The sequence below is a fragment of the Coriobacterium glomerans PW2 genome, assembly GCF_000195315.1.
In the GTDB taxonomy this organism is placed as follows: domain Bacteria; phylum Actinomycetota; class Coriobacteriia; order Coriobacteriales; family Coriobacteriaceae; genus Coriobacterium; species Coriobacterium glomerans.
In genome coordinates this window covers 634,386-692,056 of the sequence record NC_015389.1, presented here as the reverse complement: position 1 = coordinate 692,056, position 57,671 = coordinate 634,386, and the positions used below count along the sequence as shown (strand labels likewise).

General features: G+C 55.2%; 51 protein-coding genes (2 of these 51 cut by a window edge). 11 read left to right on the top strand and 40 right to left on the bottom strand.

The annotated features are described in order from the left end of the window. A protein-coding gene (locus CORGL_RS03010) for a GNAT family N-acetyltransferase (protein WP_041738553.1) crosses the window boundary here: on the top strand, positions 1-543 show its 3' portion. Its footprint begins 222 nt before the window's first position; the window shows 543 of its 765 coding nt (coding positions 223-765); its start codon lies beyond the left edge, outside the window; its stop codon occupies positions 541-543. A gap of 92 nt (positions 544-635) precedes the next feature. Here the strand turns inward: CORGL_RS03010 and CORGL_RS03005 are convergent, their stop codons facing one another. Beyond that, on the bottom strand, positions 636-1,907 hold the full coding sequence (locus CORGL_RS03005) for an oligosaccharide MFS transporter (RefSeq protein WP_013708446.1): 1,272 nt from the start codon (positions 1,905-1,907) through the stop codon (positions 636-638). A gap of 11 nt (positions 1,908-1,918) precedes the next feature. After that, entirely contained in the window at positions 1,919-3,343 is a 1,425-nt protein-coding gene (locus CORGL_RS03000) for a glycoside hydrolase family 32 protein (protein ID WP_013708445.1), read from the bottom strand. A gap of 236 nt (positions 3,344-3,579) precedes the next feature. Here CORGL_RS03000 and CORGL_RS02995 point away from each other — a divergent pair, with 236 nt between their 5' ends. Further along, positions 3,580-4,521 carry an SPFH domain-containing protein gene (locus tag CORGL_RS02995; protein ID WP_013708444.1) on the top strand — a complete coding sequence of 314 codons (942 nt, stop codon included), beginning with the start codon at positions 3,580-3,582 and terminating at the stop codon, positions 4,519-4,521. Between the two features lie 14 nt (positions 4,522-4,535). Here the strand turns inward: CORGL_RS02995 and CORGL_RS02990 are convergent, their stop codons facing one another. From CORGL_RS02990 to CORGL_RS02980, 3 genes are all read right to left on the bottom strand, one after another. Continuing rightward, on the bottom strand, positions 4,536-5,333 hold the full coding sequence (locus CORGL_RS02990) for a Cof-type HAD-IIB family hydrolase (RefSeq protein ID WP_041738551.1): 798 nt from the start codon (positions 5,331-5,333) through the stop codon (positions 4,536-4,538). Positions 5,334-5,561: 228 nt separating this feature from the next. Beyond that, positions 5,562-5,981, bottom strand: coding sequence for a peptide deformylase (locus CORGL_RS02985; RefSeq protein ID WP_013708442.1), 420 nt, complete (start codon positions 5,979-5,981; stop codon positions 5,562-5,564). 180 nt (positions 5,982-6,161) lie between these two features. Beyond that, entirely contained in the window at positions 6,162-7,325 is a 1,164-nt protein-coding gene (locus CORGL_RS02980) for a hypothetical protein (protein WP_013708441.1), read from the bottom strand. A gap of 312 nt (positions 7,326-7,637) precedes the next feature. Between CORGL_RS02980 and CORGL_RS02975 the strand changes: the two genes are divergently transcribed. Then, positions 7,638-8,468: a MurR/RpiR family transcriptional regulator gene (locus CORGL_RS02975; RefSeq protein ID WP_013708440.1), complete on the top strand. Its 831-nt coding sequence runs from the start codon at positions 7,638-7,640 to the stop codon at positions 8,466-8,468. On the opposite strand, the gene eda is transcribed toward CORGL_RS02975, so the two are convergent. Both eda and CORGL_RS02965 read right to left on the bottom strand, forming a co-directional pair. Further along, on the bottom strand, positions 8,448-9,089 hold the full coding sequence (gene eda / locus CORGL_RS02970) for a bifunctional 4-hydroxy-2-oxoglutarate aldolase/2-dehydro-3-deoxy-phosphogluconate aldolase (protein ID WP_013708439.1): 642 nt from the start codon (positions 9,087-9,089) through the stop codon (positions 8,448-8,450). The genes CORGL_RS02975 and eda overlap by 21 nt on opposite strands. Before the next feature lie 61 nt (positions 9,090-9,150). Then, complete coding sequence (locus CORGL_RS02965) at positions 9,151-10,227, bottom strand: sugar kinase (RefSeq protein WP_013708438.1); 1,077 nt, start codon at positions 10,225-10,227, stop codon at positions 9,151-9,153. A 194-nt stretch (positions 10,228-10,421) separates the two neighbouring features. On the opposite strand from CORGL_RS02965, the gene CORGL_RS09335 reads away from it, so the two are divergent. Further along, on the top strand, positions 10,422-11,468 hold the full coding sequence (locus CORGL_RS09335) for a LacI family DNA-binding transcriptional regulator (RefSeq protein WP_049777674.1): 1,047 nt from the start codon (positions 10,422-10,424) through the stop codon (positions 11,466-11,468). On the opposite strand, the gene CORGL_RS02955 is transcribed toward CORGL_RS09335, so the two are convergent. The 8 genes from CORGL_RS02955 to CORGL_RS02920 form a co-directional block, all read right to left on the bottom strand. Next, positions 11,459-12,331: a triphosphoribosyl-dephospho-CoA synthase gene (locus tag CORGL_RS02955; RefSeq protein WP_013708436.1), complete on the bottom strand. Its 873-nt coding sequence runs from the start codon at positions 12,329-12,331 to the stop codon at positions 11,459-11,461. The two genes, CORGL_RS09335 and CORGL_RS02955, sit on opposite strands and share 10 nt — an antisense overlap. Next, positions 12,318-12,884 carry a citrate lyase holo-[acyl-carrier protein] synthase gene (citX, locus tag CORGL_RS02950; protein WP_013708435.1) on the bottom strand — a complete coding sequence of 189 codons (567 nt, stop codon included), beginning with the start codon at positions 12,882-12,884 and terminating at the stop codon, positions 12,318-12,320. The genes CORGL_RS02955 and citX overlap by 14 nt, the downstream gene beginning before the upstream one ends. A 65-nt stretch (positions 12,885-12,949) precedes the next feature. Then, positions 12,950-14,488: a citrate lyase subunit alpha gene (gene citF, locus CORGL_RS02945; protein WP_013708434.1), complete on the bottom strand. Its 1,539-nt coding sequence runs from the start codon at positions 14,486-14,488 to the stop codon at positions 12,950-12,952. Beyond that, positions 14,478-15,392 carry a citrate (pro-3S)-lyase subunit beta gene (gene citE / locus CORGL_RS02940; protein ID WP_013708433.1) on the bottom strand — a complete coding sequence of 305 codons (915 nt, stop codon included), beginning with the start codon at positions 15,390-15,392 and terminating at the stop codon, positions 14,478-14,480. Before citE ends, citF begins: the two co-directional genes overlap by 11 nt. Before the next feature lies 1 nt (position 15,393). Next, a complete protein-coding gene (gene citD / locus CORGL_RS02935; protein ID WP_013708432.1) occupies positions 15,394-15,687 on the bottom strand; it encodes a citrate lyase acyl carrier protein in 294 nt (97 codons plus the stop codon). A 6-nt stretch (positions 15,688-15,693) separates the two neighbouring features. Further along, a complete protein-coding gene (citC, locus tag CORGL_RS02930; RefSeq protein WP_013708431.1) occupies positions 15,694-16,734 on the bottom strand; it encodes a [citrate (pro-3S)-lyase] ligase in 1,041 nt (346 codons plus the stop codon). Positions 16,735-16,796: 62 nt separating this feature from the next. Continuing rightward, positions 16,797-17,771 (bottom strand): AEC family transporter, encoded by a 975-nt coding sequence (locus CORGL_RS02925; protein WP_013708430.1) that lies wholly within the window; start codon positions 17,769-17,771, stop codon positions 16,797-16,799. Positions 17,772-17,784: 13 nt separating this feature from the next. After that, complete coding sequence (locus CORGL_RS02920) at positions 17,785-18,948, bottom strand: NAD(P)-dependent malic enzyme (RefSeq protein WP_013708429.1); 1,164 nt, start codon at positions 18,946-18,948, stop codon at positions 17,785-17,787. Between the two features lie 241 nt (positions 18,949-19,189). Here CORGL_RS02920 and CORGL_RS02915 point away from each other — a divergent pair, with 241 nt between their 5' ends. Continuing rightward, positions 19,190-20,146, top strand: coding sequence for a sugar-binding transcriptional regulator (locus CORGL_RS02915; RefSeq protein WP_013708428.1), 957 nt, complete (start codon positions 19,190-19,192; stop codon positions 20,144-20,146). Between the two features lie 60 nt (positions 20,147-20,206). Here CORGL_RS02915 and CORGL_RS02910 read toward each other — a convergent pair whose 3' ends face one another. Next, complete coding sequence (locus CORGL_RS02910; protein ID WP_013708427.1) at positions 20,207-20,956, bottom strand: DeoR/GlpR family DNA-binding transcription regulator; 750 nt, start codon at positions 20,954-20,956, stop codon at positions 20,207-20,209. 185 nt (positions 20,957-21,141) lie between these two features. Between CORGL_RS02910 and CORGL_RS02905 the strand changes: the two genes are divergently transcribed. From CORGL_RS02905 to CORGL_RS02885, 5 genes are all read left to right on the top strand, one after another. Further along, positions 21,142-21,831: a ribulose-phosphate 3-epimerase gene (locus CORGL_RS02905; protein ID WP_013708426.1), complete on the top strand. Its 690-nt coding sequence runs from the start codon at positions 21,142-21,144 to the stop codon at positions 21,829-21,831. A gap of 9 nt (positions 21,832-21,840) precedes the next feature. Beyond that, on the top strand, positions 21,841-22,398 hold the full coding sequence (hxlB, locus tag CORGL_RS02900; RefSeq protein WP_013708425.1) for a 6-phospho-3-hexuloisomerase: 558 nt from the start codon (positions 21,841-21,843) through the stop codon (positions 22,396-22,398). Then, positions 22,399-23,586 carry a mannitol dehydrogenase family protein gene (locus tag CORGL_RS02895; protein ID WP_013708424.1) on the top strand — a complete coding sequence of 396 codons (1,188 nt, stop codon included), beginning with the start codon at positions 22,399-22,401 and terminating at the stop codon, positions 23,584-23,586. Further along, entirely contained in the window at positions 23,583-24,020 is a 438-nt protein-coding gene (locus CORGL_RS02890) for a PTS sugar transporter subunit IIA (protein ID WP_013708423.1), read from the top strand. Before CORGL_RS02895 ends, CORGL_RS02890 begins: the two co-directional genes overlap by 4 nt. A gap of 152 nt (positions 24,021-24,172) precedes the next feature. Further along, positions 24,173-25,708 (top strand): PTS mannitol transporter subunit IIBC, encoded by a 1,536-nt coding sequence (locus tag CORGL_RS02885; protein ID WP_280985028.1) that lies wholly within the window; start codon positions 24,173-24,175, stop codon positions 25,706-25,708. Between the two features lie 127 nt (positions 25,709-25,835). Here the strand turns inward: CORGL_RS02885 and mtnA are convergent, their stop codons facing one another. The 7 genes from mtnA to CORGL_RS02850 all read right to left on the bottom strand — a co-directional run bounded on the left by mtnA (position 25,836) and on the right by CORGL_RS02850 (position 36,499). Beyond that, a complete protein-coding gene (gene mtnA / locus CORGL_RS02880) occupies positions 25,836-26,936 on the bottom strand; it encodes an S-methyl-5-thioribose-1-phosphate isomerase (RefSeq protein WP_013708421.1) in 1,101 nt (366 codons plus the stop codon). A gap of 39 nt (positions 26,937-26,975) precedes the next feature. After that, positions 26,976-28,199, bottom strand: a complete 1,224-nt coding sequence (mtnK, locus tag CORGL_RS02875; protein WP_013708420.1) for an S-methyl-5-thioribose kinase — start codon at positions 28,197-28,199, stop codon at positions 26,976-26,978. A 202-nt stretch (positions 28,200-28,401) separates the two neighbouring features. Beyond that, positions 28,402-30,336, bottom strand: coding sequence for a sialate O-acetylesterase (locus tag CORGL_RS02870; protein WP_013708419.1), 1,935 nt, complete (start codon positions 30,334-30,336; stop codon positions 28,402-28,404). Positions 30,337-30,408: 72 nt separating this feature from the next. After that, complete coding sequence (locus CORGL_RS02865; RefSeq protein WP_013708418.1) at positions 30,409-32,046, bottom strand: glycoside hydrolase family 43 protein; 1,638 nt, start codon at positions 32,044-32,046, stop codon at positions 30,409-30,411. 22 nt (positions 32,047-32,068) lie between these two features. Continuing rightward, positions 32,069-33,832: an MFS transporter gene (locus CORGL_RS02860; protein WP_013708417.1), complete on the bottom strand. Its 1,764-nt coding sequence runs from the start codon at positions 33,830-33,832 to the stop codon at positions 32,069-32,071. 16 nt (positions 33,833-33,848) lie between these two features. Further along, a complete protein-coding gene (locus tag CORGL_RS02855) occupies positions 33,849-35,876 on the bottom strand; it encodes an alpha-glucuronidase (protein ID WP_013708416.1) in 2,028 nt (675 codons plus the stop codon). An 80-nt stretch (positions 35,877-35,956) separates the two neighbouring features. After that, entirely contained in the window at positions 35,957-36,499 is a 543-nt protein-coding gene (locus tag CORGL_RS02850) for a hydantoinase/oxoprolinase N-terminal domain-containing protein (protein WP_013708415.1), read from the bottom strand. A 424-nt stretch (positions 36,500-36,923) separates the two neighbouring features. On the opposite strand from CORGL_RS02850, the gene CORGL_RS02845 reads away from it, so the two are divergent. Continuing rightward, the gene (locus CORGL_RS02845; protein WP_013708414.1) at positions 36,924-37,682 is read left to right on the top strand and encodes a GntR family transcriptional regulator; all 759 of its coding nucleotides are present in this window, start codon (positions 36,924-36,926) and stop codon (positions 37,680-37,682) included. A 140-nt stretch (positions 37,683-37,822) separates the two neighbouring features. On the opposite strand, the gene CORGL_RS09930 is transcribed toward CORGL_RS02845, so the two are convergent. The 17 genes from CORGL_RS09930 to CORGL_RS02760 all read right to left on the bottom strand — a co-directional run. Further along, positions 37,823-38,020 (bottom strand): hypothetical protein, encoded by a 198-nt coding sequence (locus CORGL_RS09930; RefSeq protein ID WP_041738547.1) that lies wholly within the window; start codon positions 38,018-38,020, stop codon positions 37,823-37,825. After that, entirely contained in the window at positions 38,010-38,879 is an 870-nt protein-coding gene (locus CORGL_RS02835) for a TIM-barrel domain-containing protein (protein ID WP_342610096.1), read from the bottom strand. The genes CORGL_RS09930 and CORGL_RS02835 overlap by 11 nt, the downstream gene beginning before the upstream one ends. 113 nt (positions 38,880-38,992) lie before the next feature. After that, positions 38,993-40,402, bottom strand: coding sequence for a glucuronate isomerase (uxaC, locus tag CORGL_RS02830; protein WP_013708413.1), 1,410 nt, complete (start codon positions 40,400-40,402; stop codon positions 38,993-38,995). A gap of 2 nt (positions 40,403-40,404) precedes the next feature. After that, positions 40,405-41,493, bottom strand: coding sequence for a mannonate dehydratase (gene uxuA, locus CORGL_RS02825; protein ID WP_013708412.1), 1,089 nt, complete (start codon positions 41,491-41,493; stop codon positions 40,405-40,407). A 76-nt stretch (positions 41,494-41,569) separates the two neighbouring features. Then, a complete protein-coding gene (locus CORGL_RS02820; RefSeq protein WP_013708411.1) occupies positions 41,570-43,159 on the bottom strand; it encodes a mannitol dehydrogenase family protein in 1,590 nt (529 codons plus the stop codon). 469 nt (positions 43,160-43,628) lie between these two features. Further along, positions 43,629-44,474 carry a rhamnulose-1-phosphate aldolase gene (gene rhaD, locus CORGL_RS02815; RefSeq protein WP_013708410.1) on the bottom strand — a complete coding sequence of 282 codons (846 nt, stop codon included), beginning with the start codon at positions 44,472-44,474 and terminating at the stop codon, positions 43,629-43,631. Positions 44,475-44,538: 64 nt separating this feature from the next. After that, the gene (locus CORGL_RS02810; protein WP_013708409.1) at positions 44,539-45,798 is read right to left on the bottom strand and encodes an L-rhamnose isomerase; all 1,260 of its coding nucleotides are present in this window, start codon (positions 45,796-45,798) and stop codon (positions 44,539-44,541) included. Positions 45,799-45,917: 119 nt separating this feature from the next. Then, positions 45,918-47,393, bottom strand: a complete 1,476-nt coding sequence (locus tag CORGL_RS02805) for a rhamnulokinase (RefSeq protein WP_013708408.1) — start codon at positions 47,391-47,393, stop codon at positions 45,918-45,920. A gap of 261 nt (positions 47,394-47,654) precedes the next feature. Continuing rightward, the gene (locus CORGL_RS02800; protein ID WP_013708407.1) at positions 47,655-48,524 is read right to left on the bottom strand and encodes a MurR/RpiR family transcriptional regulator; all 870 of its coding nucleotides are present in this window, start codon (positions 48,522-48,524) and stop codon (positions 47,655-47,657) included. Between the two features lie 168 nt (positions 48,525-48,692). After that, positions 48,693-50,975 (bottom strand): family 78 glycoside hydrolase catalytic domain, encoded by a 2,283-nt coding sequence (locus tag CORGL_RS02795; protein WP_013708406.1) that lies wholly within the window; start codon positions 50,973-50,975, stop codon positions 48,693-48,695. 18 nt (positions 50,976-50,993) lie between these two features. Then, positions 50,994-51,296 carry an MFS transporter gene (locus CORGL_RS02790; protein ID WP_013708405.1) on the bottom strand — a complete coding sequence of 101 codons (303 nt, stop codon included), beginning with the start codon at positions 51,294-51,296 and terminating at the stop codon, positions 50,994-50,996. A 564-nt stretch (positions 51,297-51,860) separates the two neighbouring features. Beyond that, positions 51,861-52,730, bottom strand: a complete 870-nt coding sequence (locus CORGL_RS02785) for a MurR/RpiR family transcriptional regulator (RefSeq protein WP_013708404.1) — start codon at positions 52,728-52,730, stop codon at positions 51,861-51,863. Between the two features lie 135 nt (positions 52,731-52,865). Continuing rightward, positions 52,866-54,053 carry a pyridoxal phosphate-dependent aminotransferase gene (locus CORGL_RS02780; protein WP_013708403.1) on the bottom strand — a complete coding sequence of 396 codons (1,188 nt, stop codon included), beginning with the start codon at positions 54,051-54,053 and terminating at the stop codon, positions 52,866-52,868. 58 nt (positions 54,054-54,111) lie between these two features. Then, the gene (locus tag CORGL_RS02775; protein WP_013708402.1) at positions 54,112-55,371 is read right to left on the bottom strand and encodes a dicarboxylate/amino acid:cation symporter; all 1,260 of its coding nucleotides are present in this window, start codon (positions 55,369-55,371) and stop codon (positions 54,112-54,114) included. Between the two features lie 2 nt (positions 55,372-55,373). Beyond that, the gene (locus CORGL_RS02770; protein WP_013708401.1) at positions 55,374-56,081 is read right to left on the bottom strand and encodes an RraA family protein; all 708 of its coding nucleotides are present in this window, start codon (positions 56,079-56,081) and stop codon (positions 55,374-55,376) included. A gap of 727 nt (positions 56,082-56,808) precedes the next feature. Next, positions 56,809-57,537 (bottom strand): YczE/YyaS/YitT family protein, encoded by a 729-nt coding sequence (locus CORGL_RS02765; protein ID WP_013708400.1) that lies wholly within the window; start codon positions 57,535-57,537, stop codon positions 56,809-56,811. Continuing rightward, a protein-coding gene (locus tag CORGL_RS02760) for an FAD-dependent oxidoreductase (protein ID WP_013708399.1) crosses the window boundary here: on the bottom strand, positions 57,534-57,671 show its end. The gene runs 1,860 nt beyond the window's last position; 138 of the gene's 1,998 nt are visible here — the last part of the coding sequence; its start codon lies beyond the right edge, outside the window; its stop codon occupies positions 57,534-57,536. The genes CORGL_RS02765 and CORGL_RS02760 overlap by 4 nt, the downstream gene beginning before the upstream one ends.

Below are 57,671 nucleotides of genomic sequence, written 5' to 3'. Positions count from 1 at the left end.
ATCGTGGTGCCGCACGACGCGGCATGGGAGCGCCTGATCGCGGAGAACTTCGGTGCGGCTGCGCGGCCCCACGTGCGCTACGCGACGCGCAAAGAACCGGATGTCTTCGACGAACAGCTGCTGAGTCGGCTCACCGAAGCGCTACCCTCAACCGTCGAGCTGCGCGACCTTGACGACGAAGCGCTCTTCGAGGCGTGCCGCACAGCCGCATGGAGCCGCGATCTCGTGGCCAACTTCGGCAGCTTCGAGCGTTATCGCCAACTCGGCATCGGCGTCGTCGCCCTCAGCAACGGGATCCCCGTTTCCGGCGCATCATCCTACAGCCGCTATCGCTTCGGCATCGAGATCGAGGTGGACACGATGCCCGCCGAGCGCCGCCGCGGTCTCGCGCGCGCCTGCAGCGCCCGACTCATCTTGCGCTGTCGAGAGCGCGGCCTGTACCCGAGCTGGGACGCGCACAGCCGCGCATCGCTCGCGCTGGCCGAGCAGCTCGGCTACCATCTCAGCCACCCCTATCCCGTTTTCGAGGTCACGCGGAGCTGACGCGGCGCTTAGCGCCCGTCCGGGCCCTCGGGCGTGCAGGGCCCCACAGGTCGCGCCTTTCGAGCTCTGTGAACACATGGATTGCGGCAAGCTCACTTCGTGCTCAGCGGCTGTCCCTCCACATCCTGGTCGTCGCGCTTGAGTATGAACAGGGCATATATCCCGGCGACCGCGACGATTCCGGCGATCAGCAGGAAGGTGCTGCTGTAGCCGATCCCGTCTCGAACAGCGCCGAGCGGCGTCGAGAAGATGATCTGACCGATCTGGGCGGCGATCTGGAAGCCGACCATGTACAGCGTCGCTGAGACCTTTGTATCGAAATGCAGCGTGAAGTAGCGGAACAGTCCAACGACGAACAGCGCGGTCTCCGGGGCGTGGAGCAGCTTGATGAGCGAGACTCCCACCGGATTGGTCACCAGACCGCAACCCCCGATGCGCACGATCATGATGACGACGCCCAAAAGCAACGTCCTGCGCACGCCGGCGCGCCTCATGAGCCAAGGCACACAGGCCATCATGAGAGCCTCGAGCAGAACCTCGAGCGAGTTCAGGGCACCGTACATAGCCTGACCCGTCGACCCGTTGAAGAACTTCGTATAGAAGTCCGGGAACATCTGCTGGTCGAAAACCGTGTAAAACGTCCAGCTCAAGATGATATAGGCGATGATCTGCCACAGAGCGCGCAGCTTGAAGACAGACAGGATCTCCCTGAGCGAGGGGGTCGTGCGATTCTGCTCGCTCTCCCGACCGTCGGAGATGCGCGCGCAAGAGGCGCGGCTGGATGCGCCGTCGCAGATCATGACCACCAGCAGCACCGTCGCGATCGCCGAGGACGCCCAGAAGACGAGATAGGGGCTCACGACGAACAACAAGCCTGCAGCCAGCGCAGACAGCGCGTAACCGAACGAACCCCAGGCGCGCGCCTGCCCGTACTCGAACCCGAAGCGGCGACTGAAGCGCTCGGTGACCGCCTCGAACGTGGGTGAAGCGGCCAGAAAGGCGAATGACAGATACACGGCTCCGATCACGGTGCCCGCATAGAAGCTGCCATGGAGCAGCGGCGCGTAGATCCACGTGAAGAACGGACCGAGCAGCATCTGCAGCGCGGCGCAGACGATGAGCAGGGTCCGTCTGATGCCCAGATGATCCTGAATCGCCCCATAGAGGAACATCACGACAAGCGTCGCCGCGGAGTTGAACGAGTAGATCGTGCCCACCTCGGCACCGGAGAAGTGCAGGGTACCCGTGAGCCAGATCTGGAAGAACGACCACCAGATCCCCCATCCGGTGAAGAATAGCAGAATGATCAGGGAGCTTGAGCGATAACAGGGGTTTTTGAAGGCATTGGTTCTTTCGGTAGCCATGGTGGATCCTCTCACGCGCTCAGTGTATGAGCGCTCACGGAGATGCGCGCCGGATGAGTGGATCGCACCTGATGGCTGGGCGCGGCATCTGCATAGTAGCGTTCCGTGAACGTCGCCGCTCCGGAGTTGACGAAGATCTCCACCGAACTCGTATCGACGATGATCTGAAGACGCAGGTGCTCGACAGAGCCGATCTCAGCGTATCTATCGCTAGCTGCGCCCCGTTGATGGACGCTCAGCTCTCCGGTGCGCTCGCTGAAGGTCAGCGAGACGAGCGCGTCGCCCTCGCATTCGAGCACCCAGCTGATCTGGTCGCATGAACGATCGAGCGAGACGTCGAGATCGAGCTCGAGGTGCTGGGGGTCGGGTACCTGAAGCGTCACGGATCCGACGACGTCCATCGTCTCGTTGATCACTTCGGCCTTCCGAAGGTGCGCGAGTTCGCGAACCGGCACGGCACCCAGTGTGTCATCGTCCATTATGATGAGTTCGCGGGGGACCGTGAGCATACCGGCCCATCCATCGCTCTGCTCTGGCATGGGCGCGCCGAACGAACTCATCCACCCGAACTGGATCCGACGACCGTCCGGAGCCAAAAAACTCTGAGGCGCGTAGAAGTTATGACCCGAGTCCAGCTCATGCAGCTCGCCGCGATCCAAGCGCGCCGCTTCGTAATCGAGCTGACCGATGAAGTACGCGTTCTGATCGACGTTGAGGAAGCGATGATGCGCTGCCGGCATCTTCTGGGGGGAGCAGACCAAGACATCGCGTCCGTTGAGACGGAACAGGTCCGGACACTCCCAGATCGCCCCCTCGCTGGCCGCATCGGCGGCGCGCGAGATGACCCCGATCGACTCCCAGCGCATGAGATCATCCGAGCGATACATCAGCGCCCGACCACGCAGATCGGCTGCATCCTGACTGCCGATGACCGCGTAGTAAGCATCGCCGAGCTGCCACACCTTCGGATCGCGGAAATGCTGCGAGTTATCCTCGGGTGCGCAGATCACGGGATTGCCCTCGAATTTGGTGAAGTTCACGCCGTCATCGCTCCAAGCGATGTTCTGGTTCTCCCAGAAATGCTCCGGATCGCCGTCGCCGTAGTAGTGCTGACCGGTGTAGATCACATAGAGTCGTCCATCTCGCACGATCGCAGAGCCGGAGAAGCAGCCCCCCTCGTCCTCGGGATCACCCGGAACCAAGGCGGCCGGCAGCTGCTCCCAGTGAATGAGATCACGGCTGCGCACGTGGCCCCAGTGCATGGGCCCCCACTCAGCAGAATAAGGATGAAACTGGTAAAATACATGGTAGAAGCCCTTGAAGAAGCATAGACCGTTCGGGTCGTTCAGCCAGCCGCCTGGGGTCGCGATATGGAATCGCGGGCGGAAGCGCTCGTTGGTGACCGCGATCGATCGGGATTCGTCTATGATCTGCATAGTTGACACGACCTCCGATATAGCTATTTGAACACCCTTATCTCATAAAATTGTAGCAACGTCGCCGCATCGATCAAGGATCCCGCTCGATGGTATCTGGTGAGCGGTGGCGGCACCGGCTCCGATGAAGCCGATATCGTTGCCATCAAATTAAATGCGACTTCGGCGCAATCTTCGCGACGAGAATAACGTATGATGAATGAAATGCCATACATCTGGGGAAAGGACGCATATTCATGGGAGTCGCAATCTCGGTAGTGGTTTTGATCTTCCTGATCTTCGGTGTGGGCGGATCGTTTTTCTCGGTCAAGCAGCAGAGTGCCGTCATCATCGAGCGTCTCGGGAAATTCGACCGCATCGTCGGTGCCGGGTTTCATGCTCTTGCTCCATTCATGGATCACAAGGCTGCAACGGTCTCGCTTCGAACCATGAAGAACGGCTTTGACATCGATGTGAAGACGAAAGACAACGTCACCATCGGCCTCGAGGTCTCCGCGCAGTACCATGTGAGCTACGAGATCGGTGCCACCCAGCAGGATTCCGGCGTCTACAAGAGCTACTACATGCTGCAGCAGCCCGTCGCGCAGATGCGCGATTTCATAACCGACGCGCTGCGCTCATCCATTCCGGTCTACACACTCGACGAGGTCTTTGCCAAAAAGGACGACATCGCCAAGGACGTGAACGCAACGGTCTCCGAGCAGATGGCCGCCTACGGTTTCACGCTCGTCTCAACGCTGCTCACCAAGATAGCGCTGCCTGCCGAGGTCGAGGAATCGATGAACAAGATCAACGCCGCGCAACGCACGAAAGCGGCAACTCAGGATCTCGCGGAAGCGGACCGCATCCGTCGTGTCACCGAAGCCAGAGCTGAAGCCGAAGCCATGGAGAAAGCCGGCGAGGGCATCGCCAACCAGCGCAAGGCGATCGCAGTGGGCATCAAGGACTCGCTTGAGACCATTCAGGAGACCGGCGTCGGAAACAACGAGGCAAATCAGCTGTTCATGTTCACGCAGTGGACCGAGATGATGATCGAGTTCGCGAAGACCGGCAAGAGCTCAACTGTGGTCCTGCCGAACAGCTTCGAGCAGAGCGCCTCGATGTTTCAGCAGATGCTCGCAGCCGGACGGGCAGCCGACTCCGCGCACGACTCTTCTTTATCGAAGGAGAAGGCTTAGGTCCGCCGGGCCCTCTATACGAGGTCCAAGTCTTTGAGCGTCCAGTAGATGCCATCGTGGTCATTGTCCCGATCCGTCAGCAGCGGCAGGCGGCACTTCAGATCAACGGGTGCGTTCGCCATGAGATAGCCTTTGCCCGCCGCTTCGAGCATGGGCACATCGTTGTAGCTATCTCCGAATGCGATCGAGAGCTCAATCGGGAGGTTCCACAGGGCGCACAGCCTTCTTATGGCGGCGGCTTTCGTGGTTCCCATAGGCATGACCTCGATGAGGATATCAGATGACTTCACGATCATGAGATCTGAGAAATGCTCCCCAAGCCGCCGCTCGATCTCATTGGTCTCGGCCGGGTTGCAGATGCATAAAATCTTTTGCACCTCATCGCGCTCAACCGACGCGATGGCACCCTCGCGCGAGCGCGCCATGACGATGCTTTCCTCATTGAGAATCCGAGGATCGGATCTGTCTTGGCTGATCCAATCCTCAAATGAGAACGCGCACCACACCATGTCGAGGTTGTTCGACTCGATGAAGTCGACTACGTCGGCCGCTCGATCCCTGGTGAGGCCATCGTGGTAAATGACGTTACGGTGCTCATCCAAGATGACCCCGCCGCTGTAGGTTATGACGGGACAGCGAATGCCGTTTTGATCCAGCAGCGGGTAGGTTCCGGTGATGCCTCGCGCGGTGACGATCACGAACGGGATGCCGTTGTTTTGAACGGTATCGATGGCTTGCCGGGTCAGCGTCGTGATCTGATGCTCGGAGTTGAGAAGCGTGCCATCGATGTCGGCGAAAATCACAGTTTCCATGCCAATCCCCTCCTGCTTATACGTTGTACATAAGCAGCGCACATCGTTCATACATGATTCCTGCGAATCGACCTCGAGAATACCATAGCCCCGCTCGGCGTCAAGGATCCCGGCTGGATTCGATGCGGAGGATGGGACGCGACATGTGCTCTTCGTCGATCATCGCTTCAGGACCACTCGGGAGTTCTCGGCGCAGCCGAGATCATCTGCGGCTCGGCGAGGTTCCGATTATACAAGCCTGCCGCGACAATGGTCGATCATATGCTGAATCATCTGCGCGGTGTACCCTGTGAAATCTCGTTTCCGTGTTTTGAGTGCCCCGTCTGCCAGCTCGTCGAACTGGATCTTGACCTTCGCGTATCGTGTCACGGTGACCGGCTCGGATTTCGTGAGACACTCCTCCCGCATCTTGGAGGCACCGAGACCGAAGAGCAACCGTGGATTGAACATCACGTGGGGCTCGTTCCGCTCATCGCTGTAAACGCAGATCGCCTTGAGCGCTCCGATCTGATTTGCTGCGAGACAACCTGCATGTTCCAGCGATGCCAGCGTATCGAGCAGATCCTTGGCGAGCGCGGCGTCCTCAGCGGTAGCCGGCTTCGCGGGCTGGGAGAGGAGAGCCTGGTCTCGTACGAGCTCTTTGATCATAGAGTTCCCTTCAGTTGGCATTCAAGATGCAGCAACGAATACAGAGGGCATTTTACCGCGAAAGCCTCAGACCGAAAACTTCAAAATACGTTCGCGCGCCAATCAGATCCATTTACTCGCTGCCAGACGCGAATTCAGCGGAACACCGATCGTAGTCGGTAGCTGCAGAGATGTTGGCGGTTACGGGATAGAGCGTTCGATGAAGGTCATGAGCTCGCGAACAACACCCTGTGCGCCTCCCCCTTGGCCCCCGGTTGCGCCTCCGGTGCTTTCAAGTCGCCCCGCATTGCAGTCGCATTGACACCAGCAAATCGGAAGCGGCGCATCGAGCGCCTCCCTGAGATGGGCGCCGATGCGCGCAGACAGTTCGGCGGGAACGGCGAAGACGCGTAGATCGCCATAGTCCGCAAGCGTGCAGACCAGATCGCAGGGGGCCGATGTTGCACCGAATACGTCCGTCTCAAGGCGACCATCCCGTCGGCAGGCGGCCTTGAGAGAAAGCGTTGAGATCCTCGGTTCGCGCAACGACAGCGGGATCTCTTCGACGACCTTCGGCTGAGCGACCAGATCTGCTCTCATCTGAGCAAGATCTCCGCTATCCTGAGGAGTTGTCGAAAAGCAACCCGGCGCATCAACCGAAGCTCCGATCATGCACACCGGCCGCACACCCCAGCGCAATGACAGATAATTTGCAAGGTAGATCGCGAAGTCGCCGCTCACATCATCGTTTCGAGAACCCAATGCGGCCGGATAACAGGGAAGCCCGCATAGCCCCGCAACTCCGCACCCCCTCCCATCGCGAAATTCAAGGGTGAAGACCTCCCGATCGGCCACCTCATCCAACGCGCGGCGGCTCGCAAAGAAACCCTCGGGCATGTATCGAATCGCGTGGGCGCTGACCTCTACCGACGGATGCGCGAGACAGTCCTTGACGCTACCGATGATCTGCTCAGCGATCATATCCGAATGTCGCTGATCAACCTCGATGTTGTAATCGGCATCTGCCGCGCGCAGCGCAGCTGATGAAGTGCGGACAGAGGCGATATGCACGGCATCAAACGCCGCGCTCGCATCATCGGCGATACGCCGGCGCAACCGCATCGCACGCGCGCGATCGAGACCCGCGCACTCGATCGAGATGAACACGCTGCGTGCACCCGCAACCTCCATGATGAGCGCCGTGACATGGGAGCTGTCTCGACTCCTCGCCGCCTGCGCGTCATCTGCGCTCGCTGAGTCGACATGCGGGTAGAAATCATCCGCCGGCTTCAGGCGACGGGTCGCCGTCGCCACACGTAGCAGCCCTGTTGTATCCGGACGTTGCTTGACCTCTTCCAGTTGCATTCTGATGCCCCTTCACCCCATGCAGCCGTCGACGCGCGACAACATGCCATCAAATAATGACCCCTCTATTTGAACGAGAATTCCCCCCGACAGTGAAATCCTACGATACTTGATGGATGATCTATTCACTAATTGTATAATCGGATGGATTATCCAGATAAGTGGCTTTTTTAAAACAATATCCCCGCTCAATTGCTTATACTGTTTCAACACGTGTTTAAACAAACCCAAGCTAATATGGATCGTCCATGCAACTGATTGAGATTCAAGTACAATTAGCTGTTGATTCATCCAACAGTAAAGGACCCACTCATGGACGCGTTCACGCAAATGGAGCTTCACAAAGAAGATCTGTCCCCCCGAGAGCAGGAAATCTACCGACTTTTTCGCGACAACCCCGAGGAGATCGCCGCGAGCAGCTCCACGGCCATCGCGAAGCGGTTCCATGTGTCTCAAAGCGCGGTGAGCCGATTCTGCAAAAAGGTCGGGTTCAGGGGATATGGGGACTTTCGGATAAACATGGTGCTCTCATTCGAGATGCGAAACAAACCGAGGAGCAGGCAGAGCAGGGCACGAGAGGATATCGCCGACGATATCGCCGCCTATATCCGCGAGATTCGAATCGTGGCGACCGATCAGGCGCTGGGCCAGTTATGCAGTCGGATCTCACGTGCTCGTCTCGTCTACACCATCGGGCAGGCGGCGAGCAGCTTGGGAGCGCGCTATCTTGCATTTCTGCTGGTTGAGCTCTCAGTTAGGGCTCAGTTCGTGTCATCCGGATGGGAAGAGCAGATGCTTTCCTGCATGACCGACGAGGATCTCATCATCATCTTCTCGGCGCGAAATCCGTCGCAGCAGCGCTTTCTGAAGGCGCTGCGGGCACGCGGAGAAAAGCTGCAGCCTTCTGTGATGCTCATCACTCAGACGGCGCGCCATCCGCTTCGCTCGCTCGCCGATGACATCTTCGTTCTGCCGACCAGGCAGGCGGGCCGCGCATGCCGGGTCGGAGGCTGCTCTGCCTCGATGCTGTACTTCGACCAGCTGCTTGCAGACGCCATGACCAGAGCCATGAAGACGGCCGGGGCCTTGGACCTGAAGACGGAAATGGATCGCGCCGAAGACTCAGCCGCGAACACTGCGTAGCGCAGCCATCGCCTCGGCCGCTCTTTCGGTCACCTGTGCGAAATCTCCCGCACCGATGAGCTCGGGAGCGACCATCCAGGTTCCCCCGCACGCTATGACCTCGGGAGCCGCGAGGTACTCCTTGATATTTCCCATGCTCACCCCGCCGGTGGGAATGAAGCGGTGACCGGTGAAGGGCGCGCTGAGCGCCCGGATGGTCGCCAGACCGCCATATTGCGCGGCGGGGAAGAACTTCGTCACCGTGAGACCGAGCTTGCGCGCGGCACCGACCTCAGTGGGCGTCACCGCGCCCGGCAGCACGGGCACGTTCCGCTCGATGCATGCCTTCACGACTTCGACGTCGAGATTTGGTGCGACGATGAAAGCGGCTCCGGAAGCGACGGCGGCGTCAACCTGCTCGACGCTGATCACCGTTCCGGCGCCCACGATCATCTCGGGCTGCGCCTCACGCATGGCGCGAATGGAGGCCGCCGCCGCATCCGTGCGAAATGTCACCTCAGCCGCAGCCATGCCCGCTGCCATGAGCGCATCGGCCATCGGTGCGGCGCTTCGCTCGTTCTCGAGCACGATCACCGGAACGATACCCAGTGCCTCGAGGTCTTTGTAGAACGTCTCAAACATAGCTGTTCCCTTCTCAGCGTGGTCTGTCCGGATGCACCAGCCGCCCTCCCCTCGGAGCCGCTCAACGCGATACGCGCATCCCCGATCGATGCGTCGCCACCGCGGAGATCTCCTCCTCGCTGACAAGGTTGGAGTCCCCCGGAACGGTGAGCTTCAGGATCGAGGCGGCGATGGCGTAGTCGAGCGCGCGCTGCGGGTCCCAGCCCGCAAGCATCGCGTGAATGAGACCCGCATTGAATGCATCGCCGGCAGCGACCCCCTCGACGACATGGACATCATGCACAGGGCTCAACCAGTGCCGATCTCCGGCGGCGCTGTAGAGCATGGCCATCCACTGCGATCTCTCGACGCACTGGATGTCGCGCACGACCGAGGCGACCGCGGCGCAGCCGTGCGCCCGGCAGATCTCGCGCGCCATCTCAATATAGCCGTCGCGCTCCTCGATGCCGTGTTCGAGCGACCCCGTGACGCAGGTCATGCCGAGCCCGGCGGGAGCGTCCTCATCGTTGGCGATGAGGACGTCGACGAGATCGAGCAGCTCGGCCATGGTGCGCTGCGAGCGCGCAGGCGACCACATCTTGCCGCGGTAGTTGACATCGCACACCGTGGTGATGCCGCGAACGCGCGCCGCGCTCAAGCCCTCCTTGCAGGCGAGCGCCATCTCCTCGGACACGGCTGGCGTAACCCCGGAGAAGTAGAACACGCCGACGCCCTGCAGGATCTCGTCCCAATCGAAGACCGTATGGGAAGCCAGGCTCATCGCGGAGTATCGCCGGTCGTACACGCAGCCGTTGCCCCGCTGCGAGGCACCGATCTCGAAGAAATAGGCACCCAGCCGATCTCCGGCGCGCACGACGCGGTTCGTATCGACCCCGTATGCACGAAGCGATCGCAGCGCGCACGCCCCGATCCGATTGTCGGGCACGACCGAGACAAAGGCGGCCTCGTCGCCCTGGTAGGCGAGTGACAACGCGGTGTTGGCCTCAGCCCCGCCATAGCGAACGTCGAATTCCGCCGCCTGCTCGAGACGCAGATGGTCTTTGGGGGACAGACGCATCATGATCTCTCCGAACGTCAGGACCGTGCGACCCCCGTCACCGCCTGTCGCCGTGATTCCAAGCAAGCCGTCATCGCCCATGTTGTTCCCTCCGAGTCGAGATTCGCATCCACGCTTCTGGTTGTTATGCTGTTTATCTTTACGAAATCGATTTCTTGATCAAACACTGTACAGTATAGTCGTCTGCGCTGCCCGTGCAAGGGCGCGCGAAGCGGCTCCGAGCGGAGCCGCCCCACGGCAAGAGCGTCAAAGGATCGGGGTCACGCGTGGCACGTATGCGCATACAGGATATCGCGGCGGAAGCCGCCGTGAGCCCTTCAACCGTATCTAAGTTCATAAACGGGCACTATGATGCCATGTCCGCGTCCACCCGGTCGCGCATCGCCGAGATCATCGAGCGCACCGGCTACCGCCCCAGCAGCGTGGCGCGAAATCTCAGGCTCGATCGATCACGTATGATCGGCGTCATACTGGCCGACATCAGAAACCCTTACTCGAGCGCCATGCTCGGCGAGCTCGCGGATCGATCTGCCGCAGCTGGATACACGCTCACCTGTGCCATCAGCGGCAACAACCCCTCAAAGGAAGCCGAAGCCGTCATGCGGCTCGCAGAAGCGGGCGCGGACGGTCTCATCGTGAACACCTGCGGCGGCAACGACGAGCTCCTCGCCGATACCTGCGACCGCGCGCCTGTCGTCCTGCTTGACCGCGACGTTCCCGGCGCCTCGATCGATCTGGTCACATCGGACAACGGCTGCCTCGTCGCGGCGCTGCTCCAAGAGGTCATGCGCGACGGGGTCGACGCATGCTGGCTGCTCGACGAGCACAACGATGCGAGCTCGGTTCGGCGCGAGCGCACCGCGACATTCGAGCGAGGTCTCAGAAGCGCATGCGCACGGGGAGGTTGCATCGCGCTCGCGCGGAACGCATGCGCTGCCGCAGCCCAGCTCACCAAGATGAGCTGCTCCTCCGGCGGATCTCCGATCGGCCTCATAGCCATCAACGGCCTGGTATTCGAGAGGCTCGTCGAGGCGCTCGCGGTTGCCGGCATCGATGTCCCGGGAGCCGCGCGCATAGCCACCATCGACGAATACCCTTGGAATCGCGTCCTTTTCGGCGGCGTCACGACGGCGGCGCAGGACATCGCCGGGCTTGCCGCGGCAGCCCTCGAGCTTCTCATCGAACGGATCGAGAGAGGTCGAGGCCCATGCGGCAGCAGAAGGCGCATCGAGATCCCCGGGAACATCATCGCACGGCGATCAACGCGCACAGACAGCGGCCCCACGACGACGACCCCCCAGCCGCTCCGAGCTCACAGGTGAGCGAGCAGCCCCTCGCGCAGACCGAGGAAGATCGTCAGGATCAGCATGTCCGCCGCCCCGCCGAGGCTGAGATTTCGCTTCAGAAACTCATGATTCATGTCCTGCAGCGCCGCCAGGCCGGCTGGCGCGGCGGCGCCGCCTGCATCCAGCACCGCCTGCGCCTGTCGCTGCGCCCAGAGCACGATCGCCTGATCCATCCCGGATCGGGACAACAGGTTGGAGTCCGTCTCATGCGCGGCTATAGCCATGAGCGTATCGAGCAGCCGCTGATTTCTCGTGCCGCGCGCGCCTCTCAGCGCCGGCAGACCGAAGTCGAACACGCATGGGAAGCCCGCCTCCGCTTCGCCGCGCACACCGGTCGCACCCAGCAGCAGATACTGCTTCTCGCCAGCCGTCAGCTCGCGGGCGGGCTTGGACGATGTCCCCGCGAAATCAGCCGCGCACACCCCGGCCATCATGATCCGTACCGTGCTTCGGATATCGGCCGAGGTGAGCGAGGCGCGAGCGGTCGAGGCGACCAGGATCCCGAGTGAGAAGATCGCGCCCTTGTGCGTGTTCGCGCCCGCGGTCGCTTCGAGCATCGCCCGCTCGGCGCTCACACCGAGCGGGCGCAGCGCTTGAAACATATCCGGATGCGTCGAGATACCGGTGTCCGCACCGATCGCCGCGCATCGCTCGAAATACGCGCGCAGAGTCTCAGCGCTGTCGATGAACATGAAGACGTCCATATCCGGATGCGGACCCGAGCTCGAAGGATCGACCAGACCCGGCTTCGGGTTGACGCACACCTCGTAGAGCATCGCGCGGATCGCCTGCTCGGCGAGAAGCGGGATCTCGGCAACGCCCATGTCAAGCTCGCGCATCGGCTGCTCCTCCGAGCGCGGTCTCGTAGATCCGTCGGATCGCGCCGTACAGCTCCTCGAGCGAATGGCGTCGTGAGCGCGCGCACTCCTTGGCGGGGCAATCGCAGACCAGACAGGTGCGCGGCAACATCCCCAGCCCGACGCGCGATAGCGCCGATGCGCATCCAGCGCGCAGGACATCGACATCGAACAGCCTGCCCAGCGCGTCCTCGTCCTCGAATGCCACGGCGCGGCGCTTCGCGCTGAGAGGATCTTCGTTCGTGAGCGCGAACAGGGTGCATCCCGTGGCCCGGCGTCGGTCTTCGTAAATCGAGGCGTCGAGAAAATGCGCCATGAGGCGATCCGCACCGCTTCCGAACAGATCATCCAGACCCGGTGTGTACTTGATCGGCCCGGGGATGTTGAGGGTTGCGACAATGAGCGCCTTGTCAGGATGGCGCTCGAGCACCCTGCGCTCCAACGTCGCGCGCTCGTCGCGATCGGCCAGCACCTCTTCGATGCCGACCGGGACGCCGCCGCGGAAAAGCGGGTCGATCGAAGATCGATGTGCCATCGCTCGCTCCCCTCCCAGCCGCGAAGCGGCGGGTCGCACCGATATGGTCGCGCGACCCGCTGCGTTCAGTCTCTGATTTGCCTGATGGTATCTATAAGCGAGCCGTCGCGATACTCGACCAGGGCGACGGCGCGGTCGGTGAACTCAAGTGGTCGCGGCGTGCCGACGATGTGCTCGGCGAGCCGCTGGAGTTCCTCGATCGGCTTGACGTCCATACCGATGGCACCTTTGAGTTCGCGCGCGAGATCGGCGCGGCGCGGATTGACCGCGATGCCGTACTCGGTTACGAGCACATCGATGGACTCGCCCGGCGTGATCACCGTGGTGACGTCGGGGACCACCGTGGCGATCCTGCCACGGACCAGAGGAGCGGAGATGATCGTGAGCTTTGCGGTCGCGGCATCCTGATGTCCGCCGATGGCACCGCGTATGATGCCGTCAGAGCCGCTCATGACGTTGACATTGAAGTTCGTGTCGATCTCGAGCGCCGACAGGATGGCGATGTCGAGCTGATCGACCATCGCCGCCTTGTTGTGGGGATCGGCGTACCAGGACGCATCGATCTCCTGCTGACAGGCGTGGGTGCGCATGGAATCCGCAGCGCAGCTGTCGAAGTCCTGGACGTCCATGATCTTGTGGACCAAACCCTCATCCAGCAGATCGATCATCGGCTTTGTGATGCCGCCGAGAGCGAACGACGCCTTGACGCCATGATCGATCATGGACCGCCGCAGATAGCGCGTGACAGCCAGGGCCGCTCCTCCGGAGCCGGTCTGAAAGGAGAAGCCATCGCGGAAGAGGGAGGATGCGACGATGACCTCGTTGACGGCCTGCGCGATCTTGAGATCCTTCGGATTCTTGGTGAAGCGGGTCGCACCGGAGCCGATCTTATCGGGATCGCCCACCCGATCGACTTTGACAACGTAGTCAACCTGGGTCTGCTTGATCGAAGCAGGTGTGTTCGGATACTCGACGATGGTATCGGTGAGCAGAACGACCGTGTCGGCATATGCGGCGTCTACCAGAGCATAGCCGAGGCTGCCGAAGACAGCGTCGCCGAACATGCCGTTGGCGTTGCCGAGCCTGTCCGCGTTGGGCACGCCGAGAAACGCCACATCGATCTTGATGTCGCCCTCCTCGATCGCGCGGGCGCGGTTGCCGTGAGAGCGAAATATCACGGGGGATTCCATACCTCCATGGGAGACGAAGTCGCCCAGGCTGCCGCGCATCCCCGAGCTGGTGATGCCGGTGACGGTACCGCACCTGATCGCCTCGATCGCGATGTCGTTCATGACGCCGATGAGCGAGGAGGGAGCAAGCGTCAGATCACGCACCCCCTGATCGATGAGTATGCGCATCACCTGGTTGAATATGAAATCCCCGTTGCGAAAATGATGGTGAAACGAGATCGTCATGCCGTCGCGAACGGTTCTTTTGACGATATCGGCGAGCGAGCTGCAGATCTTGCTCTCCCTTTTGCCGACGTGGACGGTCGGAGCGACGCGTCTTATCTCGGTTTTGCCGATATCAACCGATTTGAACGGCCTGTAGCCCCGCTCGCGCAGGATCTCATCGGATATCTCGCGACCAACGTTATTTCTCAATGTAGTTCCCCTCCTCATCGATCAGATGGGATGCGCGGGCCAAGCTGATCACGCGCTCCGCCCGCATGGCGACCGGACGATCGACCATCTGTCCGCCCATCGAGATGACACCGGATCCATTGATCTTGGCTCGTTCGATGGCGGCGATCACCTCGCGAGCTGTGTCGATCTCCGCTCTTGTCGGCGCGTACACCTCGTTCACCAGAGGAATCTGCCGAGGATTGACCACCGATTTGCCATCGAAGCCGAGCTGGCGGATATGCCGTGTCTCGCGCAGGAATCCCTCGGTGTCCTCGGTGTCGGTGAACACGGTATCGAACGCGGCGATGCCGGCGGCGCGCGCCGCGTGCAAAACCATGTTGCGCGCGAACTCGAGCTCGGCGCCGTCCGGGTAGCGATGCGTCCTCATGTCGGTCGTATAGTCCTCCCCGGACAAAGCGATGCCGATCATGCGCTTGGATGCCGAAGCGATCGCCGGAGCGCTCAGCACGCCGCGAGCGCTCTCGATGGCCGCCATGAGATGCGTCTCGCCGAGCGGCCGCCCGAATTCGCGCTCGGCGTCCTCGACGTCGCGCTCGAGGACGCAGATCATCTCGGCGGATTCCACCTTCGGCAGGCGGATCACATCAACACCAGCCTTGACCATGGCCAAGATGTCATTGTGATAGAAGCTCGTGTCCTGTCCGTTGACACGGACGACGAGCTCGGCTTGTCCGTAATCCTGGGTTCTCAGAGCCTCGAACACGAGGATGCGCGCGGCGTCCTTCTCGGCGAGCGAGACCGCGTCCTCCAGATCGAACATGATCGAGTCGGCTCCGAATATGCCGGCGTCCTTGACCATGGCCGGGTTGTTGCCCGGTACGAACATCATCGTGCGACGAAGCCGCATCTCATCTGTCGCCATCTCAGAGCGCCTCCCAAACCGGTTCTTCTGCCATCCCGGCGCCGCGCTGCGCAGCGGTGAGCGTGCGCGCCCTGATCACGCAATCCAGCGCACCCTTGTCGACGGCTTTGACCCGTGCGCGGGAAATGCCCAGCGCCTGAAGAGCATCGGTGATCACCTTTCTGATCTGGGCGCCGAACTGCTTCTCGACGTCCGATGTCAGCTCGATCTGAATGCCGCTATCGCCTCGCGAGACGGTAATCTGGATGTCTGAGGACTCCAGTGTCCCGGCGATCGCACTCGATTGAATCTCCACGTCTTGTCATCTCCTCTGTGATCTCGCTTGAAGATCTCGAATATGTTCTTTGATGTATGCGAACGTCGCATCCGGCACGAGGTCGGCGATCCTCTCAGGCGCGCCCGCCTCGATGGCCGCGCGCACGGCCGTCGCCGATATCACCTGTGCGCCTGATCGCGCTCTTTCCATGATACGCACTTCGACCTCGGGTGGAAGCTCACGCTTCAATGCCTCGTTGTATCGAGCCGTCGTCGGCGAGAACGGTTCGGTGCCGAGATAGCGCGCGGTGATGTTGAGCGGAGGGGCGATGCGGCATTTGAACAACAGCGCATCCAACGTGGTCTGATAGGTGAGCGCCTGCGCATCCGAGGGCAAAAAGTACGCAGGGAACGTGACCCGCGACACCATGTACTCGCCACCGGCGACGACGCGGACGCGAGGAAGGTCGCGAACACCCTGACGCACGAGAGCGATGCGATCGGCTGTGGGGACCAAGGATACATCGTCGCTCACCACGAATACGTAGACGAGATCGCTCTCGCTGACCGCTCGCTCGACCAGCGCTCGATGTCCGCATGTGAAGGGATTCGCGTTCATGACGATCGCTGCCACGCGCATCTCATTCTGATCGGGGATGCGCGGCAGGTTGGCGACGTAATCGTCGATGCCGCGGTCCCCGGTCTCTAAAAGGGCTCCGAGATCGCTTCGCACCAGCACGTGAAATCCGATATGCTCGAAGCTGGGGCAAGCATGCGGCCCGCAGGAGACGAACAGGTGAAAGATCCCCTTCCGCGCGCGATCATCCATCAAAGCCGTCATGAGCGCATTGAACCGGCTCCCCTGCTCGGAGCTCTCATTGTCGACCGCCACGTACTTCAAAACGTCACCGGCAGCCGATCCGGTGGCCACGAGCCTCCCTGTGACATCGAAGATGCCCAGCGAGCGATCTATACGGGTGAGCTCGGCGGAAGTGAAGTTCGTGATGGCAAAGCGTTCCAGGAACGCCCGCCACATGGCGAAGGTCTTCGCCTCGTCCAGGTTCAGCACGCGAAGGGTGTCATCCATTGTCTCTAATCCCCCTTTGCCGTATCCGCTCGCTTTGGAGAAGCCCGCTTGCGATCACGCGCCTACAGGTTCTGAAGAACCATGATGACAGGCACGACGATGACGAACAGCACCGAGGTCGAAACCACGATATTCGTCGCGAACTTGACGTCGCAATGATACATGGTCGCTATGATCGGCAGAACCGCGAGCGCCGGCGTGGCCGCCTGCACGATCAGAGTCTGCTGAAAGACGCTGTCTATCCTTATGCCCGCATTGAGCCCAACCAAGATGACCAGCGCCATGACGACCGGGGAGATCACGAAGCGCCCGAGAAGCGTCCAGATGACATTGAAATCGAACTCCATCTTGAGGATACCGAAATCCTTGAGCATGATTCCTATGTACATGAGCGACAGCGGAGTGACGAGCTCGCCGATATCGCCGAGTGCCGTCGTGGCGAACGTCAGCTTCATGAAGGCAGCCTGCAGGCCCGGGATGTAGATGAACGGAAGGGCGACGATGAAACCCCACAGCGGCGTCGGGATCAGGTGGTGCCAGTCGAACTTGGCCTTGCTGCCGTGCTCGAGGGTCGGATCATCGGCGGCCGTGACCCACACGCCGACCGTCCAGATGACGATGGTGTTGACGATGTAGTAGGTGAGCAGATACGGAAGCGATTCTTCACCGAACAGCGCGATGTTGAGCGGCATGCCGATGAAGACGGTATTCGCCCCGTTGATAGCGGTCATCATGAGACCGCGTCGACCCGGTCGAACCCTGAACGCGTGCACGGCGATGAAAGCCAAGACGTAGCCGATGAAGATGGAGGCGGCCGTGAAGATGACGCCGGCCGACAGCGTCGCGAGCTGCTCGGGATGGAAGTACTTCTGCATGGCCATGAAGATCGATGCGGGCAGCGCTATCTGCATGATAAGCTTGCACAGCGCCTCGGAGAACTGTTTGTTGAACCACCCCTTGCTCTTGCCGAAATACCCAACCGAGATCATCAGGACGATTGCCAGTACGCTTTGAACCGAAGTCAGGAACACGGACATTTCGCTACCCCCTTCATATGTGGTTGCTGTTCTGGTCTATGACATAGGCTCTTATCGCCTGGGTCACCGTCTCGACGACGCCTTCATCGAATACGCCGGGGATGATGTGCTCGGGAGCGGGATCGCAAACCATGTGGGCGAGTGCTCGGGCAACCGTCTGCTCCAGTTTGAGATCGACACGCTTGAGACCGCACTCGAGCAGCCCCTTGAACAGCCCGGGGAATGCAAGGATGTTGTTGACCTGATTGGGGTGCTGACTTGAACCGGTCGCGATCACAGCCGCCCCGGCTTCTCGAGCGACAGAGGGCTCGATCTCGGGAACCGGATTCGCGAGAGCGAAGATGATGGGATCTGCCGCCATGCGACGAACCTGCCGGCCGCTCAGAACGTTTGCAGCTGACAAGCCGATGAAAACGTCCTGTCCGGAAATCACCTCATCGAGCGAGCCGGAGCCGCTATCATAGCCGATCTGCTCCGCGAGCTCGATCTGATAGCTGTTGCAGGCAGGAGAGTCAGGGCGTACGACGCCGTCGATATCCACGAGCGTCAGCTTGCGGACCCCCGCTGCGTACAGGAGCCTGCCGGTCGCGATGCCGCCGGCACCGACTCCATTGATCACGACTCTGAGGTCCGAGAGTCGTTTGCCCACGACCTTGGCGGCGTTGATCAGCGCGGCCAGCACGACGATCGCGGTGCCCTCCTGATCATCGTGGTACACGGGAATGTCCAGAAGCTGCTCCAGGCTTGTTTCGATCTCGAAGCACTGCGGGGCGGCGATGTCCTCGAGGTGGATCCCGGCGAAGGACAAGGAGATATTTCTGATCGTGCGAATGAACTCCTCGGTCGATACCTGCTCCACGGCGAGAGGCAGCGCATCGACGCCAGCGAGGCTCTTGTATAGAAGCGCCTTGCCCTCGACGATCGGCAAGCCCGCGGCAGGACCGATGTTGCCCAGGCCCAGCACGGCAGAACCATCGGTGACAACGGCGATGAGCTTGCCGCTCAAGGTCATCTTCGCTTTGAGCGACGGGTCGCGCTCAATCGCCTTGCTCATGGTCGCAACGCCCGGCGTATACGCGAGGCTCAGATCGCTCGGGTTCTCCACGCGCATTTCAGGCGCCATCTGAAGAACACCGGTTTCCGCCTCATGGATAGCAATGACCTCATCTTGTTCCATGGGCGTGGCCTTTCATCGAGAGGGACGGGTATAGCGATCGTCATGTGCGGGCAACATATGAGTTGATCATACCCCGTTTGTTTCAATTTATCAATTATTCTCTGATATTTTTGTAATAAATAAATTTATAGACGATATAAATGAAAACCTGTCGCTTCATATTTACAAAGTGATAATCTTCATGGTCGCAAAGGCGATGCTATACTCATCATGTTGGTACCAAGTGAAGGACCGGAACACCATGATGCAACCCTTTTCGCGCCGTGAGCTGCTGGCACATGTGGCCCAAGATTTCTACCACGGCAAGCACTCGATCGCAGATCTGTCTTCAAAATATGAGATGAGCCGGTATCTGATAACCAAGGCGTTGGATGAGGCGCTGACCACAGGGGTCGTGACGATCCAGATCAACGCGCCGGTCAGTCGCAACTACCAGCTGGAGTCGGCCCTGAAGCGTCGGTTCGACATAGCGCACATCGCCGTCGTGAGAGAGATCGGCGACGTGGACAGAGACGTCAACAGCATTCTCGAATACAGCGCCGAGCGCATTCAGATGTTGATCCGCAAGGCGCATGTCATCGGGTTGAGCTGGGGCAGCACGGTGTTCTCGGTGATCGAGCACTTCGCAGATGAGCTGCGGGAAGACCTGACGTTCACACAGTTCATGGGCGAGAACATGAAATACCATTCCAAGACGGGTTCGAAACGCATGGTCGAACTCGCAGCGGCTCATTACGAGGCGAACTACGCGACGCTGCCGGCTCCGCTATACGTGGTGAGCGACCTTGTCCGCGCCGCGCTTCCCGAGGAACCGGCCCTGAGACCGACCCTTGCGCTGGCTCGGAGAATGGATATGCTGTTCTGCAGCTTGGGTACGTTGGATTCGCTTTTGGCGATACCGGCGTGGAAATCGGCGCGCGCCGAGCTGTTCCCCGCAGTCGAGTCGGGAGAGGTGGCCGGCATGCTATTCGGGCGTCCCTATGATATCAACGGTGTCTTCCTGACTGCTCAGAAAGACACGACGGTGGGACTGACTCTCGACGAAATCATGGCGACCCCCCGCCGCATCGGAATGGTCAAAAGCAAGTTCAAGACCGATGCAACGTTGGGTGCCCTGCGCGGTGGCTTGCTCACCGAGCTGATTCTCACCGAGGGAATCGCTCGGCGCGTGCTCGTGGCCGACGACGAGCAGAGCTGAGGCGGGATAAGCTGACGCGCGGATTGCCGCTCTGGAGTCAATCCCCATTGTTTTCAACATCTAATCGATGAGCAGCAGATTTTTCTTGGCGTAGTCCTTGTGGACCGATTGAGAAACGGCATCTGAGATAAGGTAGTTCAGATCTTCGACTGGACCGACGATCGCGCTACTAACAGTCCCAAATTTATCAGTGGTCACCATTCCCAGAACCTCGGTAGAGACTCTTGTCATCTCCCGTTTAATATCCGCCTCTTGAGCTGTCGGAACGCTGGTCCCCACTTCGGTATTGATATTGTAGATACCCATGACATAGAGATCTGCCCGTATGACTTGAAGCGACTTATACGTCTCAACACCAACGTTGATCATTGAGTTTTTATAGAAGCATCCACCGAGATTTATTACCGTCATATGTGGACGACTTGCAAGCTCGATGGCAAGGGGTGGGCTGTTCGTAATCACTGTTGCAGAAAAATCCAACGGCAAAGCTTGAACCAACGCGAGATTTGTGGTGCCACCGTCTATTATTATGACGCTTCCCTCTTTGATAAAGGGCAGTGCCTTAAGAGCCAGCCGATGTTTTATCTCGCTATCGACAGTCGTGCGAAAAATAAAATCCGTAACAGGCGGTCCGACACGAAGGGCACCGCTGTGAACGCGCTTCAATTTTCCCTTGCCATCGAGTTCTTTGAGATCCCTGCGGATAGTGTCTTCAGACACCGCTAGGCGCATGCTCAGATCACTCGCTATGACTTTTTGCTCCTCATTGAGGATGTCAAGGATTCTTTGCTGCCGTTCCTCTTTTAACATGCAATCCTCCTGCACGAATTTGCTTGTTTATCTTCTCATAGGTGGGATTTTCATACAACAGGTACTGCTTACAATTATAAACATGCAATTTCTTGCCCATTCTTATTACTAATTTGCTTGTTTATATTGATTTATGCGTGTATCAAGGATAAGCTGTTCTTACATAGCGGAAAAGGAGAGTCCTCATGAACGATACCGTAATCCTGTCACCCTCTATCATGTGCGCGAATCTCGTAAATTTGGAACAGGATATCCACGAACTGAAACGAATCGGCTTCAACACGATACATATCGATCTCATCGATGGTATTTTTTCGCCGAGCATGCCTCTTGGAATTGAAACGATAAAAAGCATGCGCAAGATAACGGATGCTGTATTCGATGTCCACATCATGGCTCATGACAACGAGTTCTTCATTCGTCAAATGCTAGAGATCGGTGCGCAAAAGATTACCTTCCACCTTGAAACGAGTCTGCATGCAGATCGATATATTCATTTGATCAAAAACGCAGGGGCGCAGGTTGGCATAGCCCTCAACCCTTCAACTCCTCTATCTATGCTGGAATATATTCTTAAGGAGGTTGATAGAGTCTGCTTAATGTTGATCAATCCCGGGTTCGCGCAAGACAAAAATGAGCATCAGGTTCCATATGCATTTGAAAAGATTCGTGATCTAGCCCGCATGATTCATGAAAAGCACCTGAAAACTTCGATTCAAGTGGATGGACGCGTTTCGCTTGAAAAAATTCCGGGGCTTATCGAAGCTGGCGCTGACGATCTCGTCCTAGGAAGCACCAGCTTGTTCTTTCACGGAATTTCGCTGGCTGATAGTAGCGAAAAGCTTCTCGAATTAATCCGCCGTATCGATAGATAGGAATAGAAGATGTCATATACCAGCTCAGAAAAAAGCATCATCAGAGAGATTTCTGTCGCTTTGAATTCGATATCGATCGACCAAGTTAACAAACTGATAAATGAAATCAAGCAAGCTGACCGCGTGTTTTTCGTAGGCGTCGGACGAGTGCTCCTTTCCTTGGAGGCCATAGCGAAACGTTTTAGCCACTTGGGAATCATGACAGCGGTAGTGGGAGATACTACCGAACCGGCAATAACATCGCGAGATCTGCTGATAGTGGGGTCAGGAAGTGGTGAGAGTATTTTCCCGCTAGGCGTTGCAAAAAAGGCAAAGGAGTTCCATGCCCGCATCGCACACATCGGGTCAAACCCATCGAGTTCGATGAAAGAATTGACCGATTGCTTTGTAAGGATTCCCGTACAAAGCAAACTCTCTCTAGCAGACGAGATAACATCAATTCAGCCCATGACAAGTCTCTTTGAGCAAAGCTTGCTGTTACTAGGCGACTCAATCGCCCTGATGATGATCGATAGCGAACATCTTGACATGCATAAACTTTGGCAACATCATGCAAATTTAGAATAGATGGTAAAAATGAATGCAGTTCACTTTGGTGCAGGGAATATCGGCAGGGGTCTCATCGGTGAGGTGCTGCACGATAGCCACTTTTATATTCAGTTTCTGGATACCGATCCACAAATCATTAAACAGCTCAGAGATGACCGCTCATATGAAATTCGGTACCTCGATCGTCAACTATCGACAAAAACCATCGATAATGTTTCTGCGATTAACAGTGCGACCGACCGAGAACACGCACTTCGCGCCTTGGCTGACGCAGATATTATCACTACTTCAGTAGGGGCTAACAATTTAGAAAAGATCGCCGCTTTGCTTCATGATGGAATGCTCTCTCTCTGCCACAATTCCCGTCGTGTAAACGTGCTAGCGAATGAGAATATGATCAACGCAAGTTCCTCATTGCGGGAGCACATATATGATCTTTCAGAACCTGAAGAACGACGGCTATTCGACCAGCATTTTTCTTTTGTTGATACAGCTATCGACAGACAATCCCTTTCTTGCGTGGTCGAAGGCAAAAAAGTAGCGGTTGTTGAGCCGTATTTTGAATGGGTCATTTCAAATAATCAAATACCCACTGATACACCCTACAGGATACAGGGTGCATCATATGTTGACGACATGACTCCATTTATAGAAAGAAAGCTCTTCATCGTCAACGCCTCTCACGCCGCATTCGCTTATACCGGCGCTCTTTTTCATTATGAAACCGTTCAGCAAGCTATCTCCGACACGGATATTAATACGGCAGTTCGTTCCTTCCTAATGGAAAATTTCCAGTATTTCGTCAATCAGTACAGTTGGGCAGAAGAAGAGATGCTGGAGTTTATCAAGCAGACGCTTAACCGGCATGGCAATCCCCAGATTGCCGACGAGATCAAACGCGTCGGTCGCTCACCGTTAAGAAAACTCGATCAGCACGACCGGCTCGTCTGTCCAGTGCTGAAGCTCGAGCAACTCGGCCTGAAAAATGAGATGGGAAAGCGCATGATCGCTGCAGCGTATCTGTATGAGAATTCGCAAGATCCGGAGGCGGTTGTGCTGCAGAAGGAAATCCAACGTTATGGCTATGCATCGACAATATGCAAAAGGTCGAATATCGCTGAGCCACTTGCACGGGAAATTGCAGGATTGTGTTTCGCTCTCAAGAAAAACGCGCAATTGCTATTTAAGAACGGGGAAATTCGATGATCTCCGATTTGTTGAAAGGTCGCATGCGGCTCATTCCCCATGCTGATTCGTGGGTCGCTGCTATTTCAATAGCAGCGACCCCTCTCCTCGAAGATGGAATCATCACTGCTCGATATATCCAAGCTATCTTGCAAAACGTTGTTGAAAACGGCTCCTACTTTGTTCTTCTGCCAGGTATTGCGATGCCCCATGCGCGCCCCGAGTACGGCAGCCTCGGGCAAGGTATGAGCTTTCTCAAGCTGGAAGAACCAGTGTCATTTCCAGATAATAGAGCTGTCCACGTATTTTTTGTTATAGCCTCTGACTCTGATGACGGCCACCTTGACATGATCTGTTCATTAGCGGAGATTTTGAGCGATCCGGTGGCGGCTGAAGAGCTAAGGCACGTCTCCGACCCCTCCACGCTGATCGCACTGCTCGATAGCCACAGATGAGGCTATTGTCCGCCGTCGAAATTGACATATTGTTTAAGCATTTTACGTAACAGCCAGATCAGGTTGAAAGTCAATGCGCAAAGGAGCTGATGATCATGGAACACTTGTAACCTTCAACAGCTTGAAAAGCAATTCAGCACCAAGCGCACGCTATGAATCTGAATCATTCTGATCAGCTTGAAACGTTGACTGCTGCCAAGGAGATGAGAGTAATGAACACGAACCATTCCGCAAAGCACGTTTCCAAGAGAGCAAGAGTTCAAGCGTTTGGAGGCTATCTGACCAACATGGTAATCCCGAATATCGGGGCATTTATCGCTTGGGGCATCGCGACTGCACTGTTCATCCCAACAGGGTGGCTTCCGAATCAAGCTTTAAATGAGCTGATCAACCCTACTATCAAATATCTGCTGCCCCTACTGCTTGCATACACCGGCGGGCGAATGATTGGCGGGCACCGTGGTGGAGTCTTAGCCACGATCGGAACAATCGGTTTAATTATCGGATCCGACGTGACCATGTTTCTAGGAGCTATGATCGTTGGTCCCTTGAGCGGTTGGATCATGAAAAAGATGGATGCGTATCTGGAAAAAAGAATTCCGGCAGGCTTCGAGATGATTGTTAACAACTTCTCAATCGGGATCGCCGGCTTTGTTTTAATGGTACTTTCTTATTTAATCGTTGGTCCTACAATCCAAGCCGCGAATAACTTTGTAAAAGACTCAATCGAAGCATTGGTGAAAACTGGCTTTTTACCAATTTTGTCACTTATCAATGAGCCTGCGAAGGTGCTTTTCTTAAATAATGTTATCGATCAAGGCGTATATTATCCCTTGGGGATGGAACAGACCTTAGAAGCAGGGAAATCAATTTATTTCATGCTCGCCTCCAATCCGGGACCTGGACTGGGGTTGCTGTTGGCGTATTCAGTTTTTGGCAAAAGCGCTGCAAGACGAACAGCTCCTGGTGCCATTATTATTCATTTCCTCGGCGGCATTCATGAAATGTATTTTCCCTATGTGCTCATGAAACCACTGACTATCATATCGATGATTCTGGGCGCTATGTCAGGGATCATGACATTCCAACTGTTCGGAGCAGGTTTAGTAGCTGGACCGAGTCCCGGATCGATTTTCGCCTATATGGCGCTTACTCCAAGAGGCAACTTTGTCGGAGTGTTCGCAGGAGTTATCGTGGCGACTATCGTATCTTTTCTAACGACCTCGGTGATTTTGAAAGCCGACAGCTCACCAAACGACGATGCCCAATTTGAGGGTTCAGTTACAAGATCGAAGGATATGAAGCTGGAGGGAATTAATTCAAATGAGGCGGCGCGATCGGAGCTCTCTTCTGCAGCGGCCACGGTACTCAGAAAGATCTCTTTTGCCTGCGACGCCGGCATGGGAAGTAGTGCGATGGGTGCCACGATATTTCGGAAGAGGCTTAAAAGAGCCGGGATTTCCTGCGTCACAGTAAAACACTACCGCATAGAGGATATCCCCGAGGATAGCGATGTTGTAGTGGTCCACAAAGATCTGGAGGAGCGAACGGTCGCGACTCGGCCCAGCGCGAACATCGTAGCACTCGACAGCTATTTGGAGGATCCCAAGATCGATGAGCTGTTGCGAGAAGTGGTCCGCGCTAATCGAGATGGCGACGATGCCGATGAGCTTCGCGTGAGGCAGTGAAAACGCTTTGCAACCGCTTGAGCTCTAGATCTTCAACGACTCGCTGCGACCTGGATTGGAATCAGTGATCACACGTGCGACGTGTCCGGGATAGGGAATCTACCCCGGACACGCGTGTTCCAAGATTTCAGTTTTTCACATTGTTCTGCTCGAATGCCTTGTCGTAGGGGGCGTGCACAAGGCCTTTCTCGGTGATGATTCCTGTGATCAGGTCATGATCGGTCACGTCAAACGCCGGATTGAACACATCAACGCCTTCAGGGGCCATGCGCTCTCTATACCACATCTCCGTCACCTCATCAGGCTCCCTCATCTCGATCGGGATCTGATCGCCGGTCGGAGTTGCAAGATCGACTGTCGAGGTCGGCGCGCATACATAGAATGGAATTCCATAATACCTTGCAAGGATAGCGACCCCGGAGGTACCGATCTTATTCGCGGCATCCCCGTTTCTCGCCACTCGATCGCATCCGACGAAGATGACGTCGATCTTTCCAGATTTCATGAGGATGGACGCCATGTTGTCACATTGCAGCGTCGTCGTGATCCCTGAATTGAAAAGCTCGAATGATGTCAAGCGGGCACCCTGCAGCAACGGACGCGTTTCATCGCAGTAGACGTGCATATCATCACCACGCCAGCCTTTCTCAAGCGCGACATACATAGGGGCCGTCGCGGTTCCGTACTTGGCTGTGGCAAGTGTGCCGGCGTTGCAATGCGTCATAATGCCGATTTCGGTGCCCTCTTTTTTCAGGTTCTCGAGTATGCTAAAACCAATCTCACCGATGCGACGGCTTATCTCCACATCCTCTGCCCTGATCCTATCGGCCTCATGGAACAGGGCTTTCTTTATCTGAGAAATCGTCTCGCCCTTTTTGTTCACCAAGACCCTCTGCATCCGATCCAACGCCCAAAAAAGGTTGACGGCAGTCGGCCGCGAGGAGGCGAGATAATCTTTGATCGATGTGAATTCCGCCGAAAAAGAGTCGTAATCCTTCGCCTCGATCTTGGAGGCCAGCAGTGCGATGCCGTAAGCTGCGGCGACACCGATCGCCGGCGCGCCCCTCACCCGCAACTTCTTGATTGCATCCCATATCTCTTCTTTAGTGCCGAGATCGATTCGCTTGATCGTTGTCGGAAGAAGCGTCTGATCGATTATGTCAAGCGCGGTGAGGTCATCATTCATGCGGACGGTGATCACATGTTCGAAGAATTGTTCAACATCCATGTTCCTCTCCTTTTTGTATCGAAGATCAGCTGATGTCAATCAAAGTGTCGCTTCTGCCTCTTTTTGCGCTTCCCTTAGTCCCATCACGAAGTCATCTCCTGAGCGAAATGAACTTTGGTGCATAATGTAGTTTTTTCCGACGAGTATATTGATTCGTTCAGCGAGTAAACGTTTCTTCTCGTCTTTGATCGATGTGACATCGACAACATTTGCCAGGCCTACGGTTCGGCGATGCAATTCCGTCCCGGCATAGCCTGCGGTATCATCGAGCACACCATCGATATACCATTTCTTGAAGCCTTTTGTTCTCGCCATGGGTTCCGTGCAGCGCTCATCGAACTCTCGATCGAACTTCTCGATGAACAGATCGACTGTTTTGGCAATCGTCTCAAGCACCCAGCTGCAAAAAGCGGTGTCGTCCGAAGCGAGTCCGTTGACGTATGAAAAGATGAGATTTGCGACGATGTTGCCTGTATCATAGCCCATAGGCGCGTAAGTTCCGAACTCTGAATCGAACACCTTCGTAGCATCTTTTTTAACAAAGATAGATCCAGTGTGAAGATCGCCGTGGACAAGCGCTTGAGCATCGGTCATAAATCGGAATTTAAGCTTTGCGACTTCAAGGTGCAAGGCCTCATCATTGTAAAGATGCTCGCGAACGAAATCCGCGTTGGGAGGAAAAACGTTATTGCGATGATTCAAGTCGGCGTATGGCTCCATCAGCACGAGCTTTTCGGTGATATCGCAAAGATCCGGAGAGATGAATTGCTTCACGTACTCCTTTTTCTGACAGTGATCAAGCACCACATCACTGCTGAGAAGCAGTGTGTTCACCATGAACGTCGAGATGTCCTCAGCAAAGCGCGGGAAGATCTCATGCTTGAGCATCGCTGCGCGCATCACCTCGAAATCAGAGCAATCCTCCATACCGCATGCGCACATGACGGTGTCATAGAAAAAGACATGCGGGACCATCCCGGGTGCGAACGTATCTTCCAGCTCGAGTATTTCAGATTCAAGACGATTGCGATCTCTGGAGGGCTTCATGTCCTTTGAAATTCGCGATTCAAGGCCAGCCTGCTTGACATAGATGGAATTGCCTTTTGCATCACTGACATGAAAGACGTAATTGAGGTTACCGTGTTCCGCGGGAACGATGGCTTTCAAAGAATCTCGATCCCAATCGATTGATGGTGTCTTTTCCAATACGTAATCAACGATATCATCCGGACTCATCTCAAAGTAGGTTTCGAATCTAGACATCAGTCTTCTCCCCTTCCTCATGTTGACGACAGCTTCATCGCCTTATGGCTGCAGCACAAAAGCCGATTTCATATGCTGATCTTTAAGTGATGCATGCGATTCAAGTGTTCGATTGCGGTAGGAGACAAGAACGATTGCGCGTCACAGCAAGAGGAGATCCAGGCGCTTGAATAGGCGAGTGAGACTCTCGGCAGACCTCGTATCAATCATGTTTCGCCTCGGGCAACTCACATATGAAAGGTGATGCCGGCAGACCTAAGTCGTTACAGAGATTCGCCTGCTCTGGCACATTCGAGCAGGCGTACTCCAACGCCTCCAGCCTATCAAGCGGAAGATGAGAGATATCCACTTTTACGACATCGCCCTCAAGACGCGCCTTCGCAGCATTTCTCGTACCGTCGGCGAAACGGAGATACAGCTCTTTCAAGGTGTCGGCATCTGATGTTTTCAGCCCATCGCCAGTGTGTTCAAAGGAGAGGATCAGATCGTCTCCCTTCTTGGCCGCAGAAGTGAACACGGGACTGAGCCAATTGCCTGATTCGCCGTAAGCCAGCTGAGATGCCGCCATGGCCAGACGGTCCCCCACCGTCTTTTTGTCTGTGGGATGAAGATCGTTTGCCTCACCGCAGTCGATCGTTACCACCATCGCTGTATCTGGCACGCAAAGCAGGCCCCGCTGCAACTCACGGAATGCGACCCACCTCGTCGCGTCGGCCAGGTCATAATCCGGGAGTTGAACAAATAGAACGGGAAGTCGCTCGCTGTCCCATCTGACTCTCCAAAGCTCCACCATCTTCTTGAAACAATCCGAGTAGCCCTCAGCCGCATCGGTGTTTATCTCCCCTTGATACCAGCAAGCCCCTCTGATAGGAAAATCATGCAGGGGAGCTATCATAGCCTGATACATACCGATTGGAACTCGTTCGAAAAAGGTCTGCTCCTCGAGGGGCTCCATGTCAGCTCCTCTGCGATATTCCCACATCGCGCCCAAGTCTATTGAGAAGCCGTCATCCCAAAGCATCGCTCGGTGTTTCCCTGCGGTAAAACCTCCCGTACCGTGAACTGCGACCAGCCGCATCACGATAACGTTTCGTCCCGCGGTAAGACCGTCGAGCCGGTATTCCCGCGGAGGATACTGATATGCGGTCTTTCCCACGAGGTTTCCGTTCACGAACGTGAAATCCGCATCCGTCACGGTCCCCAGAGAGAGGCGCGCCGGCTTCCCCGCATGAGATTTTGGAACCGTGAGGTACGTTCGAAGCCACACGGTTCCGCAACCGGACAAATCTGGTTCTTCCTGCCAAGGATCTTCTGGAGAAAAACGCTTCCAACCACGCTCCGGCAGCCCGCATTCCCAGTGGCCCGCCAAACCAGGGTCTCTGCTATCCAAGCGAGTCCACCAATCCGCAATCCTCCTCTCGTCTGCATTCTGCACGCGCTGCACCTCGCCGGTTCTCCTATACGTCTCCGTCTCAGCAAGCATCTCTGGGTGGTTCTGGCAGACGCCCCGGCTAATCCACGACTGGATCGGAGTTCCTCCCACAGCCGTCAGCACAAGTCCGATAGGAACTTCATAGCGCTTGAACAGCGCTTCAGCAAAAAAGAAACCCACTGCTGAAAACGAGGCGACATCCTCCGGGTGTGCTGTGATCCACTGCCCACCCGAAAGCTCCCGTTCCTCTTCGTCGAAATTCCAATGAATCGGAACGGCGAACTGGCGGATAAGCGAGCTTGCACCTGTGCTGTACTCCTGAGGAAATCGATATTTCACGCGCTCCATGGGAAGCTGCATGTTGGATTGTCCCGCGAGAAGCCAGACATCTCCCACATAGACGTCTGTGACCGTCACCTTGATGTCTTGACATTCGAAGTCGAACTCATATGGGCCTCCTGCGGGAAGCGGCGGAAACATCAGCTGCCACATCCCCGCTTCGCCTACCTTCGCCGAAAGAACCGTGCCGCTATCGGGTGACGCTCCCCTTTCCTTTCCGAGTCGGTGCAGCCGAGCGACGACGCCATGCCCCGGCTCGCCACGTCCACGTACGGTTATCGGCTCATCTCGTTGCACGATGGCGTGGTCAGAAATCATGGGAGTCACCGAAAAATCAGCCTGTTTCATCTTATTTGCCCCGTTCATGCTGATTGCCTCTTTCTTTCAGACTGACCATTCCTCTGCAACCGCCGTGTGTCCGACTATACGCGAGTCTGTCTACTCCTCTGTGTCCAATTCGGTGTATCTGAAGTAGTCAAAGTCTGCGGGGATGCGATACCCACCGTAGTCAACGGCTGCCATACCGGTAAATGCACCGGTGAAAAAACCACCCATTGTCTGCAGGACGTAATCATCTGACAGGATTGCCGCATCCAGCGTCACGGGGATGTCAATCCAGGTGCTCCCGTCAAACGAATAGGCGTATGAATAGGTTTGCCTCCTCACCTTTACCTTTAGATAGACGAACTCGATATCGTCGGGAATCTCAATCGCTGCGTCTTTCAGATAGCTCCTCAGATGGTTTCGATTGTTCTCGATGATCTCAATGACTCGAGTCTCTCGCTTCTCGTCCCACGTCACCTCGATCATTGAATAGTGACGCGTGTTGTAATAGCTGGTCAGCCCTGCTGCTTGCTGATAGCTCCAAGGATTGAAAGCAAGCTTGATCTCAGCATCGAAGTTGAAGCTCTGCCACCGACGAGCGACATGTGCCTGCGTGAATCTCGAGTTCAGTGCCTCTCGTCCGAACAGCCGGAGAAATCCAGGTCGTTCCGTCAGAGAACCCAATTCGTCAGAAAAGGGAATTCGCAACGTATTGAAGTTGATATTCAGCGCCGGCTCGTCAAAATCATCCTTTTCCAGATACGTTCGGGGCCATCGGTGCTCTTCAACCCCCTGAGGGGCCTCGACGTAGCGCTGCCCCCCATGGCCGCCGATGATATGCGGCCACCCGTCGGAATCCCATTGGACTTTTTGAATCGCCGTCTCGCGACCTAACGGATTCCAGCCGCGCGGATCAATAGAGCTCTCTTGCGGACGATTCCAGGGACGGCTCGCCAGCGACGCATAGTACCACTCGCCGCGAGGCGTTGCGACAAGCGATCCGTGCCCTTGTTTTTGCAGATACGATCGAGGGGTGTCGAAGTTGGTCAGGAAAACCTCGCCGGGCTGGGTCTCAAACGATAGGGCATCCAGACTTCTCGAGCGGCTGACGACCTCTTGATGCGTATACGTCGTTCCACCTTGCGCCGCGAATAGGTAATAGAGGCGGTCAATCTTATAGATATGAGGGCCTTCCAGCAGTCGAATATCAGTTCCCTCGTAGATCGTCCGCGCGGTCTGGGGCATGAGCTTCATGGTCTTCAGGTCAAGTTCAGTCAGGCTTATCCCGTGAAACGGCTGAAGGTATTCGCGATGATCCCATGTCTGCTGAACAAGGTATTTTCTTCCATCGTCATCATGGAACAGAGAGGCATCGAATCCGACGCCATTCAACTCGATGGGCTTGCTCCACGGCCCCCTGATATCCTCGGCTGTAATCAGATAGTTATGGACATCTTTGTACGGACCATCCACGATCTTCACATCTGAGAAGACCAGCCAGTATCTGCCATCCGCATATGAGAGATCTGGCGCCCAGACGCCGCCGGAATCCGGATTCCCGGCCATGTCCACGAATTCCACCGTATCCAGTGGATGCGTGATCAGATGCCAGTTCACCAGATCTTTTGATTCATGAATCTGAACTCCCGGAAACCACTCGAAGGTCGAAGTAGCAATATAGTAGGTATCTTCGACGCGAATGATACTCGGATCGGGGTTGAAGCCCGAAAGAACAGGATTGGAAATCCTCATGCTGCACCTCCTCGTGCTCACGCTACCTGGTTTTTCGCTGTGCCAGATTGCCTGACCAGACGTACTGATCGTATGGAAGACCTGTCAGCTCTTCCACGATCTTCTTCGTCTCGGGGTCCACCGTCGCTTTGGCGGCTTTGACCTCTTCATTCGATTCAAGCGCTGCTGATCTGAGCCGTTTGATTTCAGTCATCAGAATACGGTGCGTATTCGAGTTGAGTTTAAAGGTTATCGCATTCCACATCGCCCAGATGACCAGCACGCCGATGAAAAAGACCATAAGGATGGCAATCCCTGTGCCCGCATTTTGAATGCTGGCGTTCAGCTCGCTGCTCGTAACCAAGGTATGGTATGCCGATTCGATGGATACACCGTTATCGGTATGATATTTGATCACTCTGTCAGCGGTCTGCGAAACGATCTGACTGTAGCCGGCGATTCCCATGATCGAACCGATGATGATATTGAATGCCGCATTGGTGAATTTGCGAACAAACGACATGGCTCCAGCATAGATGCCCGCGCGCTTGTCCCGCGAAATGATTTCATCGATGTCGGCCATCATCGGAAAAACAACCCAGGGAACGCTTCCCATGAACTGACGTCCGAACGTGAAAATGCAGCTCGCCACTAAAATCGCCGTATAGATAACCTGCTCGTTGAACGCCTCGCGACCGAAGTAGGTGATACCGTATACCGTGCATGATATCAAAATGCTGGAAAAGCCGATGATATACATCTTCTGGGGTCCGAATTTGGAATGATTGATCAACCAGCTTCCTATCGGAGCGAAGGCAAATGTCATGATCAGCAGCGGAACAGCTAAGATGACCCCCGCTGCGGCAGGATCTATCGTCAGCCTCGGCAGAAATGAGACCGTAGCAAAGATGACAAAAATCGTTGTATAAGAATCGATGACGCCGAATGTCGAGAAGTATAGAACAAGATGCTTTCTGAATGTCTTGATTTTCAAGGTCATCGCTAGATTTGAGAACTGCCGAGCGAAGATCTTGAGCGGGGTCTCAAGGCTCTTCTTCTGCTCCGAGAGATTATTGAGGATTATCTCCCGGCGCTCTTTCGATATAAAGATCGGATCCCAAGAGGAGATGAAGACGAAATAGGTAAGGATCAATCCCATGATGCCCCACAGCACAGCGGTGGCGAACAGCGCCCACGGGGAGGTCTGAAGACCATCCGCAGCAGGCAGCAGCCTCATGAAGATCGAGGGGACGATCGTTATGCATGGTTGAGCGATTCCGCCGGCCCACATGCGAATCGTTCCCATTTTGTTGCGCTGAGTGAAATCTTCAGTCATCTCCGCCGGCAGCGTCTCCCAGGGGATCATGATGAGATCCAGACAGAAGTCAAACAAGACGAACGCCAACAGGTAATACAACCATGACCATCCCGCGGCGATGGGAATCCAAACCAACACGAATGATATGGACGTGGGAATAGAGAATATCAGGAAGAACCGACGGCGACCGTATTTTCTGCCGACAGCAAAACGATAGAAGTCGTCGGAGATCGCGGCGACGATCGGCGCCCAAATCATATCTACGAACAGACGAACGGATATGAGGATCGCCGCGATTCCTGGATTGACACCTCCGAAGCTGGTCAGAAAATAAAGCAGCCACGATCCGACCAAACCGCCGGTTCCTGAGTTGAACATATCCCAAGCACCGACACCGAGCGCATTTTGAAATCCGATAATTCCCTTCTCTTTATCTGTCTTGAAACTGAAGAACTCTTTGAAGAATGATTTTTTGTTTTCCTCGCCCATGTCTTCTCTCCCGTAGTTACTCGTATATAGTCCTGTTGTGCTCATCTGCAATTCCGGACATACGGTAGAAATAGGTATTGATCTGGTCTCGCCACTCCAATGCGTTTTGTTTCTGCAGCTGCAATCGTCGAGCAACATTGCTGTAGTCTATTTCATCGATAACCCCCTCTAAGGTTGACCACTTCTTGATGTAGTCCAGCACGCCCTCGTAGCCGTCGAAGTGCGTGTTATAGATGTGCTGTATCACTGTCTCGCCCGATTGCAGCACGTGCGTATAGGGCACGTGATGAAAGAACAGCAGGACATCATCAGGAGTTGTGGCGGGATCTTCGTACATGCGTGCAACTTCATCGCTGTACAGACCGCTGAATCCGGTTCCAGTCGCGACTGATCGATCCACGCCCACGCCATTGCGATCGGCGAAATGATATGTCCCCCACCGATCGTACTCGTAGCCGTTGACCGAGACTCCGTAATGCGAGCTCGGCACTACCATGAAGCCGATTCCCAAAGGCGCGTTGTACTTTTTGTACGTTTCATTCGAGGTGATCATGATCTCGTAGATGGTCTTTCGGTATTTCGGCTGTATGCTCAAGAATGTCTGGTTGATCCACTCATCCAAGATCTCTTCAGGCGTCAACTCGTTGTCCCACGACAGCCGACCGTACCCGTACAGGTTTGCCTGAGATAGCTTGTTGCCCGTCCAGTTGTAGTCCATGCCGACGTTGCCGACAGAGGTGAAACCGGTCTTCTCGGGATCGATCGCATGCTCTTTCAGAATGCAGCTCGCGACTGAGTCGCCGACATCTCTGTACTTCGTGTCAAAGGAAATCACCTTTTTCCATTGCGGCACAATGTAGTTGATATCGATCTGATGGCCGAGATACTCAGCGGTTATCTGAAACTCCATGACCTGATTGGTGCGTTTGAGGCCCCCGAATAACGGCGTCAGCGGCTCACTTGTCTGAAAATCGATGGGACCGAACTTGATCTGCAGAGAAACGTTCTCTTTGAATTGACCGTCCAGTGGAAGAAAGTTTTCGGAAGACGCTTTGGCGCGATCGGTGGAACGATCCCGCCAGTCCTGCCGAGAGTTGTAGACAAAGGTTCGCCAGAAGATGTGCCCACCGTAGGGCTCGACGGCTTCGGCGAGCATGTTGGCACCGTCGGCGTGGGTTCGCTTATATTGATAGGGTCCTGGCTCGCCCTCGGAATCGGCTTTGACTACAAATCCACCGAAGTCTGGAATCCGATTGTAAATATTCCGTGCGATTTCCTTCCAAAAGTCTCTGACCTCCTGATCCAGAGGATCCGAGGTCTTGATCTGCTTGATGCGCTTGGGTGCCTCCCAGTTGATGGCGAGATACGTTTTGATACCGAAGCTAGTGAATATCTGGGCGATATCCGCGACGCCGTCGAGCAGCGGATCCGTAATCAAGAAAGTCGCGAGACCTCTGACGTTGACGTTGTTCAATGAGACCGCATTGATCCCGATGGAAGACAGCATGCGCGCATAGAACTCAACTCGCTGATAATCGCGTCTGAAGGGATCACCGACAACATCTCTGACACTGAACTCTTTCCGATCTGGATTGCTGTTCTTTCCATATTGACCGAAGAACAGCGATTCTCCCGCATATCCACGTTCTATCGTGCCGTCAATCTGATCCCAATGATCAATCATTCTGATCGGCTGAGAAGGTGTGGACTCGAAATTCAGACCTTGATGATTTATCATCCGCCTGACCATCGAGTAAAAGCCGTACAAGATGCCGCGGCTGGTATTCCCGATAACCGATATGACGCCTTCAGAGGATTCCAGTCTGTATGACTCATCCGTCGCCAGCACCCCAGGTCTCACCCTGAGAATGATCTCAGCATCTTCCTTATCAGAGGTGATCCTCGCCCGCCCCCAGCCGAGTATCTCGGAGCGCAGGCGCAGCGAAACCTCGTTCTCCTCGGGAAGGTCGTCAAAATAGAACGATTTTCCACCGATGGATCGTTCAACAACCTCGCTGGTCAGCCATGTTTGGTCAAATTCCATGCAGATACACCTTCCTCAATTCATCACGATGTGATTGATAACAATGGAGCAGATTGATGGCGAGGAGCGATTTGACACACTCAATTGATCGCATCCCCTCGATGAATCATTGATTTGTATAGAGAACTCGCAGATTGTTTTGAATAGCCATATATCAAGAGCGCATCGAGCAAGAAGGGGCACCAAGTCAAATTATTGAGTCGCTTTGCGAATGCCATTGCGCCGATTTCGCTCAAACACGCAATGTGACTTTTATAGTGAAATCGCCCGACGCGCCAGAGGGTCCGGTTGTACGCCCGCGTCCAGATCTCATCCTCATGTTCATTTTCAACCGCATGAAATATCTCGTGGGCGATCACGATGTCACTGATCGAAAACGCCAAAGTTGCCTGGGTTGTAGAATGGGCGACGAACACGACCTCCTCCGGAGCGATACCGCAGTCCGTCAAACAGCTTTTAAATGATTGCACGACTCCCAAGGCTACCCCCTCCTTGGCGTCATGAGTTGTTTTCACCTCGTTTTTGCCAATGATCTCGTGTGTCGCATTGTCTATCGCTATGCACTTCGTGTATGTCCCGCCTACATCGATGCCCATACGGACCTTGCGAGAAAAATCACCCATAGCGTCCCCTTTTTTCAAACTTCGATGGCTTTCTCTATTCTGAAACTTTAGTTTTGTATTAGCGCACTTATATCCATAAGCGGTGCGAAAGCAGCCGTCAGCGGCGTTGACGAGTCAATCCGAACTATTCAATTGACTGATTCACGAGCGGCTCAATCCAGCACTCGATTCCACTTGAAATAGCGAGAGCCTAAAGAAGGCTTTGCGCAAGACATTTAGATGGGCATCGCTTCAACCATCGAGAACGCTTGAGTTTTTTTGATTCTTCAAATGAAGTATGCGCTCCGTCTAGCTACATGGCTTAGACTCATATCATCGATTGCAAGCATTCGGGTGATCCTGATCTTGAGAACTGGGCGAGAGGCTTTCTCGGTGCTGCAAGCGATCGAATGCAGGTACCTTCTTCCATGGAGCAAGACGAACTATGGCAAATAAGGACTCTTCTCGCGCTGTAGTGCGCGTCGGTGTGGATGCGGCTGAGCGCATGCAGAGACTGATGCGGAAAAAAGATGAGTCCAGCATTGAGTATGCATATCGCACGCTTGAATACAACATCATGATGTTGAAGATTCCGCCTGCGGCCTTTATTCGCGAAGCGGAGATCGCGCAGCGCCTGAACATGTCGAAGACGCCTGTGCATCAGGCGATCAATCTACTGAGAGATCAAACACTTGTAGACGTCAAGGCGCGCAGTGCTACACACGTCTCCCGTGTCGATCTCAATGCGCTCGATCAGGGGTTTTTTTTACGAGCAACCGTCGAGCCGGCGGTAATATATCATCTTATGGAGACAGGGACACCAAAAGAACTCTCGCGGCTTCAGACAAATCTCGATGCTCAGCGAACACTGTTGGCGAATCAGGCAGACCCATATGGCTACATTGGCCTAGATGATGCATTTCACCGTATCATCTACCAGATGGCAGGCAAAGATCTGGTATGGAGCTCTATCAAGAAAGTAACCGCTCATTTTGATCGTGTTCGCTACATGGGCCTCGTATTCGGATACGAGGCCCCCAATGACAATGAACATCATGATATCTTCGAGATCCTGACGGGTAAAACAAAGACGACCGAAGAGCAGATCAGGTGGACCGTGTCGCACCACCTGAGCCACTATCTCTCCTTCTTCGAACAAATGAAAACCGATCATCCGGATTTCTTCGTTTCGAGCAATTCCTGACACCTGTCAGAGAAGGATATCAAAGCTTGCCCTCAAGCCATCTCCGTCCTCTTGCGACCTATCATATGGTCGAAACTCATCTCAGAAATCAGCGTCGCGGTCTCTCCTGAGCAAGTTCGTTGACGAGAATCCACGTGATGCTACATTTTGACGAGATCGATGATGTCATAATTGACTCTTATCTGATAATCATCCCTTGGTGCCTTGTATTTTATCCGAGCTGTCTTGTTCTCTAATTCTGAAATCCATCCCTCATCTGCAGATCGCCAATCATCAAGATCCGAATACTTCTCCAGCGCGATCCCATTGATCTCGATTAAAAACGGCTCAACCGCCATTCTGGTACTCAGCAAAATGAGGGTGGGAGGTCAGGATACCTGGTTTTACATTGGAGACGAGAAGGACACCGCGTTTCTCCACGTCTGAGATGAATTTTGCCGGGTCTTTGAATTTATCGTTATTCCAGCAAAACGCATAGCGCTTGCCATTGGGCATGCAGGTATAGCCGGAAGCAAGCTGAAACTCATCGATCGGAATCTCGTTTTTCTCGCATATGTCAAAAAACTTCAAGATCGATTTATCTACATCATGTTGCAACTCTGTATAGAACATCGTTGTATGCGCATATCCGATTGAGGGCAAAGGCGGAAGTACCGATTTGCCCGTAAGATCGGTATAGCGCTCGACGACGTCACGGACTCGAGGACCGTTGACAAAGAACATATCCAGATCTCCGCCGTCGGTGCAGTAATATGAATAATGATCCCAGTATCCGCTCCACTCGCGCCCCATGTCAAAAGTAGAATCGAACGAGTTGTTGTAAAAGATCCCCGCTGCTTTCCCTGTGGCATCGTTGAATCTGATATAGAAGGGAATATGCTTGTAAAGGGGATCAGAGAGAACGGCGTCGTGACCGCATGCATCGATCTGATGCATCTTCATGTTGCGCAAGCGCTTGATGAGCGAGCCCGTCTTCTCTCCGAACCCGTAAAAATGATCATGATCGTCAATTACGGAGTAATGCCAGCGTCTTCCAAGGTCATCCATCATGAAGCTGCGTTCCTTGAGATCCTCATACAACAGAGTCTCGTCATCGTCGTAGATCTCGATACCGAATGGATCCTTTGTCAGCCTTACCTCCAGATTGTCTGTCTGCAACCGCCAATCGTCGGCGCACTCCCTGGGACGCGGAGCTATAGGCTAAACATGCGTCCTCTCTTCATCGAGAATGTCATATTCTTTTCATCTGCCCCCGCTCCTTCGTCATAGCTGGGATTCCCAGCCTCTTGAATCATGTGTCTCGTCATCGATCACAGGTGAAAACTGTCGTTAGCATTGTTGTAGGAGATGTCTTCGACGATCCCGCCGAGATAGTCCTCATCGCGGGGAAGGCGGTCGCACTCGACCCATCCTCCCAGAACGTCGCATAGAACACGTCGAAAATACTCATGACGCGGATAGGACAGGAAACTGCGCGAATCCGTCAGCATACCTGTGAAATTGCCCAGCAGCGATTGCTCGGCATATGTGGTGATCTGGCGTTTCATGCCGCTGTAGGTATCGTTGAACCACCACGCGCAGCCAAAATGGATTCGCTGCGCGCATCCGCCCTCGAATGAGCCGGCAAGGGCCGCGAGCGCAAGCCAGTCGCGGGCATTCAAGCTGTAGAGAATCAGTCTCGGCAGATCGCCCTGGCGCTCCCCCGCATCGAGCAGGGCTCGAATCTGATTGACGATATCAGGTTGGTCGCCAACGCAATCAAATCCCGCATCCGCACCGACCGCTTTGTAGTTCGTGGAGGAAACGTTTCTGAAGCAATTCATATGAATCTGCATCGTCCACGCATGTGACGAGTACAGCTGCATGAGAAAGAGGGTCATGTGCGTGCGATACGCCCACATCTCCTCCTCAGTGATCTCATCGCCTTTCATGCGACGAACCAGCACGGAATCGATCTTCGATCTATCCATGCTCAAAAATCTAAAGGAGTTCATGCCGTGATCTGCCAAGCGGCCGCCTGCCCTCTGAAAGGCATCGATGCGCTGCGCCGCAGCATGCTCGAGACTCTCGAGGTCGTGAATCTTCACACCCGAAGCGTCCGATAGCGTCTGGAGATAATCACTGAACCCTGCAAGATCGATACTCATCAGCGCGTCCGGACGAAAGGTCGGTGCGACCTTGAACCCGTTTCTCGCCTCGTCAGACCTGAGAAGAGCATGGTAGCCCAACGCGCTCGCAGGGTCATCTGTGGTGCACAGACAACGTACGTTGAATCTCTTGATGAGTTCCCGAGCGCTAAACGAGGGCCCTGCGATGACCTGATTCGCAGCATTCCAGATTTCCTCGGCGTTGCGTTGATTGATCGCGAGATCGATATCGAATACCCGGCTCAACTCAAGTTGGCTCCATTCGAGGACCGGATTGCCCGGAGCCTTTTCCATGGCTTTGACGAATTCAAGAAACTTAATCTTGTCATCGCCGTCTCCTGTGATATAGCGCTCCGAGGTTCCGTTGGCTCGCATGAGGCGCCACTTGTAGTGATCACCAGCTCCGTGATCGTTCAACCAGACCTGCGTGAGATTCTCAAAACGCCTGTTCTCGTAGATCTGGCGGGGATCGAGGTGACAGTGATAATCAAAAATGGGCATCTTTCGCGCATGATCGAAATACAGCTTCTTGGCGAACTCACTTGTGAGCAAAAAACTCTTTTCAGGCAGCATATCTACTTGCCTCCGCACTTATCCAAGGCCTCCCACAGACCGTTGATGTAGGCCACACCCAGAGCCCTGTCAAACAAACCGTATCCGGGTCGGCCCGTCTCCTGCCAGATCATCCTTCCGTGATCAGGCCTGATGTAGCCGTCAAACCCGTTGTCATGCAATGCGCTGACGATGCGGAACATATCGAGCGAGCCCTCAGATGACAGATGCGGCGCCTCGTAGAAATCCTTGTTGCCCTCGATATCGGGATGCATGTACCGAATATTGCGCACATGCGCGAAATGGATGCGATCACGACGCGTGAACTCCTCCAAGATGGCGTAGACATCGTTTTCAGGATCCTCGGCAATGGATCCCGTGCACAGCGTGATTCCGTTGTAAACGGTGTCCACCGATCTGCAGAGCCAGTCGAGATCGTCGCGATTCTTGATGATGCGCGGCAGACCGAAAAGCGAATAGGGCGGATCGTCGGGATGGATCGCCATGCGAACATCGCATTCCTCGCAAACCGGCATGATCGCCTTGAGAAAGTAGATGAGGTTGTCGCGGAGACGAGTCTCATCCACTTCGCGGTACAGATCGAAAAGAGTCCTGAGATGCGCGAGACGCTCGGGCTCCCAGCCTGGTAGCGTAAACCCTTTGGTTCCCGACGAATAACGCGCGAGCAGCGCTTCAGGATCGTCGGGTATCTTTTCCCGTTCGAATGCGAGCGTACGCGATCCATCGGGAAGCGGATAGTCAAGGTCGGACTTGACCCAGTCGAAGACGGGCATGAAATTGTAGCATATGACGTTGATACCGCACCGAGCAAGATTGCGGATGGTCTGCCGATAGTTCTCGATATAGCCGTCGCGCGAGGGCAGGCCCGCTTTGATGTCATCGTGTATGTTCACAGATTCGATAACCTCGAGAGAAAGCCCGCTGCGCTCCACCTCCTCCTTCAGAGCCGCGATCTGGGCGCGAGGCCAGACCTCGCCCACCGGAACATCCATGAGGCATCCAACGATGCCGCTCACGCCGGGGATCTGGCGGATCTGGCTCAGGGTGATCTTTTCCATGTCGCTGCCGTACCAGCGAAACGTCATCTTCATGTTGAGTTTTCCTCCATCGTGGTCTAAAAAGACGATTCAAATGCCACCGCCACGCGCAGGGCGCACGAGCATGGCGCTATGCGTACTTCTTAATTGTCTCGGCAACCGCACCGACCTCGGATAGAAGCTCGGCCAGATATCCCTCGACCTTCTCAGCGAGGTTCACCTCGTAGAGATCGACGCCGAAAATGGATGCGTCCGAGAGAATCGGCGACACCGCGGCATGGATCTCTGCAGGATCGCTCGCACCCACGCGCAGCGGCGCAATCAGCGCTCGGAGGTCGGCCAGCAGAGGATCAGGACTGAGCTCGAATGACTCCCCTGCGTCATCGATCGCCATGAGATATCTCAGCCAACCTGCGATCGCAAGGGGAATGTAGATGAGTTCTGAGGGATCCCGGCCGCGATCCGCATACGCCAGAATCGTGTGGCCGAATCGGATGGACATCTTCTGAGATGTGTCGCTGGCGATCCTTTGCGGTGCATCCGGCAGACTGCGGTTGGGCAATCTGGAATCGATCAACTCGTCGATGAACTCCTTGGGGTTGATTACGCCGGGGTCTTCGACGACGGGCAGATCCTCGTCATAGCCGATATGACGAATGAGCGAAACGAGGTCGGGATTCTCCATTTCCTGCCAGATCCTCGTGTATCCCAGCAGGCAGCCATAGACGGCGAGACAGGTGTGCAGCGGGTTGAGGCAAGCCGTGACCTTCATGGTGTCCGCTCGCTCCGCGGTGGCTCGATCGGACATGATGACGCCGCCTCGCTCAAGAGCGGGACGCCCGTTGGGGAAGCTGTCCTCGATGACCAGATAATGGGCGCGCTCCGTGTTGGAAAAACCGGCGAAGGTCGCACCATGGCCCGCATCGATGAGTTCCAGATCGCAGAAACCCAGTTTTTGCAGGGCGTCAGCAGTCTCTGGGGAAGGGTTGGGAGTGATGCGATCGATCATCGTCCAAGGAAAGCTCACGCATCGCTCATCTGAGACATAAGCGAGAAATTCCTTGTCCACGATACCCGCATCTGTCCAAGCTTCAACGACAGCCGAAATCTCTTGACGGAAGCGCTCTCCGTTGCGGGAGAAGTTGTCGGTCGAAACCATGGCGATGGGCGCGGCACCGGCACGAAAGCGCGCCAGCAGAAAGGCTGAGACGATCCCCATCGTACTCGTGGTCTGATCCGGGCCTGCTGCCACCTCTGCATCCAAGTCGGCCACCGTGTAGCCCTTCTCGGTGATGGTGAAGGTGCACATCTGCAGAACAGGACTTTCAAAATAGCGCCTGACGCGCGCGTAGTCATCCGGTCGAGCGGGATTGGCGAAGTAAGCTCCAGCGGTAGAGGCGATCAAACGGCAATCGATGCTGCCATCGCGTTCCATGATCGCCTGCAGAAGATCGTTGTTCCAAGGTGCGTATACCTTATCTATGGTCAAGGGACTATAGGTCTCCAAGACCACGACGCCACGGTCGAGATCGCCGGACTCCATCACATCCTGTGCGACGGCCGCATGGAAGGCACGGTAGAGATTTCCGCCTCCGAAATGAATCCAACGGGGCTGTTCGACTCCAGCCGCCCGAACTTGATCAACATCAAACTGCGGAAGGCGAATTCCTCGTCTCCCGAACTCGGATCTTTGCTGCTTCCAGTTCTTGATCGAGAGCATCTGAACCTCCTTGCCATCCCCGATATCGGCACGTCGTGCTGAAAGAAGATCGCATGAATTCCGGCGTGAACCTCGTGTAAAACTGATATATCAGTTTTACACCCCTATCTAAACCCGCTCTGTTCTGAAAGTCAATTCAAATACCTGTCTTTTTTGCAAACGGTACTATTTACAGGATTTGCGGAATTGCGAACATGCGGAACATACGCAACCAAGAAAACGTGCGTCAGAAGAACGCGTACACCGATCATTCGCATACCGCATCACGCTGGGTACCCGGCGATGAATTTGCGGAGGGGCGCTGAAGCCAAGCAGCGTCATCAAACCCCCAGACGTCATCGCGCCTCGCAGAATTCGAGACCGGCAACAGCGATGCCGATGCATGCGCTTCGACTATCCCGGACCCATCAGAACCGATCATGCCTCCGGTTGGTGATCCCGGCCGCGCGAGGGCCCCTCGGTCCCCGACTCAAGCCTCGCCTCCGCTCACGAACTTCTCGTTGACGCAGATCCCGAAATCGCGACAGGTGTCCCGTAGCCCCTGGTCGCCGATCACGTTCAGAAAGGCATCGGAGCCTCCGTTCGCAGCGCGCGCCGCAACGTAGAGCTGCGCGGCCTTCTCTATGGTATGCGCCAGCCCGAACGCCTCATCGAACGTCGCCCCCGTGGCGAACAGACCGTGGTGCGCCCAGATGACAGCCGTGTAGTCCCTCATCTTCTCCGAGGTCGCATCCGCGATGGCCGGCCCGCCCGGCACCATCCAGGCAACCACGCCCACACCCTGGGGAAACACGACGACGCATTCGGTCATCATCTGCCACAGGATTCGCGAGAACGCCCGATCCTCGAGCGGCACGAGAAAGCTCATCTCGATGATTCCGGGCGAGTGCATGTGATAGCAGACCCTGCATCTGCCGCCGTCTTGTTCGGAGCGTATCGCCAGATTCATGAAATGACTCTCGAACTCGGACGTGGGGCGGCCGAAGAGCTTCAGCCCCCATCGGATGCGATAGCTGTCGCCGCGTTCGTTGATCTCGACGATGCCGGTGTTCCCCTCGATATCTTGCGCGACGTTTCGCATGAAGCACCCGGTGCCCTTCGCCTGCAGAAGCTCGCCGGCCAGCGAGGGAGCGCGCACGCCCATCTCCACCCATGGGCCGGGCTGCTCGCTGAAACAGGCGCGCGCCTCCGCGGCCTCATCCGGGCTCAGTCGGTAGGTCAGATTGCCACCGTTTCTCTCGTGCCACCCCTGTCTGAATCCGTCGTCGCACAGTCGAGCGAAGTCCTTCACAAATTTGAGGTCCGTCATGTTCATGGGATGGTTGCCCTTTCTGTCCGCAGGTTCGATCAATAGAGATGATATTCGTCCGACGCAGCGATCAGCTGCGCTGCACGAGCACGGTTTTCTCATACGCATCGATGAGCGGCCACAGCCCGCCATCGAGCGGGGCGCCCGCCCGGCGGCAGTACTCATCCCACACCGCCGGCCAGGGCATGGATTTGAACTGCTCGCTCACAACCATCTTCTCGGAGAAGCGGGATGCGTCCTGCAGCTCGGCCAGCCGCTGCCACGGTTGAAGGAGTGCGTATACGATGCTCTTCTGCATCGCGCGCGCACCGCTCACCCAAGCGGCGATCCGGTTGATCGACGCGTCGAAGAAGTCCAACCCGATGAGAACGCGCTCCCAGCCCCCGGGGCTGCGAACGATCTCCGCGGCGATCTCCAAGATGTCGTCCTCGAACAGGACGACGTGATCGGAGTCCCAATGCATGGGCCGCGTGACGTGCAGCGGAACAAACGGGAAGAACTGCAGCAGGCTGGGAAGCTTGTCGGCTATGCTCTCCGTCGGATTGAAATGGCCTGAATCGATGAGCGGGACGACACGGCCGCCCCGCTGAGCCGCATAGGCGACGTAGAACTCTTGGTTTCCGCACGTGAAACCCTCAAGGCCGATGCCGAAGACCTTTTGCTCGACCGAATCGATCACATGCGGGGCGTCCTCGCTGTATATCTCATCGAGTGCGCTTCTCAGTCGGGCGCGCATGGTATAGCGGTCCGCGGGACGGTCCTTCAGGCCATCCGGAATCCAGAAGTTGTTCAGCACGAGATCGTCCAGCTCGGTACCGATCTGCTCCGCGATGCGACGACAGGCGATGCAATGGCGGATCCAGAAGGAGCGGACCGACTCATCGGGACTCGACACGGTGAGATTGTCGACCACCCTCGGGTGGCTGAACAGCGTGGGATTGAAATCGATGCCGTAGCCGCGCCGTCTCGCCCACGCGACCCACGGCTCGAAGTGCGCGTACTCCAACCGGTCGCGATCCACCCACGGGTGCTCGTCGGTGAAGACCGCGTACGAGGCGTGCAGGTTCACGCGCTTGCGCCCGGGAATGAGACGCGCGGCCTGATCGAAATCAGCAGTGAGCTGCTCAAACGTTGTCGCGCGACCGGGATATCCCCCGGTTGTCAGGATTCCGCCTGAGGCTGCGTTGCCCGGTTGGTCGAATCCGGCCACATCATCGCCTTGCCAGCAATGAATGGAGATCGCCTTGGATGCCGCCTTTTCGATCACGTCCTCCGTGTCGATCCCATATTCGGCGTAGGCCTCTTTTGCGATCTCATATGCCGTCGTCATGGTTCGCGCTCCTCTCAGCTTGCTTGAAGATGATCTTGGTTCCTATCTTGCTGCACGTGAAGTTCTAGAGCCGAGGCTTTCCCATCCGCTGCGCTCGGGCGAGAACGGATTGTTCGGCCTCATGTGTCAGGATCGATCCGCTCGATGGGAAACGAGGCAGCCACGCATCTGCGAACCTCATCGGTGCCATCGAGATGCCCGGCTGCGATCATCTGAGCCGCGACGTTGCCGATCGCCGTCGCCTCGATCGGGCCGGCGAACACAGGCAGCCCGGTTGCGGCTGCGGTCATCCGATTCAGGTAGGAATCCTGACAGCCGCCGCCCACGATGTTGATGGAGCTGAAGTCGCACCCGGTGATCTCTCTCAGGCTCGCGATGGACCGAGCGTAGCACGCAGCCAGGCTCGCATATATCGTGCGCATGATCTGCCCGAGCGTCTGCGGCACAGGTTGGCCGGATTCGCGGCATGCGGCCTCGATCTCGGAGATCATGGAATCCGGTGCGAGGAATCTCTCGTCATCCACATCGATGCGCGCCTCGAAGGGCTCAGCGTCGCGGCACAGCGCGCGCAGCTCGTCGAAGTCGACCGCGTGATCGAATCTCGCCGACGCCGCCGCGCTCCCCCGCACATAGCTCGTTCCGTTCACCTCTCTTCGCACGGACTGGATCATCCACAGACCCATGATGTTTTTCAAGAACCGATACCTCAAGCCATAGCCCCCCTCGTTCGTGAAGTTCTCCCGCAGCGCCGCCGAGGAGGTGACGGGCTCGCTGCGCTCCACCCCAAGCAGGCTCCACGTGCCAGATGAGATGAAGACCCCGTGTCTGTCGCGGGCGGGGACGGCGAGAAATGCCGAACCGGTATCATGGGTCGCGGGCAGCACAACGCGAGCCGAATATCCTATTCGCGCGGCGACCTCATCCGTGAACTCGCCGACCTCGACACCGGGCATGACGGGGCGCTCGAACACGCATGGCGGGAGACCCACGAGATCGAGCAGATCGCGATCCCAATCACGTGAGCGCGCGTTGAGCAGACCCGTCGTCGTCGCATTCGTGTACTCCGTGCGCATCCGACCGGTGAGAAGGAAGTTCAGGTAATCCGGGATCATGAGGAGGTGACGCGCGGCCGCAAGCTGCTCGGGATGCTCTTTCTTGAGAGCCATCAGCTGGTACACGGTATTGAACAGCTGTCGCTGGATGCCGGTCCTCGCAAAGAGGTCCTCGGGGGCGATGAGGCCCTCGACGACCTCGCACATCCCGTTGCATCGGGCATCGCGGTAGGACACCGCCTCGCCTATCATCTTGCGGTCGCGATCCAGAAGCACGAAGTCCACACCCCAGGTGTCGATCCCGATGCTGCCCGGCGGGCCGCCGGGCAGCTCGCCCGCCTTGCGCAATCCCTCGATCATGTTCTCGAACAGCCCGTGCATATCCCAGCAGTTATGGCCGCCGACGCGGATCTGGCTGTTGTCGAACCGGTGGGCCTCCTCAAGGCGCATGCGCCCGTCCTCGAGCCAGCCGACGAGCACGCGACCTGTTGACGCACCGATGTCCACGGCGGCGTACCGCTTTGTGTCGCTGCAATCTGTCATGGATCGTCCTCCATCCGAGCGCGTTGCCTCGATCGAGCGCTTCGCCGCAGCGATACCGCAGCGCGCGTTCGCACCCGATCATACCAAGTTATGAAAACCATTTTTATAAAAACCTATATTTATCAATATCAGTTTTCTATCCAACAGAGAACCATGCCAGTTGGGGAGCTATGGTGCTATCCCGCGCGAAGCATGCTGACGATCTTGCCAAAATCCGCGAGCGGCCGCGAGGCGCCTGTGAACGGTTTACTCCCTGCTTGATCAGTTGCGCCCCTCCTCGGGTTGCTTATCGAGCGCGAAGGACTTGTTGAACATGCGCAGATATTCCTCTGCATCAACTGAATCATGAAAGAGCAGCAGCACGAGCATCTCGAGCACCAAGTTGATCGACATGTATGAAAATGAGAAATCGCCGGCGAGCATCCGATCGCGCGAGGTCACCGCGAGCACGTGATCGGCGCGCTGCGCCAGGGACGCCTTATCGTCTCCGGTGATGACGACCGTAGGTATAGCGGAGTCGATCGCCTCATCCATGATGGTGTTCAAGCGCCGCGATTCGCCCGAGTTCGAGACGAACACGATGCAATCAGCATCTGAGAGCAGCTGGGTCAGCACGGTGGCGGCGTCGGAGGAGGGAGGTGAAACGGCCCGCACGCCCACATGGGTCAGCTTCACAGCCGCCATCTGGGCGACGGAAAGCGAGGTGCCCACCCCGACGAGCAGCACGGTACCGGAGGCTTGGATGAGTCGAGCTGCTGCCTCGACCTCTTTGGGATCGAGATTCGCCACCGTGTCCTGGATCTCGAGGACCTTCTCCTCGAGGATGCAGCGCATCGACGTAGCCACGTCCTCCAACGAAATGCGCCCTGCTCCCTCACGGGGTGCCTGGCGAGACACCTCCTCACGCGAGAGCGCGAGTCGCAGTTGAGCGAAGCTTTCATAACCCAAGGTATGCACGAACCGCGAAACCGTGGTGTTCGAGGTGTTGCACTTCTGAGCGATCTCGCTGGCCATGAGTGAGGAGACCTGCTCGTCGTCGGATAGGATGAAATCGGCGATGCGCCGCTCGGAATCTGAGAAGCGATCATGAGACAACAGGATCTTGCTGGATACGGTCGCTTCCTGATACATGTGCGCGTGCCTTCCATCTCAAAGCGGCACCCCGGTGCTGCTGGTCTGCTGTTTCCAACCAGCATAGCGCACCAACGGTCTTCCAGCGAATATAAACGGGCCGCCTCATCGCGACGAGAAGCGGCCCGAATGGAGCCGTTCCGCTTCGGGAGCGGGCACATCCTCCTCTCAGCGCAAAAGCGCGCAACCGAAGCGATGCGATCCGCCGACGACCTCGTAGCTGCGAGCGTCGGGCAGCACCACCTTGGCGTCGACATCCTCGGGCAGGTTGAGCAGCATAGAGAAATCACCTTCTTTGATATGCCATTCGACCTCGATCCTGCCGTGCACCGAATCGAATGCGGTCTTCGCCCATGTGATCCCACCGCCGGGCACGGGCTCGATGCGCACCGAGGCGTATCCGGGCGCAGCGGGTCTGATGCCACCGACCACCTGGTAAATCCAGTCGCAGACCGATCCCAGCGCGTAATGATTGAACGAGGTCATCTCACCGGGATTGATCTTCCCGTTCGGCAGCATCGAGTCCCAGCGCTCCCAGATCGTGGTCGCTCCCATGGTGATGGGATACATCCACGACGGGCAGCTCCTCTCGAGCAGCAGCCGGTAGGCGTCGTCCACATGGCCGGTATCGGTGAGCGCCCATGTGATGTAGGGCGTCCCCGCGAAGCCGGTGCTGACTCTGTACCGCGCCTCCCGAACCAGCTGAGCGAGCCGCTCTCCGGCTACGGAGATATGCTTCTCGTCGAGCAGTCCGAAGTGGATGGCAAGCGCATAGGAGGTCGTCGCATCCGATGTCAGCAGGCCATCTCTCACGTACGCCTTGTTGAAAGCCGCGCGCGTCCGATCGGCGAGCGCGCGCCAGCGGACCGCATCCCGCTCGTTGTCGATGAGATGCGCCGCCTTTGCGGCGAACGAGGCGCTGCGATACAGACATGCCTGCGCGACCAAGTACCTATCCGCCTTCGCGGCGGCCGGGTCATCCGGTGGTGCTGTGGGATCGAGCCAGTCGCCGAACTGGAAGCCGGTGTTCCACAGACCATCGGAGCTGAGCTTGCGCTCGATCGATTCGAGATGCAAGACCATCGACGGATAGCTCGCTTGCAGCGCATCGATATCTCCATAAGCGTTCCAGAGGGCCTCGGGCACCCAGATAGAGGCGTCACCCCAGATAGCGGTTGGATCGCTGAGGAGCGTTCTGAATTCTTCGGGCGGATTCATTTTTATGATATCGGGAACGACTATGGGAACTCGGACTCCGTCGCTGTGCCTCGTCTCCTCCGCGAGATCCATCAGCCATTTGTTGAGAAAAGAAGAGACGTCGAACTGGAATGCAGCAGTCGGGCTGAATGCGGCGATGTCTCCGGTCCAGCCCTCCCGTTCATCACGCTGGGGACAGTCGGTCGGGATATCGAGAAAATTACCTTTCTGGCTCCAGACAGAGTTGCTCACGAGCTGATTGACCATGGGATCGGAGCACTCGAACCAGCCGGTGCGCGAAATATCGGAATGCACCACGACCGCCTCGAGATCGTCGAGCCTCAGCTCGCCGGGCCATCCGGATACCTCGGCGTAGCGGAAACCGTGAAACGTGAGCGTTGGCTCAAAGAAATCACGCCCACCCGAGAGGATGAAGCGATCGGTCGCCTTTGCCCGGCGCAGCGGTCGCGTGCCGAGTTCACCATCTTCGATGACCTCGGCATGCCGGATGACGATCTCGGTTCCCGCAGGTCCTGTCAGACTGAAGCGCAGCCAGCCTACGAGATTCTGACCGAAATCGACCAGCGTCTTGCCCGCAGGCGAAGTCCAGATCCGCACAGGATGGACAACCTCATGTCGCGTTATAGCCGGGCCGATCTGCGGCACCAGCGTGTTCCGATCAAATTCGATCCTGTGGACATCCAGCGATGATGGTGTATCCCACAGCCGAGCATCGATGGTCTCACCATCATAGAGGGTGTTGAAGGTGATTGCGGAGGACCTCGCACACCACTCGGTGGACGTGAGAATCTGCTGAATTGACCCGTCTTGATACGAGACCTCAAGTGCACCGAGAAATCCTATTGCTGAGCCGTAATCACAACGTTGACCATTGAATCCAATTTTACCTCGGTACCAGCCATTGCCGAGCAACACCTCGATCGAGATCTCACCTGTGCAAAGTTTCACTATCTTGGTTACATCAAACGATTGCACCCGTAAACGCCACTCAAACGATGTCCAGCCCGGGTTCATCACCGAATCGTCGACGGGTTCTCCGTTGATCCTTGCTTCGTACAGGCCGTGCGCTGTCGCGCGAAAAGTCGCGGATGCAACTCGATCGACAGCTTGGGTAAGCTTTTGAACCGTGCTCAAAACGACTGCTTGCCTGTCATCGGCATCGGCACCGATCATTGCAGCTTCAATCGGAAATCCTTCATCTTCGTATTTTGCGTTCATGTGGTGATCCGTCATGTCTGCTCCCTCTTTCTGTTACCACGCTCTGAATCTCTGCCGGACATCTGCTATCGCGAACACGCGTTTCCGGCCAAACTGATCGCTCAGACGGCCTCCAAGAAGAGCGCCGATGACGATGGCGAAGGTAAGGGAGGCCGACAGCAGACCGAACTGCTCGTTCGTGAAGCCAAAGACCTGCTGATAGATTGTTACTGCGGTACCTGATGTGATAATGGCACATGAGTCGATATAGGATGCCATTCCGGATACGACTCCAACCCACCAAGGATTCGGACGTCGCAGCTTTTTGCCCACATAGACGTCGGGGAGCTCTGCCATGAATACCCCTTCTCTCGTTTTGTTGTACGAAGTCCAGAAGTTATTCGACATCGCAGCGATCATATTGGGCGCCTGTTATTCATTTTTACGCAATGTCATTATCATGGAAACTCAAACCCATCAGCATTCCTACGGGCGGTAGATTCTATTTGGCAAGCGGTTTTCGGATGCAAGTCAGTGGGTAAACCCGATTCAGGACCAGAAACCATTTTGGCACCACGGGCGTAATTCCTTTTCGGACCAGTTGAAAACCAGCGCAGACATATCCAAGAGTTATTTTAATTAATCATGTCTCTGGACCGAGCTCTCAGCAAAACAACACTCTGGTACGAGTCCTTTCTCGTTCATCCTCTCATTCCCAAGCAGGCGAATAGGTATGACCATATTGTCGGTTTCCTTAATATGATTAAAAATCGATTCGAATACCTGCAGAATCATCGAAACTTGGAGATCTCGTCAGCTCTCCTTAAACATTCAGAAGGGATCCATACATCTGTGCTCTTTCACGGTTATCGATACCGATTCAAAAACCACGCCGTTTAACTGCTTGATTCAGTAACAAGGTCAATATAAATCAGCATCTTCTAAATACCCATCAATCACCTCTAGTCTTGGCATCGCATGAGCTCCTATCTCACGTTCAGCCCCGAGCAGCAATGCTTCTGCCAGACATAATGGAGCGATATAGGAGTTCGCGAATCCCAAGCTAACAACCTCTGCTGTAAATATATTTTTGGCGAAGTTCGCAAATGGACAGCTGAGCTTATCAGTTACAAGAACAGTATGCACGCCTGCACCGCTTGCAATTTCAAGCAGAACTCGACAGATCCGAGAATATCTCGCGAAGCTGAAGATTAATAGCAGATCCCCACGTTTGCAATCGACAAGCTGCTCGATAGCGGTCGCACCAGCATTGCTCAGCAGGGTTACCCGTTCGCGCATCATGCCCAATCTATGCGCCGCATACATAGAACAACAATGCGAGCCGCGAAATCCCGCCACAAAAATGCGTGTTGAATTCGCGAGCAAAGAACAGACATCAGTAAAAGCCACCTGATCCAGTGCCGTATCATTAAAAGTTTTGAATAGGTTCTCAGTCGTTTTTTGCACGAGAGCATCTGCAAGATCATCTGAATCTAAACCCTGTTTCTCGCTGTGTAGTTTTTGACTTGGCATAAGGCCCTGCGCTTGACGATCCATGAAATCATCCTGTAACTTCTGACGGTACTCCATATAGCCTGCAAAGCCCAACCGTCGAATAAATCTGATGATCGAGGCATCGCTAGTATTTGTATGTGCAGCAAGATCTGAAACCGTGAGAAAAGCGAGCGAGTCGAAATTGTCCAGTACATAGTCTGCAATAGCTGATTCGGTCTTAGTGAGCGACAGGGCCTTTATTTTTTCTTTCATGTCTTCAAGAACTGAAGCACTCATATGACGACTCCCAACGCTTTTTTGGATAGCTATGCACTTGTAGTGTACATAAAACCAAAGTGAGTCATCATATGCAAGTTGAAGTCCACTCCTTATCCGTCCTAAATGATGCGCCAAACACTTCGTCGGAGATGCCTATCTCAGTTTTGAAATTGCGATCTCGATTCGATTAAACGCCTTGTCGATGTTCTCGATGGAATTTGAGTAGGAGATGCGAACCTTTTCTTTGATATTGAAACTTTCTCCTGGCACCAAAGCGACCTTGGCTTCATCAAGAAGATAGGAAGCGAGATCAAATGAATTCTGAATCGTCTTATTGGCCGTTTGTTTTCCGATTACATTTGAAACGTCAACAAGTGCGTAAAAAGCACCCTGCGGCAAACGGCAGGTAAAGCCTTCAAGCTCTTCGATACGCTTCACCACGTAGTCCCGACGTCGCTTGAATTCGCATACCATGAGGTGAACATCTTGGTCACCGTATCTGAGCGCATCTATCGCGGCTTTCTGAGCTATGGCATTTGTAGCAGAAGTCGTTTGGCTCTGTATTGCCTTCATCGCCTTGATAATCGTCCGAGTTGAAGCAGCATAGCCTATGCGCCAACCCGTCATCGCAAAAGCCTTCGACATACCATTCACGGTAACTGTTCGATCACGAATACTATCACCAAGCGATGCAATACTTACATGTTCACAGTCTTTGTCGTAAATGAGCTTCTCGTATATCTCGTCTGCAATTACATAGAAATCATGCTTGCATGCCAGATCAGCCAAGCGCTCTAGGCTGTCGCGCGAGTACACAGCACCGCTCGGATTGTTCGGCGTACAAATAATTATGGCTTTTGTATTTCGTGTGATAGCAGCCTCTATCGCATCGAGATCAAGCGCGTAATCTTCGCAAACAGATACAAAAACCGGGGTTCCACCGGCAAGCCTCACCATATCCGTGTAACTCACCCAACAAGGAATTGGTATCAGGACCTCGTCTCCCTCGTCAACAAGGGCCATGAGTGAGTTATAGATCGCTTGCTTTGCACCAACTGTAGCGCAAATTTCTTCCATGCCGTATATGACTTTGTTATCGCGTTCAAGCTTCTTTGAGATCTCCCTACGAAGCTCAAGAATACCTGGACTGGGGGTGTATTTGGTAAAATTATCGCAAATCGCTTTTATTCCAGCAATTTTTGCAACCGCGGGTGTCCCAAAATCTGGCTCGCCCACATTGAGAGAAATGATGTTTTCACCAGCTCCTCTCAGCTCCGCAACCTTAGCGATCAAAGCCGACGTCGGCGATCCACCAATGTCGTTCATCCTCTTTGCTAACATATCTTTCCTCTCTTGTTGTGTATATTTCGCATTTTCAGAATTAATGTACTGTCGTAAATTAGCCTGATTGTTGAGTACAAATAGTTTGCGATTCTTTTTGTGTCATATTTGCAGACCAAATCCCTTCCTGTTTTGCCGCAATCAACGTCCCAAAAACACCTCCTGCAACATTCAAAGTCGTGTGTCCCATGTCGATTAAGCGGTATAGACCTGCAATAGCACCCATGATGTCAACGGGGAGTCCAACGAGACCGAGAATCACCGTGCCAGTTGCAACGCCTCCGCCAGGAATTCCCGGTGTGGCGATTGACATGAATGTCGAAACGCATACCACCATGGCAATTTGAGTCACAGAAAGCTGAATTCCATACATTTGAGAGACGAAAATCGCAAGGACGACTTTATAGAGTCCGGCTCCGGCTTTGCAGATTGTTGGACCAAGAGAAATGGAAAAACTTGCAAGTGAATTCGGGACCTTGAACTTATCGGTAACGACGGTCATTGTAATAGGGATCGTTGCTGCGCTTGAATTCGTCGACACAGTGTTAACAAACACCGGGAGGAGATTACTCAGAATTTTCGAGATGCGAAGCCCTGTGTAAAAACGAACAATAAGCAAAAGAACAATAAATCCAACCACGCAACAGGTCAGGTCCGTAAGAATATACAAAGGCAAACCGCCAAATAGCTTTCCGCCATATACAGCAGTCGTCCAGCCAATTAAACAAAACACACCAATAGGCGCATACCACATGATGATGTCTAACATTTTATACGTCGTCTGCGCACCTTGTTCCATGATACGAACGAGATGCTCGCCATTCTTTCCGATAGTAATAAGAGCAAGCCCAAACATAACTGAAAAGAAAATTACTTGCATGAAATTTCCGTTTGACATAGCGCTTACAATATTTGAAGGCACGATACCGGTGAAAAAACCCAACATGGACACTTCGCCAACTGAGGAAGCGTCATAGGATTCCGATGGAGTAAAATTAAGGCCGATCCCGGGATTGATCGCATATGTGATACCGGCGGCGATCAAGCAGCAAATAAAAACAGCGATAATGTAGATGAGGATAACCCTACCGCCGACTTTTGCGAGCTTTTCGGTATCTTTCATCGATGCAATTCCGCTAACAATACTGAACAAGATCATCGGCACGACAATCATTGTGATCAGATTCATGAAGATGTCTCCAAGGACCTTCGACGATGTGGCGACACTCGGAGCGACCGTTCCATAGATGATGCCAAGAAACAGCGTGGCGGTCGTATATATCGCCAAACGTTTCTTGTTGAATATGGCTTTTAGCATGACTAATCACGCTGCTCGTCATATCGGGCGTCAATTATTTCCACATTCTTTGAGTTGAGGGTCTCGCCTACCCACTGTCTCTTCGCGGTACCTTTTGCTGCTGCTTCTACTTTGCTATGGTCAAGTGCAGAAAGCTCCCGGGCATTTGCAAGCACATTTTTCGCATCTGCGAAAGGAATGGCGATCACGCCATCCGGATCACAAACCATGATATCACCAGGGTTTATTGCAAGGTTACCGCACGAAATCGGCACGTTGACTTCGCCCGGACCTTCCTTATATGGCCCACCCGGAGTCGATCCCGTCGCATAGATCGGAAAATCCATTTTCCGTACTGCCCCGACATCCCGTATCGGCCCGTCGAGAACTATGGCGCCAACATCCATATATCGTGCATAGGTAAACATAATCTCACCCATGAGCGCACGAGACGCATCACCCTCGTTGCCAACAACGAGAATATCCCCGGGTTCAATCATTTCGAGAGCTGCGTGAATCATAAGATTGTCCCCCGCCCGCGTTTTGACTGTAAGAGCGGGCCCTGCGACGATTGAGATACTTGGATTTGACATAAGACGGATCCGAGGGTTGACGGCACAAGACCTTGACATCGTATCCGCAGTGTTCGCACAGGGTATCTGTGCGAATTCAGCAAGAAAATGTGGTTTTGGTCTACATATCTTTTTGAAAACTCGATTTCCAACAGACATTGTCCCTCCATCTCTAGATGAATTATTTACTCTTAATATAATAATGAAGAATGATTTTATTCATTCAGATTAGCAAGTATCCGCCGTCCGGTATTTTAATTGGCGTGAGCGGTTTTGCACTACAAGATAACCCGGCGGTGAATTCCAATAACAAGCTCGTCAACTCCGTCAAGAGATGACCGCATCGGGCTCTTTGGAATCATAGGACAAAGAGGCTCTTCGCAAAGGCCAACGTTTTCTGACGCAGTGAAACTCCGCTATCGTGAATATCGGCAAGTAGCAGCGTTTCCCTTGTCTTTCATCACGAGTATCTTTACTTGTATTTTACAAGTAAAGATACTCGCCGATGAGCGCCACGTACACACAGCTTATCTGTAGACACGCTTATACAATCGGTGCCCGGCAGATACTTTCTACCAGAGATCTCCTTACACGATAAACGTCATCGAGAATCGAATTGCGGAGAGTTCTCCTCATGTTTGTCTTGCTGGTGATTTCTGATTCGAAAACACATTCAGCCTTATGAATATCGGAGCGACCTCAAACGTAAGACAACATCATTTGGGGATCTAGTGAGAAATGCCTTTGGCAACAGTATCTCAAATACTGCAAACGATCCCATTTTCCGAAATCTGTTAGTTGGACTCCTAGCAATTACTGCGCACAGCAGCTGCACGGCAAAGCCGTCTTCAATTGTGCCATCGTGCGAATAATCCAATCACAGTGTCTAGTTCGCAACTGCCTCTTTATCAGTTGGGACACACGTCACGGAATCGTTTCGGTCAAAGATATCTCGGAACCAAGCCCCAAAATGATTGTTCACAAAATGGATGATGTTACCGATGGCAAAGAAGGCGATTATCGTTCCGATGTAAATGTTGTTAGGGGCTAGCACCGGAACGCCAATGAGAAAACTGATACCGGCAGTAACGAAAAGCAGAATCCCGTCCCATAGCCATTTGGCTCTTCCAAAAGGAAGCTTTGTTAGATGTGCGAGAGCCTGAACTCCACCATCCGGAGGGTTCGGAACAAGATCCATGTTGACGACCATGGTGCACCCAATCGAAATTAGCAGCACGGATGCCGCAAACAGAACAACTCTAACCTCAAGTGCAAGCTCCGCCCCATTGAGGAGCAAAGCCAGAAGAGATCCATACATATCAACGATATGGCCGAAGATAAACGAGAACGGCAGCTGCAGAATGACCTTCATACGGATCCGCCGGTAGACGATGCATTGAAACAGCATATCTATACAGTAAACGATGGTACAAGCTGTTCCGAGCGTCAACCAGGGGGCACCATATCTCAGGCCTGCAACTGAGACGATGTTCGGAACGGAGTTTGTTGTGGAGATGCCTAATGCACTTTTAACGTTAAGAAAAACTCCGAGGGCAAGTATGAAAATGCCAGCGATGTATACAGTCCAGCGTTTCCAAGCGTTTGATCTGTTCATAGTGATACTCCTTTGCCGATTGAGGCCAAAGACCCGCGCTTCTCTCGATGCTCTGCCCAAGCTGTCTCAAACCAAGAGTCAGGATTTGGAATCTCGCTAACCGGTTCTGTCCAAGTTGCAAAGTCATCTTGAAT

Coding starts and splice junctions, on each gene's coding strand:
- CORGL_RS03005 (WP_013708446.1), bottom strand. CDS start 1,907: ATGGCTACCGAAAGAACCAATGCCTTCAAAAACCCCTGTTATCGCTCA.
- CORGL_RS03000 (WP_013708445.1), bottom strand. CDS start 3,343: ATGCAGATCATAGACGAATCCCGATCGATCGCGGTCACCAACGAGCGC.
- CORGL_RS02995 (WP_013708444.1), top strand. CDS start 3,580: ATGGGAGTCGCAATCTCGGTAGTGGTTTTGATCTTCCTGATCTTCGGT.
- CORGL_RS02990 (WP_041738551.1), bottom strand. CDS start 5,333: ATGGAAACTGTGATTTTCGCCGACATCGATGGCACGCTTCTCAACTCC.
- CORGL_RS02985 (WP_013708442.1), bottom strand. CDS start 5,981: ATGATCAAAGAGCTCGTACGAGACCAGGCTCTCCTCTCCCAGCCCGCG.
- CORGL_RS02980 (WP_013708441.1), bottom strand. CDS start 7,325: ATGCAACTGGAAGAGGTCAAGCAACGTCCGGATACAACAGGGCTGCTA.
- CORGL_RS02975 (WP_013708440.1), top strand. CDS start 7,638: ATGGACGCGTTCACGCAAATGGAGCTTCACAAAGAAGATCTGTCCCCC.
- eda (WP_013708439.1), bottom strand. CDS start 9,089: ATGTTTGAGACGTTCTACAAAGACCTCGAGGCACTGGGTATCGTTCCG.
- CORGL_RS02965 (WP_013708438.1), bottom strand. CDS start 10,227: ATGGGCGATGACGGCTTGCTTGGAATCACGGCGACAGGCGGTGACGGG.
- CORGL_RS09335 (WP_049777674.1), top strand. CDS start 10,422: ATGCGCATACAGGATATCGCGGCGGAAGCCGCCGTGAGCCCTTCAACC.
- CORGL_RS02955 (WP_013708436.1), bottom strand. CDS start 12,331: ATGCGCGAGCTTGACATGGGCGTTGCCGAGATCCCGCTTCTCGCCGAG.
- citX (WP_013708435.1), bottom strand. CDS start 12,884: ATGGCACATCGATCTTCGATCGACCCGCTTTTCCGCGGCGGCGTCCCG.
- citE (WP_013708433.1), bottom strand. CDS start 15,392: ATGGCGACAGATGAGATGCGGCTTCGTCGCACGATGATGTTCGTACCG.
- citC (WP_013708431.1), bottom strand. CDS start 16,734: ATGGATGACACCCTTCGCGTGCTGAACCTGGACGAGGCGAAGACCTTC.
- CORGL_RS02925 (WP_013708430.1), bottom strand. CDS start 17,771: ATGTCCGTGTTCCTGACTTCGGTTCAAAGCGTACTGGCAATCGTCCTG.
- CORGL_RS02920 (WP_013708429.1), bottom strand. CDS start 18,948: ATGGAACAAGATGAGGTCATTGCTATCCATGAGGCGGAAACCGGTGTT.
- CORGL_RS02915 (WP_013708428.1), top strand. CDS start 19,190: ATGATGCAACCCTTTTCGCGCCGTGAGCTGCTGGCACATGTGGCCCAA.
- CORGL_RS02910 (WP_013708427.1), bottom strand. CDS start 20,956: ATGTTAAAAGAGGAACGGCAGCAAAGAATCCTTGACATCCTCAATGAG.
- CORGL_RS02905 (WP_013708426.1), top strand. CDS start 21,142: ATGAACGATACCGTAATCCTGTCACCCTCTATCATGTGCGCGAATCTC.
- hxlB (WP_013708425.1), top strand. CDS start 21,841: ATGTCATATACCAGCTCAGAAAAAAGCATCATCAGAGAGATTTCTGTC.
- CORGL_RS02895 (WP_013708424.1), top strand. CDS start 22,399: ATGGTAAAAATGAATGCAGTTCACTTTGGTGCAGGGAATATCGGCAGG.
- CORGL_RS02890 (WP_013708423.1), top strand. CDS start 23,583: ATGATCTCCGATTTGTTGAAAGGTCGCATGCGGCTCATTCCCCATGCT.
- CORGL_RS02885 (WP_280985028.1), top strand. CDS start 24,173: ATGAATCTGAATCATTCTGATCAGCTTGAAACGTTGACTGCTGCCAAG.
- mtnA (WP_013708421.1), bottom strand. CDS start 26,936: ATGGATGTTGAACAATTCTTCGAACATGTGATCACCGTCCGCATGAAT.
- mtnK (WP_013708420.1), bottom strand. CDS start 28,199: ATGTCTAGATTCGAAACCTACTTTGAGATGAGTCCGGATGATATCGTT.
- CORGL_RS02870 (WP_013708419.1), bottom strand. CDS start 30,336: ATGAACGGGGCAAATAAGATGAAACAGGCTGATTTTTCGGTGACTCCC.
- CORGL_RS02865 (WP_013708418.1), bottom strand. CDS start 32,046: ATGAGGATTTCCAATCCTGTTCTTTCGGGCTTCAACCCCGATCCGAGT.
- CORGL_RS02860 (WP_013708417.1), bottom strand. CDS start 33,832: ATGGGCGAGGAAAACAAAAAATCATTCTTCAAAGAGTTCTTCAGTTTC.
- CORGL_RS02855 (WP_013708416.1), bottom strand. CDS start 35,876: ATGGAATTTGACCAAACATGGCTGACCAGCGAGGTTGTTGAACGATCC.
- CORGL_RS02850 (WP_013708415.1), bottom strand. CDS start 36,499: ATGGGTGATTTTTCTCGCAAGGTCCGTATGGGCATCGATGTAGGCGGG.
- CORGL_RS02845 (WP_013708414.1), top strand. CDS start 36,924: ATGGCAAATAAGGACTCTTCTCGCGCTGTAGTGCGCGTCGGTGTGGAT.
- CORGL_RS09930 (WP_041738547.1), bottom strand. CDS start 38,020: ATGGCGGTTGAGCCGTTTTTAATCGAGATCAATGGGATCGCGCTGGAG.
- uxaC (WP_013708413.1), bottom strand. CDS start 40,402: ATGCTGCCTGAAAAGAGTTTTTTGCTCACAAGTGAGTTCGCCAAGAAG.
- uxuA (WP_013708412.1), bottom strand. CDS start 41,493: ATGAAGATGACGTTTCGCTGGTACGGCAGCGACATGGAAAAGATCACC.
- CORGL_RS02820 (WP_013708411.1), bottom strand. CDS start 43,159: ATGCTCTCGATCAAGAACTGGAAGCAGCAAAGATCCGAGTTCGGGAGA.
- rhaD (WP_013708410.1), bottom strand. CDS start 44,474: ATGAACATGACGGACCTCAAATTTGTGAAGGACTTCGCTCGACTGTGC.
- CORGL_RS02810 (WP_013708409.1), bottom strand. CDS start 45,798: ATGACGACGGCATATGAGATCGCAAAAGAGGCCTACGCCGAATATGGG.
- CORGL_RS02805 (WP_013708408.1), bottom strand. CDS start 47,393: ATGACAGATTGCAGCGACACAAAGCGGTACGCCGCCGTGGACATCGGT.
- CORGL_RS02800 (WP_013708407.1), bottom strand. CDS start 48,524: ATGTATCAGGAAGCGACCGTATCCAGCAAGATCCTGTTGTCTCATGAT.
- CORGL_RS02795 (WP_013708406.1), bottom strand. CDS start 50,975: ATGACGGATCACCACATGAACGCAAAATACGAAGATGAAGGATTTCCG.
- CORGL_RS02790 (WP_013708405.1), bottom strand. CDS start 51,296: ATGGCAGAGCTCCCCGACGTCTATGTGGGCAAAAAGCTGCGACGTCCG.
- CORGL_RS02785 (WP_013708404.1), bottom strand. CDS start 52,730: ATGAGTGCTTCAGTTCTTGAAGACATGAAAGAAAAAATAAAGGCCCTG.
- CORGL_RS02780 (WP_013708403.1), bottom strand. CDS start 54,053: ATGTTAGCAAAGAGGATGAACGACATTGGTGGATCGCCGACGTCGGCT.
- CORGL_RS02775 (WP_013708402.1), bottom strand. CDS start 55,371: ATGCTAAAAGCCATATTCAACAAGAAACGTTTGGCGATATATACGACC.
- CORGL_RS02770 (WP_013708401.1), bottom strand. CDS start 56,081: ATGTCTGTTGGAAATCGAGTTTTCAAAAAGATATGTAGACCAAAACCA.
- CORGL_RS02765 (WP_013708400.1), bottom strand. CDS start 57,537: ATGAACAGATCAAACGCTTGGAAACGCTGGACTGTATACATCGCTGGC.